This is a genomic window from Streptomyces ziwulingensis (genome assembly GCF_039542605.1).
GTDB lineage: Bacteria > Actinomycetota > Actinomycetes > Streptomycetales > Streptomycetaceae > Streptomyces > Streptomyces ziwulingensis.
Genome location: NZ_BAABIG010000089.1, coordinates 1 through 57111 on the forward strand (window position 1 = coordinate 1; position 57111 = coordinate 57111).

Below are 57111 nucleotides of genomic sequence, written 5' to 3' on the forward strand. Positions count from 1 at the left end.
GGCGATCTCCATCCCGAGGCTCCGCGCCTCGCGCACGAAGTGGTCGAAGTCCTCGATGGTGCCCAGGTCGGGGTGGACCGCGTCGTGACCGCCCTCCGGCGAGCCGATCGCCCAGGGCACGCCGACGTCCTCGGGGGTGGCGGTGAGGGTGTTGTCGGGGCCTTTGCGGTGGGTGGTGCCGATGGGGTGGATCGGCGGCAGGTAGACCACGTCGAAGCCCATCGCGGCGATNGCCGAACAGCGCCCGCTCCCGCTCCACCAGCAGCGGCATCGGCGCGGAGGAGGTGACCAGCTCGCGCAGCGGATGGCGGGTGAGGACCGCCTCCACCTCGGGGGTGAACGCCGCCGCCAGCCGGGTGGGCACCGGCAGCGTGTCGTCGCGCAGCACCGCCGCGGCGCTCCGCACCAGGGCGCGCCCGGCGCGGTCCGGGACGCCCGCCGCCGCCCACTCGTGCAGTTCCGCCCCCTCCTCCAGGACGAGACCGGCGTCGATCCCCGCCGGGACCTTGATCCGCGCCTGACGGCGCCAGGTGGTGACCGGATCGCTCCACGCCTCCACCCGGTAGCTCCAGCGGCCCGGGGCGGTCGGGGTGACCCGCGCGCCCCACCGGTCGGTGCCGGGCACCAGCTCCCGCATCGGCGTCCACGGGCCGCGGCGGCCCCCGGGGTCCTCCAGCACGACGCCCGCCGCCACCACGTCGTGTCCTTCCCGGAACACGGTGGCGGTGACCTCGAACGTCTCACCCACCACCGCCTTCGCCGGGCGTCGGCCGCCCTCCACCGCCGGGTGGACGTCACGCACCGGGACGCGCCCGATCTCCGGAGCCGTACTCATCGGTCCTCACCTCCGTCGTCGCTCGAAGCCGGACCCGCGGCCCGGCCGGGCATCACACCACCGCGCCGGCGGGAGCGACGCTCCCCACCGGGGCCATCCGGTCCGCCGCCACACGTTCCATGACCTCCGCGCCCCGTCCCGCCGGACGGGACCGGTCGCGCACCTCGTCGATCATGCTTGCCCGCAGATACCTTTCGGCGGCGTCGGCGGCCTCCCGCGCGCAGCGCTCACCCATCAGGACGCACAGGGTGTAGCCGGAGTCCTCGAAGGTGGCCCGGAGGGACAGGTCGGCGGGGGCGGCCAGCGTCATCCGCTCCCAGGCCCGGTAACGCCGCAACTGCCGGGAGACCTCGGCTTTCGCAGGTAGCAGCATGGTGCCGTTCCCTTCCGGGACTCGATGGGCGCGTTCCCGACCCTCGGGCGGCGACCGCGCGGCAAAGGGGCGCGGGGCCGTTCACGGGCGATCGAGTTCTTCACACATGGTGCACGGGTGGTCACACCGCGTCCTGTTGGATCTTCAACCACGCGGTCCCACCAGGTCACGGGCGGCACTCGGGTCCCTCGTGTTGCACGAATGGACTATCGCTCCCACGCTGGAGTCACTCAGAAGCGATGAACGCTCACGCTTCGCGTTCGGGGCTCGTCCCGCCAGGGGCGAGGAGGAGCGGGAGCTTCGCGGTGAGGAGCCGACGACGATGAAGACCGCAGTGACCTGCTACTACCACCTGGATGTGGAAGTGAGCCCGGAACGGGTCGGACGGGTCAGGCGCATCCTGGCCGCTCACCTCCGGTTCTGGAACCTGGAGAACCTCGTGGAACCCGTGTGCGGCGGCGCCGAGATGCTGCTGCGGGCGATCTACGAGCACGCGAGCGACAAGAACACCTCGATCGAGATGTGGTGGACCCGCCAGCATCTCATCACCGCCGTGGCCGGCCACGACCACGGGCTCCGCCCCGACCTGGACCTGCGCACCTGCCTGCAGCACCTCGCCGCCAACAGCGACGGCTGGGGCTGCTGTGCCGCCGAGACCGGAGCGAAGGTCATCTGGTTCTCGCAGCGCGCCCGGGCCGGGGAGCGCGTCCCGCTGGTGGCGACCACCCCGAACCCGATCACCCGGGAAGGGCTCGAGGTGCCGCGCGAGATCCTGCCCGTCGCCCGGCTCGCCGCCCCTCTGGGCGCGGGCCGCGACGGCATCCTGGAGGTAACCCGGTGACCACCAGGAGGCCGAAGTGGAAGGGCACGCCCGTCCGCAGCGGGGACCCCTATCCGCTGGGCGCCGTCCACGACGGACAGGGCACCAACTTCGCCCTGTTCAGCGAGGTCGCCGAAGGTGTGGACCTGGTCCTCGTGGACGAGGACGGCAGTCACCGCGGTGTCCCGCTGCCCGAGGTCGACGGCTTCGTGTGGCACTGCTACCTGCCCGGCGTCGGGCCGGGCCAGCGCTACGGCTACCGCGTGCACGGGCCCTGGGACCCGGCGCTGGGCCACCGCTGCAACCCGGCCAAGCTCCTCCTCGACCCGTACGCCCGCGCGGTGGACGGGCGGACGGACACCCACCCCTCGCTGCTGGAACGGGCCGGGGACCGGCCCGATTCGGCCGACAGCGCCGGGCACACCATGCTCGGGGTGGTCACCGACCCCTGGTTCGACTGGGGCGACGACCGCCCGCCCCGGCGCCCGTACGCGGACACCGTGATCTACGAGACGCATGTGCGCGGGATCAGCCGGACCCACCCCGAGGTCCCCGCGGAACTGCGCGGCACCTACGCCGGGCTCGCCCACCCGGCGGTCGTGGAGCACCTGACCTCCCTCGGCGTGAGTGCCGTGGAGCTGATGCCGGTGCACCAGTTCGTGCACGACGGCGTCCTCCAGGACCGCGGGCTGTCCAACTACTGGGGCTACAACACCATCGGCTTCTTCGCGCCGCACAACGACTACGCCGCCCGCGGCACCCGCGGCCAGCAGGTCACCGAGTTCAAGTCGATGGTCAGGACGCTGCACGCGGCCGGGCTCGAAGTCATCCTCGACGTGGTCTACAACCACACCGCCGAGGGCAACGAGAACGGCCCCAGCCTCTCCTTCCGGGGCATCGACAACGCCTCGTACTACCGCCTGGTGGACGGCGACTGGCAGCACTACTACGACACCACCGGCACCGGCAACAGCCTGCTGATGCGCCACCCCTACGTGCTCCAGCTCATCATGGACTCGCTGCGGTACTGGGTGACCGAGATGCACGTCGACGGGTTCCGCTTCGACCTCGCGGCCACCCTGGCCCGCCAGTTCCACGAGGTGGACCGGCTCTCCGCCTTCTTCGACCTGATCCAGCAGGACCCGGTGATCAGCCGGGTGAAGCTGATCGCCGAGCCCTGGGACGTCGGCGAGGGCGGCTACCAGGTGGGCAACTTCCCGCCGCTGTGGTCGGAGTGGAACGGCAGGTACCGGGACGCGGTACGTGACTTCTGGCGCGGCGAGGAGCACACGCTGGGCGAGTTCGCCTCCCGGCTCACCGGCTCCTCGGACCTGTACCAGCACAGCCGGCGCCGGCCCCGGGCCAGCGTCAACTTCGTCACCGCGCACGACGGTTTCACCCTGCGCGACCTCGTGTCGTACAACGACAAGCACAACGAGGCCAACGGGGAGGGCAACGCGGACGGCGAGAGCCACAACCGGTCCTGGAACTGCGGCGTCGAGGGCGAGACGAAGGACCCGGCCGTGCTGGAGCTGCGCGGCCGGCAGCAACGCAACCTCCTCGCCACCCTGCTGCTGTCCCAGGGCATCCCGATGCTCTGCCACGGCGACGAACTGGGCCGCACCCAGGGCGGCAACAACAACGCCTACTGCCAGGACAACGAGAGTTCCTGGCTCGACTGGCGGCCGGACGAGGAGCAGCGCGGGCTGCTCGGCTTCACCCGGCAGCTCATCGCGCTGCGCGCCGCCCACCCGGTGCTGCGCCGCCGCCGCCACTTCCGGGGCGAGACGGCGACCCGCGCCGACCGGCCGCTGCCCGACCTGGTCTGGCTGCGGCCGGACGCACGGGAGATGACCGACGACGACTGGCGGCGCCCGGACGCGCACGCGGTCGGGGTCTTCCTCAACGGCGACGCCATCGCCGAACCGGACCCGTGCGGCCGGCCGGTGAGCGACGACTCGTTCCTGCTGCTGCTCAACAGCCACTGGGAACCGGCCGCCTTCCACCTGCCGGGCACCGTCTACGGGGAGCGGTGGACGACCCTGATCGACACCGCCGAACCCGAGGGAACCCCCGACGAGGCCGAGCACAAGGCCGCCACGACGCTCACCGTGGAGCCGCGCAGCCTGGTGCTGCTCTCCCGGCCGTCGCGGGCCGGCCGGTGAGCCCGCTCCGGCCGGTGCGCCCGTGAGGTCAGCGGCCGCGGCGCGCGGTCACCGTGAACTGCGCGCCGTCGGCGTCCCGCAGCACGGCCTCCCCCTCGGCCTGGGACAGCACGGTGCCGCCCTGCAACTGCGCGGAGCGGGCGCAGGCGTCGGTGTCCTCGACGAAGAAGTGCACCTGCCAGTGCGGCCGGATGGTCGGGTCCGGCGCCGCCCCGAGGGCGCCCGACTCGATGCGTGCCACCACGTCGTGGTTGCTGCGCAGCACCACCTCGCCGCCCTCGTAGTCGACCTCGCAGGCGCCCGGCTTGCCGGTGGCCCAGTCCAGGACCTCGCCGTAGAAGATGGCGGCGTCGAAGGCGTCCCGGGTGTGCAGCTTGAGGAAGGCGGGCTGGACGCGCCGCCAGGTGTCCCAGTCGGTGAACAGCTCTCCCTCCCAGATGCCGAAGGTGGCGCCGTCCCGGTCGGCCAGCAGCGCGGCCCGGCCCGGCGGCAGGGAGATCGGCCCGACCGCGGCGGTCCCGCCGCGCTCCTGCACCCGCGCCGCCGCCTGGTCCGCGCCGACCACCGCGAAGTACGGCGTCCAGGCCACCGCCATCTGCCACATGGAGGCGACCGCGGCGATCCCGGCGACCGGCGCGCCGTCGGCCAGCGCGATCCGGAAGCGGTCACCGAGCCGGGCGGGCCGCCACTGCCAGTCCAGCACGGCGGAGTAGAACTCCTCGGTGGCCTTCAGGTCACGGCTGGTGAGACTCACCCAGCAGGGAGCTCCGAACACGGAGCGCGTGGAGAGCACGTTCTTCGCGCGAGCGGGGGAGGAGGGCATGTCGTGGTTCATGGCAGTCGCGTCCTGGGTCTCGTCCACCGGCAGCCACCGGTTCCCTACCAGTGTCCGGCCGGAACCGCTGAGTCCGCGCACCGAGTACCCCGGCAAGAGCAGCGTAAGGGCGCCGTTTCGCCCCGGACGGACCAGTGGCGGCCGGGGCGGACAGTGACGACGAGGGACGCGCCGGCCACCCGGCGCACCCGGAGGTGAGCATGGACGGCGACAGGGACGGCGACAGCGCCTGCGCGGAGCGGATGGCCGAGTTGCGGGAGCAGGTGCGGCAGCTCAAGGAGGCGGTCGTCTCGCACGCCGTCGTCGACCAGGCGATCGGCATGGTCGTCGCGCTCGGCCGGGTGGCGCCCGACCAGGCGTGGGCGGTGCTGAAGGAGATCTCCCAGCACACCAACGTCAAACTCCGCAGCGTGGCCGAGTTGATCCTCGTCTGGGGGCGCACCGGAGCGATGCCCGCCGAGATCCGGGCCGCGCTGGAGGACGCCCTGGACCGGCACGGCCCGGTGCGGATACCGGGCTCCGGGCCCGAACGCTGAGCGGCGCGGCGGGGCCACCGGGCGCTCACTGCGCCTCGGTCAGTGTCTCCTCGGTGAGGATCTCCTCCCGCAACTGGGCGAAGCAGCCGCTGAGCAGCCGGGAGACGTGCATCTGCGAGATGCCGAGCTGCTGGGCGATGCGGTTCTGCGTCATTCCCTGGAAGAAACGCAGATAGAGGATGGTGCGCTCACGCTCCGGAAGGGCCTGCAGACAGGGCGCGACGGCCACCCGGTCGACCACCGTGTCGAAGGCCGGGTCCGGGCCGCCGATCGCGTCACCGAGGGCGTAGCCGTCGGTCCCGGGCAGCTCCGCCTCCAGCGACAGCGCGGTGAAGCACTCCAGGGCCTCCGCGCCGGCCCGTACCTCGGCCGGCGTCAGGTGCGCGTGTGCGGCGATCTCCTCGACGGTGGGGGCGCGCCCGGGGATGGTCTGCGCCAGCTCCTTGGAGGCGCGCCGCACCCGGTTGCGCAGGTCCTGGACCCGGCGCGGTACGTGCAGCGTCCACATGTGGTCGCGGAAGTGGCGCTTGATCTCACCGGTCACGGTCGGCACGGCGTACGCCTCGAAGGCGTGGCCGCGCGCGGGGTCGTAGTGGTCGACGGCCTTCACCAGCCCGAGGGCCGCCACCTGGTACAGGTCCTCCAGGTTCTCGCCGCGGCCCCGGAAGCGGACCGCGATCCGCTCGGACATGGGCAGCCAGACCCGTATCAGCTCGTCCCGCAGTGCCTGGCGCTGCGGGCCCTCGGGCAGCTTCGCGAGCCGTTCGAAGGCCGCGCGGGTGTCGGGGGCGTCGTCGTGCGGATGCGGCTTGGTCCGGCGGTCGCTACGCATGAGGCGCACCTCCCTCAGCAGGGGTGCTCCGGGGGACCGGCCGACCTCGGCGTGCCCCGCAGAGCTGATGTCAAAACAATCCCCCGTATATGCGGACATGTCCACACGGATGGCTCCCGCGCGCACTCGTCACGGGTCCGCGCGAGGGCGGCCGCGGGTGGCGGACGTGATGTGCGGCACGCCCCGGCCGGTCCCGCCGCCCGGCGTCGGCGGATCGTGCCTGGGCAGCGCTTGATCATCGGCCGAACGGGACGAACTCCCTGGCCACGGCGTATTCCGCTCATTTGACAGTGCACTGAACACACAGGTAGGAAGCAGCTTCAAGAGGTCGAGAGGTGCACCGTGTACGAGCCGAACGTGGTCGGGGACTGGCAGGAGTACGAGGCACACCCCGGACTGCGGGTCCGCGTCCACCGTGTCGAGCGGGCCGAGCCGCCGCGCGGCCGGGACGAGGCCGCGGAGGGGCTCACGTACTTCCGGGTCCGGGTGACCGTCGAGAACCGCGGTGAGCGGTTCTTCGGTGTCCACCTGGAGGACGGCCAGCTCGACGTGCGGATCGGCCCCGACGGCGAGGGCGCCTTCCTCGACTGGCGCAACTCCCAGTTCATCGAGGGCTTCGACGTCTATCCGCTGCGCCGGGCCACCGCCGTGCTGTACGCGGCCGGCGCCGAGGCGCAGCTCACCCAGCTCGACGTCCAGGTGCAGTTGCGGGTCGACGAGGAGTGGACCGGCCGCAAGCTGTGGGCCGGCGGCGTCGGCCTGGCCGAGGCGGCCGTGGGCGCGCCCGCGGCACCCGGGCGTGAGGGGCTCGCGCACCAGGTGAGCGCCTTCCTGCGCGAGCAGGCGGAGGAAGGCACCGCCTGACCCCCGGCCCTCTGCCCCGGCGCTGGGGGGGGCCGGGGCCGGGCCGTCCGTGACGCGGTGGGTCAGTGCGGGATGCCGTCGATGATCTCGCGGGCGCCCTGGCGCAGCAGGGCCACGGCGACCGAGGTGCCGAGGGTGGCGGGATCCAGTCGGCCGGCCCACTCGTGGGCGTTCAGCCGGGTCTTGCCGTCCGGGGTGAAGACGCAGGCCCGCAGGGAGAGCTCGCCGCCGCCGTCCACCCGCGCGTACCCGGCGATCGGGCTGTTGCAGTGCCCCTGGAGGACGTGCAGGAACATCCGCTCGGCGGTGGCCTCCCGGTGGGTGTCGGGGTCGCCGAGTGCGCTGACCGCTTCGATCAGCCGCGTGTCGCCCTCACGGCACTGCAGGGCGAGGATGCCCGCGCCGATCGGCGGCGTCATCGCCTCGGGCGAGAGCAGCTCGCTGATCACGTCGGTGCGGCCGATGCGCTCCAGGCCGGCGGCCGCCAGCAGCAGCGCGTCCGCCTCCCCGGCGGCCAGCTTCGCCAGCCGCCGGTTGGCGTTGCCGCGGAACGGCACGCAGGTCAGATGCGGGTGCGTGGCGGCCAGTTGGGCGACCCGCCGGACCGAGGAGGTGCCGATCCGGGACCCGGCCGGCAGCGTGTCGAGGGTGAGTCCGTCCGGGTGGACGAGCGCGTCGCGGATGTCGTCGCGCTTGAGGAACGCGGCGAAGACCGTGCCGGCCGGCAGTGGCCGGTCGGCGGGCACGTCCTTGACGCAGTGCACCGCGAGGTCGGCCTCGCCCGCGAGCAGCGCGGCGTCGACCTCCTTGGTGAAGGCGCCCTTGCCCTCGACCTGCGCCAGGTCGCCGAGCCACTTGTCACCGGTGGTCCGCACCGGCACCACCTCGGTGCGCACCCCAGGGCAGTGGACCGCCAACTCCTCGCGCACGCGCGCCACTTGGGCGAGCGCCATGGGTGAGTCGCGGGAGACGACACGGATCATTTCCGGAGACGGCATGCGGACACGATAGTGCCGCCCGCCGCCTCCCGGGTGTCGACGGGCCGGATCAGGCGTTCGGGTCGAAGGAGATGCCGGAGGGCTTGGCCGCCGCCAGATGGGAGGCGAAGGAGGCGTCCTTCAGGCCGAAGTTCGCGCTGCCGAAGTCGTAGCCGCTCAGCTTCTCGCGCAGGCCGGACGGGTAGCCGTTCCAGCCGACCAGGGGCGGGTACTGCCAGGTCCCCCGGTGGTTCTCCGGCGGTTCGTCCCCCGAGGTGGCCGGCCGGAAGCAGTGGGTGCTGATCCCGTCCTTGTGGTAGACGACCTTGGCGTGCGTGCCCTCGAAACGGACCTCGGAGCGGGCGTGCACGGTGAACGAGCCGTGGTTGGAGGTGGCCACGTACTGCGCCTGGCCGTTCTGCACCCAGACCACGACGTGCTCCCAGTCGTGGCGGTGCCCGCCGAGGCTGCTGCCGGGCAGCGCCTGGTCCTTCTCGAAGTACAGGCCGTACAGGTAGGCGCACCAGCCGTTGTCGCACTTGGCCCGCGAGTAGCTGTTGGTGCTCTCCAGGTCCACGGCGTCCCGGCAGTTGCCGTTGAGGGCGCCGGTCGGGTTGAGGCCGGTGTTGACCGTCCCGTCCGGGCCGATGGCCGCCGTGGGGTAGCACCCGTCGGTGTCGTAGTCGAAGGCGGGCTGGTACGTCCGCTCCGCGCTGTCGGCGTTGGCCGGCAGCGCCGGGGGCGGGGCGGCGAAGGCGGCGCCGGGGAAGGCGACGACGACGGCGAGAGCGGCGAGCGGCGCGGTGAGCCATCTCGCGCGGCGGGTACGGGACATGCGTGACGACACTGCGTCCTCCTTAGGAGGTCCGGGCGCAGCCGGGCGGCTGTGGGGGAAACCGGAACACAGCATCCCTGTTGTCATGCACCAGGCCAAGGGGTCACAGGCGTATCCGCGGTGAAGGACAGCCCAACAACACGATGTCCCGTCGTACGAAACGTCAGATGCCGGGTCACACCGCGTCGTCGGGGAGGTCGGCCGCCGACTCCTCGGGCGCCAGGTCCGGGCGCAGCCGCAGCCAGGACGGCTGGCGCAGCATCCCCTCCCGGGTCCGGGTGCTGAAGCGGACCTCACCCACCAGCCGGGGCGCCACCCAGTGCGCGCCCGGGACCGCCGGTACGGGGTCGAAGGGGCAGACGTCGCGGGCGGCGGCCCGCAGCAGCGCGGCCAGTTCGGTGCGCTCGGCCTCGCTCCAGCCGGTGCCCACCCCGCCGACGTAGCGCAGCCGGCCGCCGGCGCGCTGGCCGACCAGCACCGCGCCCGGCAGACCGGTGAGCCGCCCCTTGCCGGGCAGCCAGCCGCCGATCACCACGTCCTCGCCGCGCATGTTGCGGATCTTGACCCAGGCCCGGGACCGCACCCCCGGCTCGTAGACCGAGTCCAGCCGTTTGCGGACCAGGCCTTCGAGGCCGTGCTCGCGGGTGGCCGCCAGCGCCCGCTCGCCGTGGCCGACCAGGGCGGCGGGCGTCGACCAGGACGGGCCGGCCAGACCGAGCCCCTCCAGCCGCTCCCGGCGGCGGGTGTACGGCAGGCGGAGCAGGGAGCGGTCGCCCAGGTGCAGCACGTCGAAGAGCACCAGGTGGGCCGGGGCCTTCGCCGCGCGGTGCGCCGCCCGGCCGGGGGAGTGGGCCAGGCCCATGCGGGACTGCAGGAGCTGGAAGTCCGCGCGTCCCCGGTCGTCCAGCGCCAGCACCTCGCCGTCCAGCACGGCGGGGGTGGTGCCCAGCGCGGCGGCGAGGGGCCGCAGTTCGGGGTAGGCGCCGGTGATGTCCTGGCCGGAGCGGGCGCGCAGCAGCACCGTGCCGTCCCCGGGCAGGTAGACGACCGCACGTTGCCCGTCCTGCTTGGTCTCGTAGGCCCAGCGGGCGTCCTGCGCGGCGGACGGCAGGGCGCCTGGCGTGGCGAGCATCGGAGGGATCAGCGGCAGTTCCACGGTGAAGGTGTCGACGGGGCGGGACGCCGCCACGCGCCGCGCCGGGCGGGTTCGCCTGAACGGGGCGGGAAACGGGGGACGGGGCGCCGGCGCCCCAGGAGGGTGCCGGCGCCCCGCGCGCGAGCCGTGCGGGTCCATGTCCCGCGTGAGCTGTGAGCTGTGAGCTGTTGGCCGTGGGCCGTGGGCCGTGGGCCGTGGGCCGCGAGCCGTCAGCCGCGGGCCGTCAGCGGGCCAGACGGATCTTGGTGAGGGTGTCCTCGGCCGTGCCGGCACCCGACTTGTCCACCACGTAGGCGGTGCCGTCGGCGACCTCGACGTGGTTCGGGTTGGCGCCGGTGGCCACCGTCTCCTCGATGGTGCCCGTCTTCACGTCGACGCGGGTGACGTTGGCGTCGGTGCGGTTGACGACCAGGACGTCGCCGGAGCGCTCGTCGGTGGCCAGCGACAGGGCGCCCGCACCGGTCGCCACGGACTTGGTGATCGTGCCCGACTTCAGGTTGATCACGGACAGGGTGCCCGAGGTCTGGTCGGCGGTGTAGGCGGTCTTGCCGTTCTTGGCGAGCGACACCGAGATCGGGCCGTCGCCGGCCGGGATGAAGGCCGGGGTCGTGGAGCCCCGCTCGATCTCGATCAGCCGGTCGTTGTTCAGGTCGGCGGCGTACAGCGTGCCGGTCTTCTCGTTGACGGTCAGGCCGGTCGGTCCGGAGCCTTCGACGGTGACGCGCTCCGTCTCCTTGAAGGTCTTGGAGTCGAAGGCGACCAGCGTGCCGTCGCTGAAGCCGCTCGCCCACACCGTGTTGTGCTTCTCGTCCACGACGATCTCACGGGCGTGGTTGACGTTCGGCAGCGTGGCCAGGTGCGCGCCGGTGCGCTGGCTGTAGACGGACACGGTGTTGTTGCGGGTGTTGGTCGTCCAGACGGTGTTGTGCTCGTCGTCCACGGCCACGCCGTAGACCGCCTCGACGGCGCCGGTGGCGGTGTCGGTGACGGGCGGGGTGATGTCCGACTTGATCCGCAGGGTCTTCGGGTCGACCTTCAGCAGGTGGGACTCGGTGACCGGGGGGCGGCCGACGGCGGCGGTGGCCCAGAGCACGTTGTTCCGCTCGGAGTAGGCCGTCTGGTAGAGGCCCTTGGTGAGCTTCGCGGTGGTGACCGTGGAGGCGTCGCCGTGCGCCGACGCGGTGCCCGCGAGCGCCAGGGTGGAGCCGGCGGCGATCGCCGCGGCGATGGAGGAGGCGACCACGGCGCGGCGGTGGGTGCGGGTGCCGGTGAAGGACATGAGAGGGGAACTCCTCGTTCTGAGGTGCGGGTGGGACGGAACAGAAACAGAAACGGAACAGATAAGGGGCAGGTGGTCTGAGGGGACGCCGGGGGCGTCGGGGTCACGCGGCGTGCGCGGGCCCGGCGGAGCGGCGGCGCACCACGTACAGCGTGGTGGCGGCGGCTCCGGCCGCGCCGCCGGCCGCGGCGGCGGCGGCCGACCAGGCGATGGTCGCGTAGGAGACGGGGGCCTGCGGCGACGCGGCCACGAGGGTCTTCTCCGTCGTGTCGGGCGCGGTGGTGGAGGACGCGACGGAGGAGCCCGCGTCCGTCCCGGCGGCGAGGACGGTGAACTCCACCTTCAGCGTGGTGGCGGGGTCGGGGGCCAGGAAGCGCAGCCAGTGGGCGCCGGCGGCGGTGTCCGCGGGAACGGTCACGTCACCCTCGTAGGACCCGTTCGCGTCGATGTCCCACTGGTCGAGGATGGCCTCGTCGTCCAGCTTGACGGTGAGCTGCTTGCCCGCCGGGAATCTACTGACCTTGAAGTGCAGGGTGCCGCCGGGCTGCACCTCGCTCGCGGTGATCTCGGCCTTGGCCCCGGCGTCGTTGGTGGCGCTGGCCGGCGCGCCGGTGGCGGCGGGGACGGGCGTGCCGGACGCGCCGGTGCCCCCGGCGGCGGTGCCCGTGGAACCGGTGGCCGCGGCGGTGCCGGAGGTCACGGTGAAACCGGCCTTGAGGCTGGTGGACGGGTCGGGGGCGAGGAAGCGCAGCCAGTGGGCGCCCTTGGTGGCGTCGGAGGGCACCGTGACGCTGCCGGAGTACGACCCGTCGGAGCCGATGGTCCACTGGCCGAGGATCTCGCTGTCGTCCAGCTTGACGGTGAGCCGCCGGCTCGCGGGGAAGCCCGTCACCCGGAAGGAGACCTTGCCCCCGGCGGCCACCTGGGAGCCGGCGGTGAGGGTGGCGGAGGCGCCGGCGGAGGTGCCGGTACCGCCCGCGGAACCTCCGGTGGAGCCGCCGGCACTGCCGCCCGCGGACCCGCCGGTCCCGCCCGAACCGCCCGAGCCGCCGGACGTGCCGCCGGTGGAGCCTCCGGTGGACCCGCCGGTCCCGCCCGAGCCGCCGCTCGCGGCGGACGTGACCGTGAGGTCCGCCTTCAGGCTGGTCGACGGGTCCGGCGCCAGGACGCGCAGCCAGTGCGCGCCCGCCGAGGTCGACGCGGGGATCGTGACCTTCCCCGCGAAGGTCCCGTCGGCCTTCACCGCGCCGGTCCACTGGTCGAGGATCTCGCCGTCGTCCAGCTTCACCGTGATGTTCTGGCCCTTGACGAACCCGGACAGGGCGAAGGAGACCTTGCCGCCGGCGGCCACTTCGGCGCCGCTGGTGATCTTGATCTTCGGGTCGGCCGCCGGCGTGGTCGGCGTCGGAGTGGGCGTCGGCGTCGGTGTCGGTGTCGGTGTCGGCGTCGGTGTCGGTGTCGGCGTGGTGGCGGCCACGACCGTGAGGCTCTCGCTCCGGACGCTGGTCTGCGGCGCCAGGAACCGCAGCCAGTGGTCGCCGCCGGCACTCGCGTCGGCGGGGATCGTCACCTTGTCCGAGACGCTGCCGTCGGCGCCGACGGTGAACTGCCTGAGCAGCGTCGCGTCGTCGAACTTCACGCTCAGCGTGGCGCCGGCCGGGAAGCCGGTGGCGGTGAACGGCACCTCGCCGCCCGGCTTGACGGAGGTCGCGCCCAGCGTGACCGCGGGGGCGGCGACGGCGTCCGCCGCCAGGGCGACCGTACCGGTGAGGTCCGGGCCGCCGGAACCGGCCACGGCCAGGGGGACGGCACACAGGGTGCCGAGTCCCAGCGTCGCGCCGGCGGTCAGGGCGACCACCCGGCTCAGCCGGGCGCCGGTGGGCGAAGCGGGTCTGTCAGAGGTCATGATGGCTGCTCCTGGCAGGCGGCCGTCACCGAAGGACGGAAAGGGAGATGAGCACGCTGGGGGCGGCTACGGCCGGCGCGGACTGCGACGTGCGATCAAGTAAGGTAAGGCTAACCTAAGGCTAGAGATCGTGAAGTGTCAAATGGATTGTCAACACGGCTTGTTCGCCAGCCCGCCCGAAGGCGCCCCGAACCGTCCGCCCCGCCTGCCCCGCCCGCATCCCGTCCCGCGGCTGAGCGCACCCGTCCGCCCGCTGCCCGGCCCGGACGGCGTCGAGGAGTTCTGGGCGGAGGTCCGCCGGCACGGCACCCCCCTGGTCGGCCCCGACCCGGGCGGCAGCGCCGACCACCGGGCGGTGACGTTCCTGTGGCGCGGCACCCCGGCCACCCGGGCCGTGGAGGTCCTGCCCAACAAACTGGGCGACCCGCGCGCCCCCGAGGGCAATCTGATGGAACGGGTGCCCGGTACCGACGTGTGGCACTGGACCCTGCGCCTGCGCGCCGACTGGCGCGGCACCTACGACCTGCACGTGGACGAGGGCACCGGCCCCGACCCCGGCCCCGGTCCCCACGCGCCGGACCGCTGGCGCCGGTTGCGGGCGGTGCACCGGGCCGACCCGTTCAACCCCCGTACGCTGCCGCGCCGCTGGGGCGGCGAGCCGGTGCCGTACGCCGAACTCCCCGCCGCACCCCGCGCGGACGACTGGCGGCCCCGCCCCGGCACACCCCGGGGCACGCTCACCGGACACCTCATGCCGGGCACCCGGCCGGGCGGCGGCAGGCGGGTCTGGCTGTACACGCCGCCCGGCGAAGCCCCCGCCGAGGCCCCCGCCGAGGACGGGCTGCCGGTGCTGGTCCTGCTGGACGGCGAGCACTGGGGACCCGGACTGGGCCTGGCACACCTGCTGGACAACCTGATCGCGGACGGCCGGATCCCGCCCGTCGCCGCCGTACTGCCGGAGGCCGTGGACGAACCGACCCGCTGGACGGAGCTGGCCTGCCGGCCCGAGTACGTCGCCCACCTCACCGACGAGTTGCTGCCCTGGGCGGCCGGGCACCTGCCCCTCACCGCCGACCCGGCGCGGACCGTGATCGCCGGGCAGAGCCTCGGCGGACTCACCGCCGCCTACGCGGCCGTGACCGCCCCGCACCGGTTCGGCCACGCCCTCGTCCAGTCGGGCTCGTTCTGGTGGCCCGTCGGACCCGACGCGGAGTGGCTGACGGGGGTGCTGGCCCGGACGCCCCGGCTGCCCGTGCGCTTCCGGCTCTCCTTCGGCACGCAGGAATGGGTGGCCCTGCCCGCCGCCCGCAGGCTCCGCGACACCCTCACCGCCCTCGGCTACGAGGACTCCACCTACCGGGAGTTCGAAGGCGGTCACGACTATCTCTGCTGGCGCACCGAGATGGCCGACGGACTCGTCGAACTCCTCGGCGGCCACGACCGGGAGACGTCCGTCTGACCCGTCACCGGCGCGGACCGCGCCGGCCGCCACCCGGCGCCGCCCGGCGCTGTCGCGCAGCGGCGCGCGCGGTGTCACCGGGCGCGTCCCGGGCCCGCCTCCACCCGGTCCGCCCCGTACGGGGCCGGACCGAAGCGGGCCGTCCGGCCCGCCGGGACGGTCCGCCAGGCCGGCCACAGCGAGCGCGGTCCGCCCGCGTTCGCCGGCACCAGGTCACGCGTCCAGCTCCTTCAGCCGGGCGGCCAGCACGGCCGCGACGCCGTCCAGGTACCGGTCCCGCATCAACTGCGGATGGGTGCAGTCCAGATCGTGGTTGACGATCTCCCCGCGCACGTACGGGCGCCACGCCTCCCAGGTCAGCCAGTCCTCGGCGCGCGGCGCCGCGGCCGTGAAGAACAGCACGTCGCCGTCGTAGGCGCGGTGCTCGTGCGCACGCATCATGCGGGCGTGGTTCGGCACGATGTCGACGATCCGGGACAGGGTGTGTGCGCTGAGCCCCGCCAGGGGACTGCCCGCCGCGCGCAGGGTGGTCAGCACGTCCTGCCGGGTGCGTTCCCCGGTGCGGTCGAACCCCGCCATCCGCAGCACCGCGGTGAGCGCGTCGCCCTCCTCGGGCGCCGGCCGCTCCCGCCACTGTTCGGCGGGGAACGCGTCCAGCAGCGCGACGAGCCCGACCTGCTCGCCGGCCTCCCGCAGCAGAACGGCCACGGTGTGCGCGAGGACCCCGCCGACCGACCAGCCCACCAGGCGGTAGGGGCCGTGCGGCTGGACCTCCCGGATCTGTTGGGCGTAGTCCTCGGCCTCCTCCTGGAGCGTGCCCGGCAGCGCCTCCTCGCCGGTCAGACCGCGGGCCTGGAGCCCGTACACCGGCTGCCGCGGGCCCAGGCGCGCGGTCAGCCCCGCGTAGCACCAGGCCAGGCCGCCCGCCGGGTGGATGACGAACAGCGGTGTCCGATCCCCCTCGGCGCGCAGCGGCAGGACGACGCCCAGCGCGTCGTCGGAGGCGGGCGCCGAGGTGTCGAGCCGGGCCGCGAGCGCGGCGGGCGTCGGCGCCTCGAAGAGCGAGCCGATGGTCAGCTCGACGGCGAACTCCGCCCGGATCCGGCCCATCAGACGCACCGCGAGCAGCGAGGTGCCGCCCAGGTCGAAGAAGGCGTCGTCGGGACCGACCTGCCGCGCGTCCAGCACCTCGGCGAACAGGGCGGTCAGCGCCTCCTCGCGGGCGGAGGCGAAGGGCCGCGCGCCGGTGCCGCCGGCGAAGACCGGGGCGGGCAGCGCACGGCGGTCCAGCTTGCCGTTGGGGCTGAGCGGGAACGCCGCCAGGGCGACGACGGCCGCCGGGACCATGTGCTCCGGCAGCTCCCGGGCCAGCGCCGCCCGCACCTCGGCGGGGTCGGCCGCCCCCGTGACCCAGCCGACCAGGCGGTCCTCCAGGACCAGCGCGCACGCGCCGTCCACGCCGGGCCGGGCCGCGAGCGCCGCCTCGATCTCACCGAGTTCGATGCGCTGTCCGCGCAGCTTGACCTGGTGGTCGGTGCGGCCGAGGTACTCCACCTCGCCCTTCGCCGTCCAGCGGGCCAGGTCGCCGGTGCGGTACATCCGGGTACCCGCCGGTCCGAACGGGTCGGCGACGAACCGGGTCGCGTTCAGCTCCGGCCGCCCCAGATAGCCGTCGGCGAGCTGCGCGCCCGCCAGATACAGCTCGCCCGGCACTCCGGGCGGGCAGGGCTGCAAAGCCGCGTCCAGGACGTGCAGGCGGGTGTTCCACACCGGCCGCCCGATCGGCACCGGCCCCGAACCGGCCGCGTCGCACGCGTGGTACGTCACGTCGACGGCGGCCTCGGTGGGTCCGTACAGGTTGTGCAGCCCGACGCCCGGCACGGTCCGCGCGAAGGCGGACGCCGTCTCGCGCGGCAGCGCCTCACCGCTGCAGAACACCCGGCGCAGCACCTGCGCGCACCCCGCGGCCTCCGGCGCGCCCAGGAACACCTGGAGCATCGACGGCACGAAGTGGCAGGTGGTGACCGCCTGCTCGCGGATCAGCCGGGCCAGGTACACCGGGTCCTTGTGACCGCCGGGCTCGGCGACGACCAGTGCCGCGCCCTCGCGCAGCGGCCAGAAGAACTCCCACACCGACACGTCGAACGACGACGGCGTCTTCTGCAGCACCCGGTCCGCCGGGGTCAGCCGGTACTCCGCCTGCATCCAGCGCAGCCGGTTGTCGATCGCCCGGTGCGGCACGACGACGCCCTTGGGGCGGCCCGTGGAACCGGAGGTGTAGATGACGTACGCGGGATGCGCGGGGGTGAGGGCGCGGGCCGGGTCGGTCCACGAGTGACCGGACAGGTCCAGGCCGTCCAGGACGACCAGGGCGGTGCCGGTGTCCCCGGGGAGCCGGTCGGCACGGTCGGTGACCGCGCACACGGGTGCCGCGTCGGTGAGCATGTACGCCAGCCGCCCCGCCGGGTAGTCCGGGTCCAGCGGCAGATAGGCGGCGCCCGCCTTCAGCACCGCGAGCAGCGTCACGACCAGCTCCACCGAGCGCGGCACCGACACGCCGACCACCGCGCCCGGCCCGGCACCGAGCGACTGCAGGTGCCTCGCCAGCCGGCCCGCGCGGGCGTTCAGCTCCGCGTAGGTCAGCGCCGTGTCCCCGAAGACCAGGGCCGTGGCGTCCGGGGTGCGGGCGGCCCGCGCCTCGATCGGCCCGATCAGGGTGGTCGGCGGCAGGGCCCGCTCGGTGCGGTTGAACTCCTCGACCACCAGCGCCCGTTCGGCGGGCGTGGCGATGCCGTGGACGGCCAGTGGGAGGTGCGGGTCGGTGTCGGCCAGCCGGTCCACCAGGTGCAGGAAGCGTTCCTGGTGCGCGGCGAGGTCGGCGTCCTCGTACAGGGCGGGGTTGCCGTCGTGGTCGATGCGCAGACCGCGGCCGTCGGCACGGTCGTAGATGTTGACCGTCAGGTCCTCCACCGGGCCGGCGGAGAGGTTCCGGGCCCGCGCGGGGACGCCCGCGAACTCGGCGCCGTAGTCGAACGGCATCACGTTGACCAGGGGGCCGACAAGTGCCCGGCTCTCGCCGAGCAGGCCCAGGTCGCGGCGGATGTCCTCGTAGCGGTAGCGCTGGTGGCGGCGGACCTCGCGGATGCCCAGGACCACCTGGCGCACCAGCTCGGCGAAGGTCGCCTCGGGGGAGACGGCGAGCCTGAGCGGCAGCACGTTCATCACCATGCCGGGCACCCGCAGTGCCACCGACCCCATGCGGCCCATCATCGGCAGGCCGAGGACCACGTCGGCGCGGGCGGTGGCCCGGGCGGTGTACAGCGCCTGGGCGGCGATCAGCACGTCCGGCCAGGTCGCGCGGAGCCGGCTCGCCAGCTCCTTCAGCGCCTCGCCGGTCTCCGGCGACAGGTGGGCGCCGCGGCGGCGGAACGTACGGGACGGCAGCGCGCCGCGGCCCGCGAGGCGGGGCGCCTCCGGCCGGTCGCCGAACGCCTCGGACCAGTGGACGCGGTCCGCCTCGAAGGCCGGCGACGCCCGGTAGGCGGCGTCGTCCGCGACCAGGCCGGCCAGGGTCCCGAAGGCGCGCGGCGCGGGCTCCTCGCCGCGCGCCAGCGCCGAGTACACCTCGGCGGTGCGCCGCACCAGCAGCGAGTAGCCGTACCCGTCCATCACGAGGTGGTGGACGCACTGGTACCACAGCCACCGGTCCTCGCCGACGCGCAGCAGCGCCTGCCGGAAGAGCGGGCCGGCCGCCAGGTCGAACGGCTCGGCGAGGTCGGCGCGCATCCACGCCTCCGCCTCGGCCGGGCTGCTCGCCAGGTCCACGGTCAGCGGCGGTTCGACCGACTCCGGCAGGTACTGGCGCGGCCCGTCGGGGGTGTCCGCGACCCGGACCCGCAGCGCCTCGGCCTCCCCGGTCACCCGGCGCAGCGCCGCGGCGAACACCTCCGGGTCGAGCGGCCCGTCGATCTCCAGGCACTCGGCGGTGTTCTGCGCGGGACTGAGCGGGTCGAGCGCCTGGGCGTACCACATGCCCGACTGGGCCGCCGTGAGCGGCAGGACGGCGGGCGCGGCCGAAGGGGCGGGGACCGCCGGGGCCGCGGGGGCGGTCATGCCGCCCCCAGCAGGGTGGCCCACGCCGCCAGGGCCGGCTGCTCCGCGAGGTCGGCGAAGTCGGCGCTGACACCGTGCTCGCGGCGCCAGCGCTCCAGGAGCGCCATGATCCGCACCGAGTCCAGGCCGTAGTCGACCAGGTTCTCGTCGACGGGGATGTCCGCGGCTTCCTCGCCGAGGCAGTCGGCCACGTCGGTACGCATTCGCTCAAGGGTGAGCGCCATGGTCAGACCTCCTTCAGGAGAGCGTCGGTGGTGGTCACGACCGCGCAGCGGCCGGCCGCGTACCGCAGCGCCATGTCGTGGTCCGCGCGGGAGAAGTCGGCGACGGCGTCGGCGACGACGAACGCCCGGAGGTCCCGCTGCCAGGCGTCGGCGGCGGTCATCAGCACACCGATGTGCGCGTACACCCCGACGATCACGAGCTGGTCGCGGCCCCGCTCGCGCATCAGATCCGCCAGTTCGGTGCGGACGAACGCGCTGTACTTCCACTTGGTCAGCACCGTGTCCCCCGCCTCGGGGGCCACCGCGTCCGGCGTGGCGAGCTGCTCCGGGTCGTCGGCGACGCCGGGACCCCAGAAGTCGAGCTGGAGACCGCGCTGTTCGGGGGTCTGGCCGCCACGCTGCGCGGAGTAGACGACCGGGACACCGAGCCGCCGGTACTCCTTGAGCAGGCGCGCGGTGTTGCCCAGCATGCCGGTCAGCGGCTGCTCGGCGGCGGGGAAGGCGCCCAGGAAGTGCTGCTGGAGGTCGTGGACGAGCAGGACGGCACGCGCCGGGTCCACGGTCCAGGAGACGCGGTTCGCGGGAAGCTCGTCCGGCGCCGGGAGCGGATAGGGGGCGATGGCGGGAAGTGCCATGGGGGAGGGACCTCTCGTACGGTCAGGACTGTTCGGCGACGGAGCGCAAGTGCTTCTTGCTGATCTTGCCGACGCCGGTCTGCGGGAAGACGTCGACGAACTCGACCAGGTCGGGGACCTTGTAGGCGGCGATGCCGCGCTCACGGACGAACCGTTTGACGGCGACCGGCTTCAGCGGTTCGGCGTCCGCGCGCAGGATGACGTAGGCGAGGGAGCGCTCACCGAGGTATTCGTCGGGGACCGAGACCACCGACACGTCGTGCACCGAGGGGTGGGCGAGGATGATGTTCTCGACCTCCTCGGGGGCGATCTTCTCGCCGCCGCGGTTGATCTGGTCCTTCGCCCGTCCCTCGACCACGAGGTGGCCGGTCGGGGTGCGCCGCACGATGTCACCGGTGCGGTAGAAACCGTCCTCGGTGAAGGCGCGCAGGTTGTGGTCGGGGGCCCGCCAGTAGCCGCGGATGGTGTACGGGCCGCGGGTCAGCAGATGCCCGAACTCGCCCTCCGGGACGTCCCGGTCCGCGTCGTCGACGATCCGGATCTCGTCGTCCGGGGAGATCGGCCGGCCCTGCGTGGTGACGACGGTCTCGGTGTCGTCGTCCAGCCGCGTGTAGTTGACCAGGCCCTCGGCCATGCCGAACACCTGCATCAGCCGGCAGCCGAGGGCCGGCTCCAGCCTCCGCGCGGCCTGCTCGCTGTACTTGGCGCCGCCGACCAGCATCAGCTCCAGGCTGGACAGGTCGTGCCCGGCCGTCGCGGCGGCCTCGGTCCAGACCAGGGCGAGCGGCGGCACCAGCCCCGTCATGGTGATCCGCTCCCGCTCGATCAGCGGGAACGCGGTCGCCGGATCGGGCTTGGGGCAGAGCACCACCGTGCCGCCCGCGTACAGCACGCCCAGCCAGCCGGGCGAACTCATCGGGAAGTTGTGCGCGGCCGGCAGCGCGACCAGGAAGCGGGTGTCCTCGTCGACACCGCAGATCTCGTTGGAGCCCCACAGCGAGTACAGGTAGTCGTCGTGGGTGCGCGGGATCAGTTTGGACAGGCCCGTCGTCCCGCCCGAGAGCTGGAGGAAGGCCAGTTCGTGCGGCTCGGGCCCGTCGAACGGCCCGGCCGGCTCGCACGGCACCTCGCTCAGCGCGGTGTGCCCGCCCGGGTCGCCGGCCACGAAGACGTGCCGCAGGCCCGGCGTCCGCTCGCGCATCTTCGCGGCCAGCTCCCGGTGGTCGAAACCGGCGTGCACGTCGGGCACGACGTAGGCGACGGCCTCGGCGAAGGAGCAGAAGTGGGAGATCTCCGTCTCGCGGTGCGCGGGCAGCGCGTACACCGGCAGCGCGCCGATCCGGAACAGCGCGAAGACCACTTCGAGGAACTCGCCGGTGTTCGGGAGCTGCACGACGACCCGGTCGCCCTTGGCGATGCCGCGCGCCAGGAACCCGGCGGCCAGCCGGTCGGCGCGCTCGTCCAGCTCCCGGTAGGTCCAGGTGCGGCGCTCGGGCGCCGGGTCGACCAGGGCGATCCGGTCGGGGTGGGCGGCGGCGCGCTCGCGCAGCACCCCGCCGAAGGTCTCGCCGCGCCAGTGGCCGGCGGCACGGTAGCGCGCGGCGAACTCGGCCGGCCAGGTGGGCGCGTCCACTCCGGGGGTGAGGGTCACAGCGAGGCTCCGACGGCGTGCAGGAAGGTGCGGAACTTGGCGGCGGTCTCCGCCGTCTCGGCCTCCGGCGTGGACGCCGCCACCACCCCGGCGCCCGCGAACAGCCGCAGGGTGCGGCCCTCGGCCTCGGCGCAGCGGATGGTGACGACCCACTCGCCGTCGCCGTCGGCGTCCTGCCAGCCGACCATGCCGGTGTAGGCGCCCCGGTCGAAGGGCTCCGACTCGGCGATCACCCGCCGGGCCAGCTCGGTGGGCGTGCCGCACACCGCGGGGGTGGGGTGCAGCGCCGACGCCAGGTCGAGCGCGGTGACCTCGTCGGGGTCGGCGACCTCGCCGGTGACCGTGGTCGACAGGTGCCACATGGCGGCGGTGCGCACCAGCGTGGGCCGCTCGGGCACCTTCAGCGAGGTGCAGAACGGCGCCAGCGCCTCCCGTACGGCGGCCACCACCACGGCGTGTTCGTGCAGGTCCTTCTCGGACTCCAGGAGCGCCACCGCGCGCCGGACGTCCTCCGCCAGGTCCTCGCTGCGCGGCGCGGAGCCGGCCAGCGGGTTGGCGGTGAGCCTGCCGCCCTGCCGGGCGACGAGCAGTTCGGGGCTGGCGCCGATCAGGGTGCGGCCGGGGCCGCTGGGCACGGCGAAGGTGTAGCCGGCCGGGTCGCGGCGGGCGAGGCGGCGCAGCATGCCCGGCAGGTCCGGCTCACGGCCGGAGGTCAGCTCCAGGGTGCGGGCGAGGACGACCTTGTCGAACTCCCCGGCCCGCATGCGCGCCACGGCCGAGGCGACCGCCGCGCCGTAGTGCTCGGGCGCCGGCACCTCGCGGACCCGCCACTCGGGCCGGTCGGCCCCGTCGGGCACGTGCAGCGCGACCAGCGGGTCCTCGCGCAGCGGCGGTGCCCAGTGCACGGTCTCGGGCACCGCGAGCGCCGCCGGGGCGTCCGGCGCGAAGGGCAGCGCGCCGACGACCACCGGCGCCGCGGTCCCGGAGCGCCGCAGCGCGCCGAGCGTCTCCTTCACCCGCAGGGCGGCCGGACGCGAGTCGTGGGGTATCCCGACGGCGGTGCCGCGGCCCAGCAGGGTCCGGTGCGGGGTGGCGAGGAAGCGGTCGCCGGCCGGCTGGTAGGCGTCCAGCAGAGAGGTGGCCGCGCCCGGGGAGACCGGTGCGGCAGCGGGTTCGTGCAGGGATACGGACATGACTGTCTCCAGTGGGGGTGGGCGTGAGCCGGGAGGATTCAGGCCCGCAGGGTGGCGCCGCCGTCCACGTACAGGTCGTGCATCGTGATGTGGCGGGCCCGGTCGGAGGCGAGGAAGACGACGGCGTCGGCGATGTCGGCGGGGTCCGCGATCCGCCCGAGCGGAATGCCGGTGCGGTACGAGGCCAGGTCCCCGTCGATCACTCGCCGGGCGGAGGACTCCTCCTCGCCGGCCGTCCACAGGGCGCGCTGCATGTCGGTCATCGTGGAGCCGGGGGAGACGGTGTTGCAGCGCACGCCGCGGCCGGCCACCTCCAGGCCCAGGCACTTGGTGAACATCACCGCGGCCGCCTTGGAGGCCGCGTACGCCGACAGGTTCGCGCGGGGGATGCCGCCCGCGTTGGAGGCGACGGTCACGATGCTGCCCCGTCCGCGTCCGGCCATGCGGCGGGAGGCGGCCCGCGAGACGTGGAAGACGCCGGTGGTGTTGACGGCGAAGTGGACCGCCCAGTCCTCCTCGCGGAGGTCGGCGACGGGCGCGTCCCGCAGGACGCCGGCCACGTTCACGGCGATGTCCAGCGGGCCGAGGTCCCGTTCGGTCTCCGCCACCAGCGCCTCGACGGCGGCGGCGTCGGTGACGTCGAGCGGGCGGGCGACGACCCGGTCGCCGTGCTTGTCGGCGACCGCCTCGACGTGGTCGCCGTCCCGGTCGGTGGCGACGACCCGGGCGCCCTCCTCGACGAGCGCCGTGACCACCGCCGCCCCGATGCCCCGGCCCGCACCCGTCACGAGGGCGAGGCGGCCGTCCAGCGCGGCGCTCATGAGCTGAGCGCCTTGGTCAGGTCGTCCAGCACGATCCGCGCGGCGAGCGGACCGCCGGCGCTGTTCCAGGCGGAGCCCTGGACCACGACGACGTGGCCTTCCTCCTCGGCCTTCAGCTTGGAGAAGTTGGGCACCTTCACCGCCTCGGCGTACGCCTTCTCGCCGTCGGCCCGCTCACCGAGCGTGCCGAAGAACAGCCAGTCACCGTCGATGGTGGAGAGCTTCTCCAGACTGACCGGCTCGCTGTGGCCGGTGCCGGCGCCCCGCTGGTCCTTCGGCCGGTCCAGGCCGAGCGCGGTGAGGGTGGAGCCGACGTGGTTCTTGCCGCGGCCGACCACGGACGGCGCGCCGTTCTGCCAGCGGACCACGCTGACGACCGCGCCCGCGTTGTCGCCCAGTTCCTTCTTGGCGGCGGCCACGTCGGTGTCGAAGCCGCTCAGCCACTTCTCGGCGTCGGCCTTCTTGTTCAGGGCGTCGGCCGTGGCGGTGAAGGCGCTCTTCCAGTCCTCGTTGAGCTTGGCGGTGACCACCGTCGGGGCGATCGACTCCAACTTGTCGACCTGCGTCTTCACCGCGGTCGTCTCGTCGAGCAGGATCAGGTCGGGCTGGAGGGCGGCCAGCTTCTCCATGTCGGCCTCGGCGACGGTGGCGACGACCTGCGCCTTGGACGCCTTGTCGGCGAGGTAGGTGGAGACGCCCTGCTGGCCGCGGCCCGCGGTGGCGCCGACCGGCTGGACACCGAGCGCGAGGGCGGCGTCGAGGGTGGGCTCGCTCAGCGCGACGACCTTCTGCGGGTCGGCCGGCACCTCGACCGCACGGCCGGTGGCGTCGGTGACCTGACGGGTGTCCGATCCCGTGCCGCCCGCGCTGTCGCCGTCGCCGCCGCCGTCGTCCCCGCAGCCGGTCAGCAGGAGCGCTCCGCTCACCACGGCGGCAGCGGACGTCAGGACGGTTCTGCGAGAGGTGCGTGCGAAGGACATGTGGGTGGAACTCCTCGTCATGCGCATCGAGTCATGCGGATCGGATGGACAGGGCGGAAAGAGACGGATCAGGGGGCGGCGCGGCCCAGCAGCCGGACCAGGCCGTCGGCCAGCGCTCCGTGCCAGCAGGCGTAGTCGTGGCCGCCGTTGTAGGTGTCGAAGGTGGCCGCGTGGCCGGCCGCGCGCAGCGCGTCGTACAGGGCGCGGCTGTGGTCGACCATGGCGCCCTCGTGGAGTCCGACGTCCAGATGGACCGTCACCGGCCGCGACGGCGTGGTGGCGTAGCGGCCGGCGAGCCAGGGCTCGCCGGAGACGGCGGGTTTCGCGGCGGCCGGCGAGGGCAGTCCGGGGCGCCACCACAGGGAGGCGGACTGAGCGAGCACCTTGCCGAACCGTTCGGGCCGCAGGTGCGCGGCGTACAGCGCGGTCATCGCGCCGAGGCTCTGCCCGGCGACCACGGTTTGCCGGGGGTCGGTGGTGAGCGGCCAGCGGCCCGCCGCCCAGGGCAGCAACTCGTCGGCCAGAAAGGCCACGAAGTGCTCCCGGCCGCCGAGGTCGCGCCACCGGGTCTGCCGGTCCACGGCGTCCGGTGCCACCACCACGAGCGGCGGGATCGCACCGTCGGCGATCAGCGCGTCGAGGGTGTCGGCGAAACCCATCCGCCCGAACCACATGTCACCGTCGCACAGGACCGCCACCGGCAGCGGCACGCCCGCGCCGGGCTCGTGACCCGCCGGCAGGTAGACCCAGGTGTCCCGGTCGCCCACCGGGGCGGCGCCCGCCACCCGGTGCCGTTCGACGCGCCCGGCCGGGACCGTGCCGCGCCGGCCGCTCCAGGGCTGGGCCGGGGCCTTCGGCAGGGCGAAGACCGAACCGTCCGCGGGCTGCCAGCGGGTCGCGACCTTACGGGGGTTGAGCGGGTCGGCGGCGGCGTGCGCCGACAGCGACCGCAGCCGCTGCTGGAGACCGGCCGGGTCGGTCGGTGGCTGCCGGAGCGAGATGTCGGCGGCCATCCGGTACCCGGCCCGGTGGTCGGCGCGCAGCCGCAGGCCCAGGTGCCAGACGTCGGTGCCCGGCACCCGCTCCAGCAGTGAACCGGCCAGGTGGTCGCGGTCGGTGAGGCGGTTGCCGAAGAACAGCACCTGACGGGTGGTGCGATGGCCGCGCCACAGGAACGTGACCGCGCGGTGGCCCGGATCGCCGGCCAACTCCTCGACCAGCGGCGTGCCGGAACGTTCCGCCTCGCGCCAGAACTCGCCCGCCAGGGCGGCGCGTCGTACCGCGTCGGCCCCTTCCGCCTCCGCCAGGAGGCGCGCGACCCGCGGGCCCGTGACCCGTACGGGGCGGACGTCCGGTGCGGTGGCGTCACGGGGGGCGGAAGGGGACAGGGTGGTCATCGGTGTTCTCCGTGACGCTGGTTCGAGGGCAGGCGGAGCGGCAGGGCGTCGACCAGATCGTCAACAGCCCGGTAAGGGTAGCCTAAGCTAATCACATGTCCATTGGAATGTGTGCCCAGCACCGGGCCAAGTCGGCCCCCGCGCCCCGGGGTCGCCCCGGTACGGCGGTCCTCTCGTGAGCGCCGCGACCGCCCCCGCCCCGCCGGACGCGGCGCCGGACGCCCCAAAGCCCCGTACCCGGGCCGCCGTGCGGTCGGGCGGCCTGGTGCTCGGTCTGGTCCTGCTGGTCGCGGCGGCCGCCCTGTCGCTCGCGGTCGGCACCAAGCAGATACCGCTCGACCAGGTCTGGTCCGCCCTGTTCGGCCCGTCGGGCACCGAGAACGACGCGATCGTGCGGGACCTCAGGCTGCCGCGCACCCTCATCGGCGCCGCGGTCGGCGCCGCCCTCGGCCTCGGCGGCGCCGTCATGCAGACCCTGACGCGCAATCCGCTGGCCGACCCCGGGCTGCTCGGCGTCAACGCGGGCGCCGCCGCGGCGGTGGTGACCGCGATCAGTGTCCTCGGCATCACCTCGTTCACCGGCTACCTGTGGTTCGCGCTCATCGGCGCCGCCGTCGCCGCCACCGCCGTCAACGCCCTCGGCGGCGGCCGGTGGGCCACCCCGGTCCGGCTCGCGCTCGCCGGGACCGCCGTCAACGCGGCCCTGTTCGGCTACGTCAACGGCCTCCAGCTCTGGCATCTGAGCACCCTGGACGAGATGCGGTACTGGTCCGTCGGCACCCTCGCGGGCCGCGACGCCGCCCTGCTGCTCAAGGCGGCGCCGCTGCTCGTGGCCGGCGCGCTGCTCGCCTTCGCCCTGGCCCGGCCGCTCGGCGCGATCGCCCTCGGCGAGGACCACGCGCTGGCGCTGGGCACCAGGGTGCGGCGGGTGCGGGTGCTCTCCGTCGTCGCCATCACCCTGCTGTGCGGCGGCGCGACCGCCCTCTGCGGGCCGATCGGCTTCATCGGCCTGATGATCCCGCACGCCGCCCGCGCGTTCTGCGGGCCCGACCCGCGCTGGCTCATGCCGTACTGCGCGGTGTTCGCCCCCGTGCTGATGCTCGTCTCCGACGTGCTCGGGCGGGTCGTCGTGCCGCCCTCCGAGATCGAGGCCGGCACGGTCACCGCGTTCATCGGCGGGCTCCTCTTCATCCACCTGGTACGGCAGCGGAAGGTGGCCCAGTTGTGAGCCCCGTGCAGAACGGTCCCGTACGGGGCCAGGCCGTACCGGACGAGACCGTACGGAACCGGACGGGGGCGAAGGCGACGGCGGCGGCGACGGTTCGCGTCGACATGCGGCGCGGGCTGCTGCGCGCGGGCCGCTGGTCGCTGCGGTTCGACACCCGGGCGGTCCTGGTCTGCGCGGTCCTCGCGGTGACCGCGGCCCTCGCCATGGTCCTCGCCGTCGGCACCGGGACGTACGAGCTGTCCCCGGCCGAGGTGGTGCGCACACTCTTCGGGGACGGCCCGCCCGGCGCCGGGTTCGTCGTGCTCGACCTGCGGCTGCCGCGCGCGGTGGTGGCCGCCCTGGTGGGCTTCGCGATGGGCGCGGCGGGCGCGGTGTTCCAGTCGCTGACCCGCAATCCGCTCGGCAGCCCCGACGTCATCGGCTTCGGCAACGGCGCCTCGGCCGGCGCGCTGGTCGCGATCATCGTCCTGGACGCGGGCGCGGCGCAGACGGCCCTCGGCGCGGTCCTCGGCGGCCTCGCCACCGCCGCGGCCGTCTATCTGCTCGCCTGGAAGCGCGGTGTGCACGGCTACCGGCTCGTACTCGTCGGCATCGGCGCCTCCTCGGTGCTCGGCGCGGCGACCAGCTTCCTCTTCGTGCGCGCGGACATCGGCAAGGCGGCGCAGGCCGCGAGCTGGATGATCGGCTCGCTCAACGCCCGGGACTGGAACGACGTCACGGTCGTGGGCCTGGGGCTGGTGGCCCTGCTGCCGGTGATCCTGGTGTGCGCGCGGCGGCTGACCCTGCTGGAGATGGGCGACGACACCGCCGCCGCGCTGGGTGTGCCGCCGGAGCGGACCCGTCTGGTACTGCTGAGCGCGGGCACCGGACTCACGGCGCTGGCCGTCGCCGCGGCCGGTCCGATCCCGTTCGTGGCCCTGGCCGCGCCGCAGCTCGCGCGCCGGGTGACCCGGGCGTCGGGACCGGGCGTGCTGCCCGCCGCCTGGATGGGCGCGTTCCTGCTGACCGCCGCCGACCTCGTCACCCAGCGGGTGACCGGCTCGGCACTGCTCCCGGTGGGCGTGCTGACCGGCGTGGCGGGCGGCATCTACCTCGCGTGGCTGCTCACCGCCGAACGCCGGGGGGCCCGCCTGTGAAGGGGCGGCGGAGCGGTACGGGGGCCTGAGCCGGGAGTACGGCCGTGCGGCCGCCGGGCGGCTCGCGCCGCCGCCGGGCCGGTGCGGGGGCGTCCACCGGGTTCGGGCGGTCGGGCCGTCTCCTGTGCCCCAGCGCCCCAGTGTCCCCGTGTCCCCGCGCCGCCCAACGCCGATCCCGGGACGGGCGGGACCGGCCGGACCGGCGGGATGGGAGCGGCGGCTGGTGGGGCCGGAGTGAGGCAGCCCCTGGCGGCGGACCGGCCCGCCCCGGCCCGCCCCGGCCCGCCCCGGCCCGCCCCGGCCCACCTGCCGGGACGGCTCCGCCCCGGCGCGGCTTACCGTCGAGTAATATCGCGCGGCAGGCCCCCTGAGGAGGAACCGTGCCACGGTCCGAACGCTCACCCCTGCTGCTCGCCGGCCTGCTGGCCACCGCGGGCGTCGCCCATTTCGCCGCCCCCCGCACCTTCGACGCGATCGTCCCGCGCGGCCTGCCGGGCACGCCCCGCGCCTGGACGTACGCCAGCGGCGCCGTCGAACTCGCCTTGGCGGCCGGCGTCGCCTGGCCACGTACCCGGCGCACCACCGCCCTGGCCGCGGCCGCCTTCTTCGCCGGTGTCTTCCCCGCCAACGTCAAGATGGCCGTGGACTGGCGGCACCGCCCCGCGCCGCAGCGGGCCGCCGCCTACGGACGGCTGCCGCTCCAGGTGCCCCTGGTGCTGTGGGCCCGCGGCGTCGCCCGGAACGGGGAGGGCCGGTCATGAGCGGGGTACCGGGTCCCGGCGACACCGTCGAGGACTTCGCGCTGCCGGACGAGACCGGCACCGAACGCCGTCTGAGCGAGCTGCTGGCCGACGGCCCGGTGGTGCTCTTCTTCTACCCCGCCGCGCTGACCACCGGCTGCACCGCGGAAGCCTGCCACTTCCGCGACCTGGCCGCCGAGTTCGCCGCCGCCGGCGCCCGGCCGGTCGGGATCAGCGGGGACACCGTGGAGCGGCAGCGGGAGTTCGCCGGCCGCCACTCGCTCGGCATGCCGCTGCTCTCCGACCCGGACGGCACGGTCCGCGAGCGCTTCGGGGTGCGCCGGGGATTCTCCCTGGCCCCGACCAGACGGGTGACCTTCGTGCTCGCCGAGGACCGCACCGTCCTCGACGTCGTCCGCAGCGAGCTGCGCATGGCCGCCCACGCCGACCGCGCCCTCGCCGCGGTGCGCGCCCACCGCGGCTCCGGCGACGACTTCGGTGACTCCGGCACCGCCGCAGTTGATAGCGGGGCGTAAAGGGATAATCCTGGACGGCATGGAGCAGGCCTCCGCTGCGGCGATCGTGGACACCCACGGCAGGGTGACGGGGTGGAGCGAGGGCGCCCGGGAACTGACCGGCTGGCCGGCCGAGGAGGCCGTCGGCCGGGCCGCGCGTGAGCTGCTCGCCCAGGAGCCGCCGCCCGGGGGCCCCGCCGCGCTGACGGGCACGGTACTGGTCCGGCACCGGGACGGCACCGCCGTACCGCTCACCCTGCGGAGCTGGCCCCTGCTGGGGGCCGACGGCGCACCGCACGGCTACGCGGTGACCACCGGGCCGCCGGGGGACGCGCCGCTCGTGCTGACCGGGGAGACCTTCCGGCAGTCGTCCGTGTCGATGTCCGTCCACGACGTCCACCAGCGCTATCTGCGGGCCAACGACACGGCCTGCCGGATGCTGGGCGTGCCGGAGGAGGAGCTGATCGGGAGGCTGCTGCCGGAGGTGATGGAAGGTGTCGACGCGGACGGCTCCGGGTTCCTGCGGCACTTGCGGCGGGTGGCCGAGACGGGCCGGCCCACCCAGTACGAGAGCTATACGCCCGTCTCCTCCCGGCTGGGCGAGCACACCTGGACGGTCGAGATGTGGCCGGTCCGCGACGCGGACGACCAGATCGCCGCCGTCGCCATGGCGGGGTTCGACACCACCGGGCAGCACCGCGCCCGCCAGCGGCTGGACCTGCTCAACGAGGCCGCCGCCGGCATCGGCACCACCCTGGACGTGGTCCGCACCGCCGAGGAGCTGATCGAGTTCCTGGTGCCCCGGTTCGCCGACTTCGCCAGCGTCGACCTGCTCGACTGGGTGCTGGGGGCCACCGAGCCCCTCGCGGTGGCGGCCGAGAACGTCTCCCTGCGCCGGGTGGCCCACCGCGCCGCCCGCGAGGGCTTCCCGCACCCCTCCGTGCACCTCGGCGAGAGCGACGTCTACCCGCCGTACTCCGGGCCCGCCCGCGCGGTCAAGGAGGGGCGGGCGGTGCTCAGCGGACCGGGCGAGGAGGACTTCGACCGCTGGATGCGCGCGCGCAACGCCCAGGCCCCGCACAATCGCGGCTTCCGCGACCGCGTCCGCTCCACTCTGTCGGTGCCGCTGCGGGCCCGTGGCACCATCCTCGGCGTCGGGGTCCTCGCCCGCGCCGACCCGCAGGCCCCCTACGTCGCCGACGACGTCGTCCTCGCCGAGGAACTGGCCAGCCGGGCCGCCGTCTGCGTGGACAACGCCCGCCGGTTCGCCCGGGAACGCAGCACCGCGCTGGCCCTCCAGCACAGCCTGCTGCCCACCGGCCTGCCCGGCCAGGCGGCCGTCGAGGTGGCCCACCGCTATCTGCCCTCGGGCTCCGCGGCCGGCATCGGCGGCGACTGGTTCGACGTCATCCCGCTCTCCGGCAGCCGGGTCGCGCTGGTCGTCGGCGACGTCGTCGGCCACGGCATCCCCTCCTCGGCGACCATGGGCCGGCTCTGCACGGCCGTACGCACCCTCGCCGACGTGGACCTGCCGCCCGACGAACTCCTCACCCATCTGGACGACCTAGTCACCCATCTGGCCTCGGGCGACGACGGCGACGGCGACGGGGTCGCCGAGGTCGGCGCCACCTGCCTGTACGCCGTCTACGACCCGGTCACCCAGAACCTCACCCTGGCCGGCGCGGGACATCCCGCGCCCGCTCTCGTCCTGCCGGACGGCACCGCACGGCTCGTGCCCATGTCCGCCGGTCCGCCGCTGGGCGTCGGCGGCCTGCCCTTCGAGTCGACGGAGCTGAGGCTGCCCGAGGGCGCGGTCGTGGCGCTGTACACCGACGGCCTGATCGAGGACCGGGACCGGGACGTCGACCACGCCACCGCCGAGCTGTGCCGCTCGCTGGCCGCGCCCGTCGCCTCGCTGGACGCGCTGTGCGACTCGGTGCTCAAGGCGGTGATGCCGGAGAACCCCAGCGACGACATCGCCCTGCTGCTGGCCCGGACCCGGGCCCTCGGTGCCGACCGCGTCGCCACCTGGGACGTCTCGGCGGACCCCGCGCAGGTCGCCGCCACCCGCCGGTCCGTCATGGCCCGGCTCACCGCCTGGGGGCTGGACGAGACGGCGTTCGTCACCGAACTCGTCGTCAGCGAACTGGTCACCAACGCCATCCGGTACGGCGAGCCGCCCATCCAGTTGCGGCTCATCCGCGACCGCAGCCTCATCTGCGAGGTGTCCGACGGCAGTTCCACCTCACCGCACCTGCGCCGGGCGCACGCCTTCGACGAGGGCGGCCGGGGCCTGTTGCTGGTCGCCCAGCTCACCCAGCGCTGGGGCAGCAGGCAGACCGGCAGCGGCAAGACCATCTGGGCGGAACAGCCGCTGCCGGCGGAGTGACCCGCTCCGGAACACCTCGGAGCGCGTCGGACACGTCAGAACACGTCCGAACGGGTCGGACACGTCTGAAGCGTCAGAACTCCTCGTGCGTCTCCGGGTCGCCGCCGAGCCGCCGGTGCTCCCGGCCGGCGACCGCCCGCATCTGCTCGTCGTCCAGCTCGAAGCCGAAGACGTCCAGGTTGGCGCGGAGCCGGCCGGGGTCCGACGATTTGGGGATGGGCACCGCGCCGAGCTGGGCGTGCCAGCGCAGCACCACCTGGCCGGGCGTCACGCCGTGCGCCTCGGCGACCGCGGCGACGGCCGGGTCGTCGAGCACGTCGCTGCCGCGTCCCAGCGGGCTCCAGCTCTCGGTGACGATGCCCTTGCGCGTGTGAAAGGCCCGCAGCTCCTCCTGCGGCAGCAACGGGTGCAGCTCGATCTGGTTGACGGCGGGCAGGACACCGGTCTCCTTCTCCAGCCGCTCCAGGTGCTCGGCGGTGAAGTTGGAGACGCCGACCGAGCGCACCAGACCGTCCTCGCGGAGCTTGAGCATCGCCTTGAAGGAGTCCACGTACTTGTCCACCCGCGGCAGCGGCCAGTGGATCAGGTACAGGTCGACGTAGTCCACGCCCAGGCGGGTGCGGGACTCCTCGAAGGAGGCGAGCGTCGTCTCGTAGCCGTGGTGGCGGCCGGGGAGCTTGGTGGTGACGACTATCTCCTCGCGCGGGACGCCACTGGCGGCGAGCCCGCGGCCGACGCCCCGTTCGTTGCGGTAGTTCGTCGCCGTGTCGACCAGGCGGTAGCCCAGGCCCAGGGCCTCGGCCACCGTCCGCTCCGCCTCCGCGTCGTCCATCGGCCAGGTGCCCAGGCCCAGGGCGGGGAGCGGGCGGCCGTCGTTGAGCGTGTGTGCCGGGATGCTGACCACGGGAGAGACCTTTCCTCGACTGCGGGACGGTACGGGCGGCGGGTGCCGCCCCTTACAGCCTCCGGGACGGCACGGCGATGATCAACCCGGTGCCGGGTTCCCCGGGGCGCTGTCGCCATAACCGGCGGGGACTGACACGCTCGTCGTCGGATCTGACCCGGAACGACCCCTCGGAGCGCGCATGACCACGGACAGGACCACGGCGGAGCGGACCGTACGGCGGGACGCGGACACCGGGATCGAGGTGCGGCCCGCCGCGGGCCACATCGGCGCCGACCTCACCGGCGTCGACCTGGCCGGCCCCCTCGACGACGCGCAGGTCGCCGCGGTGCGGGCGGCGATGCTGCGCTGGAAGGTGGTCTTCTTCCGCGACCAGCGGCTCGACCACGACGCGCACGTCGCCCTCGCCCGCCGCTTCGGCACCCCCGTCGTCCTGCCCCGCCGCGGCAAGGCGTCCCCGCCGGACCGTCCCGAGATCGAGACGACCGCCGACCGCCTGGAGCTGGGCGGGCGGTTCGGCATGGAGCACGACGAGTGGCTCGCGCGCCGCCGCCACACCCTGCTGCGCGGCTGGCACTGCGACCACGGCGCCCGCGTCGACCCGCCGGCCGCGACGATCCTGCGCGCCGAGACCGTCCCGCCCTACGGCGGCGACACCACCTGGGCCAACCTGGCCGCCGCCTACGCCGGACTCTCCGCCCCGCTGCGGGCGTTCGTCGACGGGCTGCGCGCCGAACACCGGCTCGGGGTCGGCTACCAGCCCCGGCCCGGCGACGACGCCTACGTCCGCCGGCTGCTGGACCACCAGATCGCCACCGACCACCCGCTGGTGCGCGTCCACCCGGAGACGGGGGAGCGGGTGCTGTACGTCAACGGCTACTACGTCGAGCAGATCACCGGCCTCTCCCGCCCCGAGAGCGCCGCCGTCCTCCAGATGCTGCTGGAGCAGGCGACCCGGCCCGAGTACACGGTCCGCTTCCGCTGGGAGCCGGGCAGCGTGGCCTTCTGGGACAACCGGGCCACCATCCATCTCGCGCCCGGCGACAGCGCGCACCTGGAGCACCCGCGGATCATGCACCGCGTGATGCTCGCCGGAGACGTCCCCGTCGGCGTCGACGGCCGCCCCTCCGAGCCGCTGACCGGCAGCGAACCGGGTCGCTGGTGACCGGGTCGCCGGTGACCGGAGTGCCGGTGACCGGTCAGACCAGCGGGATCACCACCTCGTCCTCGATCGGCGGGTCGATCTCCTGCGCCCGGTTGCCGGTGGCGGCGTGGCAGCGCAGCTTCACCGCCTCGGGAGTCACGTCCAGCCGCAGGAAGCATTTGAAGAAGGGCGGGCTGTACGTCGCCGAACCCGGCGAGAACACCTGCGTGTAGATCTTCCGCACCGGCAGCCGGAACCGCTTCCTCTTCTCGGGGCGGCTCCCGGTGCCCAGCAGCCCGGCGACCAGCCGGGAGCGCCGGGTGACCCGCGCCGCACCGCTGCCGGCGCGGGTCGGTCCGATCTCCAGCCGCTCGGCTATGGCGGCGGTCGCCTCGTCCGCGGTGAGGGTGAACAGGCGCCGCAGCCGCAGCCGGCGGCCGTAGAGCGCGCTGTAGAAGGCGAGCGAGTCGCCGCGCAGCGGATAGCAGCGGAAGTCGCGCTCGCTCACCCCGCCGACGTTCACCCGGGGGATGGTGTGGGTGGCGTGCATGAACGCCCCGCCGCCGCCCGCCACCACGTACTGGATCGTGCGCTCGCCCACCCGCACCGGGTAGCGCTGGTAGTTGTGGATGTCGCCGCCTATCGCCGCGACGTAGTGGTGCTCCGGGTCGCGGACGATCTCGTCGACGGTGCCACCGCCCTCGATCGGGCACGGGTGGTGCTCGCCGTCGACGTACAGGGGCGAGCCGGTGACGAGGATCTTCGGCCGCCGCCCCCGGGAGACCTCGCGCAGCCAGGCGCCCTGCTCGGCGTCGAGGGTGCCCAGCAGTCCCGTGTCGATGCCGACTATGCGCACCGGTCCCGCGTCGATCGCCCAGTACGGACCGGGCTGTTCGGCCCGCTGCCCGGGCGCGGAGCGCAGCGCCCGCGCCTCGGTCAGGTGGCGCCCGTCGTCCGGGCGCGGCCGGTGCCACAGCAGGGCGCGCAGCCGGGCGCGGCTCAGCAGGCGCGGCGCCGGTTCGGGCGGCAGCGGCGGGGCGTCCCCGCAGAAGACGCGCATGAAACCGCCGAGGTCCTCGTACCAGTCGTGGTTGCCCGGTATGGCGTAGACCGGCGCCGGATAGTCCTGGTACGGGCGGAAGAACTTGGTGCCGTAGTCGTCGGCGCTGCCCACCGGGTAGATCACATCACTGGCGAGGACCGCGAACCGGGTGTCCGCGCCGGCCCGCAACAGCCCCGGCACCACCGCGTACTGCGGATCGTCGCCCTCCCCGGTGTCGCCGATGACGAGGAAGGAGAACCGGTCCGGGTCGTCCCGGCGGATCACCTTGTCGGCGGCGGCCCCGGCCGCGGCGCGCTGCGCCACCCAGCGGGACCGGGTACGGCCCGTGGGGTCCCCGAAGAGGGAGGCCAGCACGCCGTTGCGGGCGGCCCACAGCATCCTGGGGTCGAGCCAGGAGATCTTCTCGACGCGCTCCGGCATCAGCCGCCGGTACGCGCCGCGTTCGGTGGTGCCCCAGCCGGCGCCTTCGGCGGTGTCACGTGATGAGTCAGGCATCCCGGCACCGTAACAACGGTCCGCGGGTCCGCGGCAGGCGGAGCCCCCGTTGTCAGCGACCGTCGACGGCCGTCAACGCCGCTGCCGGGGGTGGGAGTTCACGGTCGGCGGCCGGTGCGAGGCGCCGGGGCCGCGGGGCGGTCCGGGACGGCCGGTCCCACCGGGACGGCCGACGGCGGAGGGACCCTGAGCGGACGGCGGAGCGGACCGGGAAGTGGGCACGGCAGGAGGCACGGGGGTGGGCGCCGAGGACCGGTGCGCGGCCGGGGGAGCGGACCCGCGGCCGGCCGGGGCGGACGGGCCCCGGCCGGGGGCGGGCGGCCGGCTCCACTCGCCCTCGCCGAGCACCAGCAGCGGGTCGAACATCACCACCACCCCGGCCAGCAGCAGGAAGACGACCGGGCCGAGCAGCATCGGCAGCAGCAGGGAGGTGGGCGAGTCGCCCGCCCAGTAGCCGCCCGCCGTGCCGTGCACATGGACGCTGACCGCGGACATCGCCGTGTAGTGCATGCCGCAGACGGCCACGCCCATGACCAGGCTGGCCCCGAGGCTCGCCAGGAACCCCCGGACGGTCACCGCCGCCCACAGCGCCGCCGTCGCGGCGGCCACGGCGATCACGACCGAGACGACGACGGTCACCGCGTCGTAGCGGACGTCCCCGTCCAGCCGCATCGCCGCCATGCCCAGGTAGTGCATGGCGGCCACCCCGAGCCCGGTGACGAGGCCCGCGAGGGCCAGCGCGCCGCGCCCGGTGCCCCGGTACCCCACGATGAACACGCCGATGCCGACCACGACGACCGCCACGACGAGGCTGAGCACGGTGAGCGGCACGTCGTAGCGGATGCGGGTCTCCACGACCTGGAAACCGGTCATGCCGATGAAGTGCATCGTCCAGATCCCGCAGCCGATGCAGACCGTACCCAGCGCCAGCCACCCCGCCTTGAACGACGGCGCGTGGAGCAGTGACCGGACCGTGCAGCGCAGTCCCAGTGCCCCGCCCAGACAAGCCATCAGATAGGCCGCCACCGGGGTCACCCACCCGTACCGGAACCCGTCGACCGTACCTTCCATGCGCCAACTCCCCCCAGAGCACCCGCGTGTCGTGCAGCAAGGTCTAACGGGCGAGGTGGCGCGGGGCAAGGTCTACCGGGGGCCGATCTGAAAAGACCTCTTCCGGACGCTGTAGCGGAACGCACCCTTCAGCGGGCGTTGCACCACATCCCGCTCAGAACGTGCGCTTGAGCAGGTCGAGCAGTGCCGTCCAGTGCCGCTCGGTGGCCCCTTCGTCGTACGCGGTGGTGTCGGCCTGCGTGTAGCCGTGGTGCGCGCCGGCGTAGACCTCGCAGCGGTGGCGGACGCCGGCCGCGGTCAGGGCCGCGGCCAGGCGCTCCTGCTGCTCCGGGGGGAGGGACTCGTCCTGGTCGGCGTGGCCGAAGTACAGCTCGGCGGTGATCCGGTCCGCCACCAGATGCGGGCTGTCCGGTCCGCCGGGGGCCAGTTGCGCGCCGTGGAAGCCGGCCGCGGCGGCGACCCGATCGGGGTAGGTGCCGGCGGTGAGCAGCGCGAGCCGGGCGCCCATGCAGTAACCGGTCAGCGCGACCGGACCGTCCGCCGCGACCGGGCTCGCGGCCAGCCAGCGCAGGAACGCGTCCGCGTCCCGCATCGCCAGGTCGGTGGTGTACGTCCGCATGACCGGCACAAGGTGCTCGAAGATCCCCGGCCGCGACGCGTCGTCGATGAAGTCGGGCAGCTCGACGACCGGCGCCCGCCCGTGCCGGTACATCACGTTGGGCACCAGCACGGTGTACCCGGCACCGGCCAGCCGGTCGGCCATGGACCGGAGCCGCGGCCGCAGCCCGAAGGCGTCCATGTAGAACAGCACCGCCGGATGCGGCTCCCCGTCGCCGGGGTGCGCCAGATAGGCGTCGGCGGTGCCGTCCTCGGTGGGGATGTCGACAGCGGTTCCCTGTACGGCGGTCATGGCTGGGCTGCCTCTCTGTGGTGACGTCGGCACACGGCCCGCCCGTCAACCGGGCGGGCCACCGCGGTCATCGTGTCATCGTGGCACGCCCGCCCGTCCCTCTCGCCGACCGCCCCCCAGGGTGTACGACCCGGGTCCGGGCGGCGCCCCGGCCGCTCAGGCGAACCGGTCCGGGTCGCCCGCGCCCCGCCGTACGATCTCCACCTCGTCCCCGGAGAAGTCGACGACCGTGGTCGGCTCGGTGCCGCAGTCACCGGAGTCGACCACCGCGTCCAGGACGTGGTCGAGCCGGTCCTTGATCTCCCAGCCCTGGGTCAGCGGCTCCTCCTCGCCGGGCAGCAGCAGCGTGCTGGAGAGCAGCGGCTCCCCGAGTTCGGTGAGGAGCGCCTGGGTGACCACGTGGTCCGGAATGCGTACCCCGACGGTCTTCTTCTTCGGGTGCTGGAGCACGCGCGGGACCTCGCGCGTCGCGGGCAGGATGAACGTGTAGCTGCCGGGCGTGGATGCCTTGATCGCCCGGAACACGTCGTTGTCGATCCGCACGAACTGCCCGAGCTGTGCGAAGTCCTGGCACATCAGGGTGAAGTGGTGCCGGCCGTCGAGCTGCCGGATGGAACGGATGCGGTCGATGCCGTCACGGCCGCCCAGCCGGCTGCCCAGCGCGTAGCAGGAGTCCGTCGGGTACGCGATCAGCGCGTCCGCGCGGATGCTCTGCACGATCTGGGAGATGGTGCGCGGCTGCGGGTTGTCGGGGTGCACGTCGAAGTACTTCGCCATCCGCCGAGCTTATGCCGCCCGCCGGCGCCGGTTGCGCAAGGCCCCTGGAAGATCACCCGGCCCGGCCCGGCATGGGGTAGGGTCCCGTCTTCCGTCCCGGGCCGGGTACCGGGCCCGGTGAGAGGCGAGGACGGCGAGGACGCCGAGGACGAGGAGAGCCCCGACGTGGTGGGCCGCGAGGACGACGGCGGCCGGCGGGCCGGGTGGGCGGAGCAGTTGCTCGACCACCTGCGGCCGGCCGGGAGCGACGTGCACCGGGTGGTGGCCTGGCTGGCCGACACCGTCCAGGGGGACGTCTCGCTCCAGGACGGCACCGGCCGCCTGCTCGCCGGCACCCCGGCGGTACTGGACCGGACGCTCGTACGAGCCCTCACCTCGGGCCGGCTCGCCACCGCCGCGTGGGAGGCGGCGGGACACCATCGGCGTCTCGTCCGCGTCGAACGGGGCAAGGGCATCGAGCGGGCCGGCACGGCCGACGGAGCCGACCCGGTCGAGGGGGCCGAACCGGTCGGCGGTCCGGCCCACCCGGCTCACCCCGCCCACCCCGCCCGCGTCCCCCCGCGGGACCCGGCGGCCGCCGTGCTCGCGGTGACCCGGGGTGTTCCCTTCGACCGGCACACCTTCGACATCGTCGTCCGCACCGCCCAGGTCGTCGCCCTTGTGCTGGCGACCCACGAGTCCGCCGAGGCCGGCCGGCGGCTGCGGCGGGCCGCCGCCGCTCTGCGGCTGGCGATCCTGCAACTGCTGATGGTGGAGGACACCGTCTCCGCCCGGCGGGTCGCCGCCGGGCTCTGGCCGGGGCTGCTGGACGCCGACACCGCCTGCGTCCACGTCCTGGAGAGCCACCCCTCGCGGCGTGACCGGCTCGCCGAGGAGTGCCGGGAGGCGACGCGCGAGCGCGCGCTCGTCGTGCGCTGCCCGGCCGTGGACGGACACGTCATCGTCGTGGCGCCGCACGAGAGCGAGGGCGAGACGCTGCGCTCGCTGGTCGGCCGGACCCCGGACGTCTACCTCGGCGGCAGCGCCCCGCACAGCCTGGCGCAGACCGCCGCCGCGTACGGGCAGGCCGCGTCGGCGCTGGCCGTCGCCCGCGTCCGCCCCGGCCGGACCGCGGTGTACGCCGAACGCACCCGCCCCGAGGGCCTGATGGACCCGGTGGCGCTGGACGGCTTCACGGCCCGCCTGCTGCGGCCGCTGGACACGCTGCCGCACCACACCCGTGCCGAACTGCTCGCCACCACCCGCCTCGGCCTGGAGTTCACCGCCGTCAACGCCGCGAAGATACTCGGCGTCAGCCGCAACACCGTCCGCGCCCGGATGGACCGGGTGGAACGGCTGCTGCGCACCGACTTCGCCGACCTCACCGCCCGGGCCGCCGTCCACGTGGCCCTCAACGCCGAGGCGGGCCTGCGACGCCGGCCGGGCCCCGGCGCCCCCGACGAGCCGGCCCCGGGACGGTTCACCGACCTGCTGACCCGGCCCGCGCTGCGCACCTGGGCCGGCGAGCTGCTCGCCCGGCTCGACGCGGACGCCCGCAACCCGCGCCGCACCCTGCGGGCCTGGGTCGCGGCCGGCGGCAACGCCGAGCGGGCGGCCCGGACGCTGGGCGTCCACGCCCAGACCGTCCGCGAACACGTGCGCAGCGCCGAACCCGTCCTGGAGCGGCAACTGCTCGCCTCCGGCAGCGACCTGTACGAGGTCGTCCTCGCCCTGCTGGCCGCCGGCGACCTCGCCGAGCCCGCCCCGCACGGGACGAAACCGGACCCTTGGGACCCACCTGTGCACGGTTGAGCCCCGGCGGCCCGCCGGTGGGCACCGACGCGATTCACAACGGCCGCCACCTCGGAGTAGCTTCGGACGGGTCCGCGGGGCACGACCGGAACGGGGGACCGGTCGCGCCTCCGCGGCCTCGACGGCCCGGCTCAGCCGCGCGGCCGCACCGGGATCTCCCGCCAGCCCTGGACGATGAACGACGGCACCTGCCGCAGCTCCTCGGCGGGCCCCGCCAGCCGCAGCCGGGGAAACCTCTCGAACAGGGCGGGCAGCGCCGTCAGGGCCTCCACCCGGGCCAGCGGCGCGCCGACGCACCGGTGCACCCCGATGCCGAAGGCCAGATGGTCGCCGGCCTCGCGGGTGGCGTCGAAGAGGTCCGCGTCGGGCCCGTAGCGGCCGGGATCGTGCCCGGCGGCGGCGTACGTCGTGACGAGGGCGTCCCCGGCCGGAACGGTGACCTCGCCGACCGTGAGGTCGGTGACGGCGAAGCGCAGGGGCAGCGACGCGATCGACGGGTGCGCGCGCAGCGTCTCGTCGACGACCGCGTCCCAGCCGATCCGGCCGGCGCACACCGCCTCCCGCTGCCCGGGGTGCGTCAGCAGGGCGACGACCGCGTTGCCGATGAGGTTCACGGTCGTCTCGAAACCGGCCCCGATCACGAGCAGCAGCGTGTGCAGCAGCTCCTCGTCGGTGAGCCGGTCGCCGTCCTCGTCCCGGACCCGGATCAGCTCGGTGGTCAGGTCGTCACCGGGGTGCGCGCTCTTGTGCGCGATCAGCGCGGGCAGCACCGTGCCGATCTGCGTCTGCACGGACGCCGCGTGCTCGGGGCTCGGGTCGGAGGTGTCCATGACGGCCGCGATCAACCGCCCGGTGTCCTCCCACATCTCCTCGGGCACCCCGATGAGTTCGCAGATCATCCGCATCGGCAGCGGGTGGGCGAAGTGCTCCCGCAGGTCGACCACTTCGGCACCGGACGCGTCGAGGGCGTCGAGCAGCTCGGCGGTGAGCGCCTCCACCCGGGGCCGCATCGCCTCGGTACGCCGGTGGGTGAAGCTCGGCGCGACCAGTCTGCGCAGCCGGGTGTGTTCGGAGCCGTAGGTGGAGAGCATGTTGACCACACCGACCCAGCCCAGGATCCAGGCCCAGGACGGGTGGTCGCCGATCTCCGGCCACAGCCGCCAGTGCGGGCGCGGGTCCTTGCTCACCCGGGGATCGAGGATCAGCTTCTTGAGCGTGTCGTGGTCGGTGGGCGCCCAGGCCGGTATCCCGCCGGGCAGCTCCACGGGGACGATCGGTCCGAGGGCGCGCAGCCGGGCGCTCTCGGCGGGGATGTCGGCGCCGAACGGGTCGAGGGCGATGCGGTCGGTCGGGATCACGACGGTTCTCCTCCGGACGACGGACGCGTCCGGGCGGACTCTACTCGGCGGTGACCGCAAAGGCCGGGCAGGGAACGGGAGTTGGCGTACTCTCCGCCCCGCCCGGCCGGTTCCCGGACGCCGGCGGTCAGCCGTTGGGCAGGATCACCGCGCGGCCGTTGACCTTGCCCTCGTGGAGCCGGGCGTAGGCGAGCGGGGCGTCGTCGAGGGAGTAGGTCTCGGTGTGCACCGACACCGCTCCGGCGCGGGCCAGCGCCAGCACCTCCATCAGCTCGCTGCGGCTGCCCCAGTACGGTGCCGAGACCGACACCTCGAAGGGGGTGAGGCCGAAGCCGACCGGGAGCGGCGCCCCGCCGATGCCGACCAGTGTGACGTCGGCCTCGACGCCCGCGACGCCCGCCGCGGTCCTGACGGTCGGCGCCACGCCGACGAAGTCGAAGACGGCCTGGGCGCCGACCGGCCCGGTGAGGCGGCGGACCGCGTCGACCGCCCCGGCGTCGGAGAGCACCGTCTCGTGGGCGCCGACCTCGCGCGCCAGGCGCAGCTTGTCCTCGCTCACGTCGAGGGCGATCACCCGGGCGGAGGTCAGCGTGCGCAGGAGCTGGATGGCGACGTGCCCGAGGCCGCCGGTGCCGATGACCACCGCCGTCGAGCCCGGGCCGAGCTTCGGCAGGGACTTCTTGATGGCGTGGTACGGCGTGAGCCCGGCGTCGGTCAGCGGCACCGCCGCGACCGGGTCGAGGCCGTCCAGCGGGACCAGGTGGCGGGGATCGTCGATGAGCAGGTACTCGGCCATCGACCCGGGGCGGCCGAGGCCGGGCGGGTGGATGCCCAGTTCGTCGGCGCGCAGGCAGTAGTTCTCCTTGCCCTCCGCGCACTTGACGCAGGTGCCGCAGCCCCAGGGGCCGTAGACGGCGACCGCGTCGCCCTCGCGCAGACCGCTCACGCCGTCGCCCAGCGCGGCGACCGTGCCGACGCCCTCGTGGCCGAGGGTGAGCGGCAGCTCGTACGGGAAGCCCTCGGCGGGCCACTCCATCACGGCGATGTCGGAGTGGCACACGCCGGCGGCGGTGACCTTCAACAGCACCTGTCCGGGACCGGGTTCGGGGTCGGGGACCGTGACCACCTCGGGGGGTGCCCCGATGGTGCGGTACTGCAGTGCCTTCATGGTCGAACTCCTTCGTTCTCTTCGTCTCCCCCTGTGACGGACGGGACTCAGACGGCGGTGTAGGCGCCGTCGACCAGGTGGTAGCTGCCGGCGACGAAGGACGCCCGGTCCGAGAGCAGGAAGGCGATCAGCTCGGCGACCTCCTCGGAGGTGCCGAGGCGGCCGGCCGGGTGCAGGGCGACGAGGCCGGCGTAGGCGTCCTGGTCCATCGTCTTCAGCAGCGGGGTGTCGATGAAGCCGGGGCCGACCGCGTTGACCCGGATGCCCCTGGCGGCGTACTCGGCGGCGGTGGCCTTGGTCAGGCCGACCACGCCGTGCTTGGCGGCCACGTACGCGGGGGAGCCGGCGAAGCCGACCGAGCCGAGGATGGAGGCGACGTTGACGATGGCGCCGCCGCCCGCGGCCTCGATGGCCGGGATCTCGTAGCGCATCGAGTAGAAGACGCCGTCGAGGTTGGTGCGGATCACGCGGCTGTACGCCTCGATGTCGTACTCGCCGGTCGGGGCGCTGGGGCCGCCGATGCCCGCGTTGTTCACGGCCAGGTCCAGGCCGCCGAAGGTGTCGACGGTGAACGTGACGGCCGCTTCGACGGACTCGGGGCGGGTCACGTCCAGCGCGACGGCGGCGGCCTCGATGCCCGCCGCCTTCAGGTCGGCGGCGGCCTGCTCGGCGCCCTCGGCGTTGTAGTCGGCGATGACGACCCGCGCGCCGCCGGCGCCGAGGCGGCGGGCGGTGGCCAGGCCGATGCCGGAGGCGGCGCCGGTGACGAGCGCGGTCTTGCCGGAGAACTCGGTTCCGTAGTCGGTGACGGGGGTGACCGAAGTGCTCATGGTGCTTTCACTCTTCCGTGGTGCTGTCGGGGGTCGCGGACGCGATCTCCGAGGTGAGGGCGTCGTAGGCCCGCTCCACGAGGGCGGCGAGGTCTGCGGCTCCCGGGTTCCGGTCGCCGCCGCGGGCCCAGACCCGCAGCGCGGCGACGAGTACTCCGGCGGCGGCGTCGACGACGACGGCCGGGCGGATGTCGCCCTCGTCCGCGCCGAGCCGGGCGGCGACGATACGGACCGACTCCTCCTGGGCGTCGACCCTTATGCGCTGGTAGGCGGCGAAGAGCACGGGCTCGCTGTCGACCAGGGCCAGCAGCCGGCGCATGCGCGGCCGCACGTGCCAGGCCGGGTCCTCCTGGTCGGTCAGCCACCCGCGCACGGCCCCGCGGTACGCCGTCAGCGGGGGCTCGTCGGCGGGACGGGCGCGCAGCAGGGCGTTGACGCGGTCGCCGTCGCGGCGGACGAAGTCGAGGGCGGCGTCCTCCTTGCCGGCGAAGTACCGGCTGAAGGTGCGGCGGGTGACGGCGGCGCGCTCGGCGACGGCCTCCACCGTGGTGGCCGCCGGCCCGTGCTCCAGGATCAGGTCGCAGGCCGCGGCCGCGAGCGCGTCCCGGGTCCGCAGCGCCTTGCGCCGGCGCCGGTCCTCGGGGACGTCCATGGGCTTCGCTGCCGTCATGCGGACGATCGTACACCCGTAAATGTCCCAGTGGGACACATGTCCCGGCGAGACATGAGTCCCACCGGGACACGTACGTGGGGTGCCCGGGCGGCCGGGGCGAACGGCCCGCCACGACCGGCCGCTCCTCGGCGCCGTCCGGCCGGACGGCGCGGCGCGCGGCGATGAGGATCATGACTCCACGATGCGCCGAACGGCCCTGACCGGCCAGTCGCGCCCCGCCCCCGCGCGTGCGACCGTCACAGGTGAGTGACTCCGCGCGGCCGGGTACCCGGGCCGTCCGTGCGACCGGCCGACGGCCGCCGCCCCCGCACCCGCCCCGCCCGCGGCGGCCACGAGCAGAAGGAGCCGAAGAGAGATATGACCGACGTATCGAGCCAGGGCCCCGCCCCCGGTGACGACCGCGAGGTGCTCACCAACCGCCAGGGGCACCCGGTCTACGACAACCAGAACCAGCGCACGGTCGGCGCCCGCGGGCCCGCCACGCTGGAGAACTACCAGTTCCTGGAGAAGATCAGCCACTTCGACCGGGAGCGCATCCCCGAGCGCGTCGTCCACGCCCGCGGCGTGACGGCGTACGGCTACTTCGAGGCGTACGGCGCCTGGGGCGACGAGCCCGTCGACCGGTACACCCGGGCCAAGCTCTTCCAGGAGCGCGGCAAGCGCACCGACATCGCCCTGCGCTTCTCCACCGTCATCGGCGGACGCGACTCCTCCGAGGCGGCCCGGGACCCGCGCGGCTTCGCCGTGAAGTTCTACACCGAGGACGGCAACTGGGACCTGGTCGGCAACAACCTGGGCGTCTTCTTCATCCGGGACGCCATCAAGTTCCCGGACGTCATCCACGCGCTCAAGCCCGACCCGGTCACCTTCGAGCAGCAGCCCCGGCGCATCTTCGACTTCATGTCGCAGACGCCCGAGTGCATGCACATGCTGGTCAACCTGTTCAGCCCGCGCGGCATCCCGGCGGACTACCGCCACCAGCAGGGCTTCGGCGTCAACACCTACAAATGGGTCAACGCGGCCGGCGACACCAAGCTGGTCAAGTACCACTGGCTGCCCAAGCAGGGCGTGCGCAGCATGACCGAGGAGGACGCCGCCAACGTGCAGGCCGACTCCACCGGCCACGCCACCAAGGACCTCTACGAGGCCGTCGCCCGCGGCGACTACCCGGAGTGGGAGCTGGTCGTCCAGATGATGGACGACAACGACCACCCGGAGCTGGACTTCGACCCGCTGGACGACACCAAGACCTGGCCCGAGCAGGAGTTCCCGCCGAAGCCGGTCGGCCGGATCGTGCTGAACCGGATGCCGGAGAACTACTTCGCCGAGAACGAGCAGATCTCCTTCGGCACCGGCGTCCTCGTCGACGGCCTGGACTTCTCCGACGACAAGATGCTGGTCGGCCGGACCTTCTCGTACAGCGACACCCAGCGCCACCGGGTCGGCTCGAACTACCTCCAGCTCCCCGTCAACCAGGCCAAGAACGCCGAGGTGCGCACCAACCAGCGCGACGGCCAGATGGCGTACCACCAGGACGGCGGCGGCGAGAACCCGATCGTCAACTACGAGCCGTCGATCACCGGCGGGCTGCGCGAGGACCAGTACCCGACCCACGACGAGCAGGGCCCGGAGATCGTCGGCCGGGTCACCCGCAAGCGCATCCCGCGCACCAACGACTACCTCCAGGCCGGGCAGCGCTATCTGCTGCTGGAGGAGTGGGAGCGGGACGACCTGGTGAAGAACTTCGTCGACCTGCTCTCGCAGTGCGACCGGCCGGTGCGGGAGCGCATGGTGTGGCACTTCCTGCTGGTCGAGAACGACCTCGGCCTCCGGGTCGGCGAAGGGCTCGGGATCGGCCCCGAGGACGTGGCGGGCCTGCGGCCGCTGGCGAGCCAGGACCTCACCGACGAGGACCGCGAGCGGCTCGCCCACCTCGGCAAGAACCCGCCGCGCGACGTCGAGGGCCTCACCATGACCCACTGCGTGCCGAACGAGCGGCACGTCGTCACCCGCTGACCACCCTCAGCGGGCACCCGGCCGGGCGTCCGCTCGGGCTGCCACCCGGGCGCTCATCCGGACAGGGCGTCGCGGGCGACGGCCAGGGCCCGCCCGGCATAGCCGCGGCCGAACAGCACGGTGTGCACCAGCAGCGGGAAGAGCTGGTGCACACCGACGCGCGCGGACCAGCCGGGGCCGAGCGGCGCGGCCTCCCGGTAGGCGTCCAGGACCGTCTCCAGGTGCGGGCAGCCGAAGAGGCGCAGCATCGCCAGGTCGGTCTCCCGGTGCCCGCCGTGCGCGGCCGGGTCGATCAGCCGGACCGCCCCGTCGGCGCCCCAGAGCACGTTGCCGTTCCACAGGTCGCCGTGGAGCCGGGCCGGCGGTTCGGGAGGCCCGGCCAGACCCGGCAGCCGTTCGCAGACCCGTTCGACCTCGGTCGCCTCGGCCGGCGTCACGGTGCCGGCGTCGACCGCGCGGCGCAGATAGGGCAGCACCCGGTGCTCCGCGTACCAGCGCGGCCAGTCGGCGGAGCGCGCGTTGCGCATCGGCGCGTCGCCGATGTACGCCTCCTCGGGCCCGCCGGGCGGGGCGGCGCCGAAGGCGGGGGCGCCCGAGGCGTGCAGCGCGGCCAGCTCCCGTCCGAACCGGGCGGCGGCCCCGGCGCCCGGCGGACCCTCCGCCACCAGGTCCGTCACCAGCCAGGACCGGTCCGCACCGCGCACCGGGGCGATCCCGACCGCACCGGCGGCGGCCAGCCAGCGCAGCCCCGCCGCCTCCGCGCGGACCGCCGCCGGCTCCCCGCGTTTGACCATCACCGCCCGCCCGTCGTCGAGGGTCACCTCGGTGAGCCGCGCGGACACCGGGCGCTCACCGGTCACCGTCCGCCCCGTCAGCCGGGCCGCCGCGGCACCGGGGCCCTCGCCGCCGTCGAAGGAGCCGCCAGGGGCGGTGATCGCGTCCACGGCACCCACCCTACGGCTGCCGGGGCGGGCCCTGCGGGGCCGTGCCGGGCGCCCGGCGGCTCGCCCGCCCGACCCGCCGACCCGGTGAATCAGCCCGGACACGCCCATCGGACGGCCCCGGCACGGGGAGAAGTGGGACCATGACCAGTTCCGCGTACCCCCGCACGATCATCCTTCCGGCCCCCGTGTGCGAACAGGCCGCGCAGCACCTCGAACACGCCGTGCAGCGCGCCATCGACGGGGCCGCCGCGCCCTGGCGCGCCTTTCGGAGCGCGGGCAGCGCCGACTTCGAACTCTCCGTCACCGCGGTCGAGCAGGCCGCCGCCTGTCTGCTGGTGCTGGCCGCCGAGAGCGCCCAGAACCTGCGGCCCTCCGCCCTGCGCGCCCTGATCACCGTGGCCCTGCACCTGCGGGACGCCGCCGAGGCCGTCCGCCGGCCCGCCCTCGCCCCCCAGCCCTGGTGACCCGGCCCGCCCCGGGAGCGGCGGACGGGTCGGTCACGGCCTGCTTCAGGTGCCGATGAGGCGCAGGGCGCCCCACAGGGCCACGGTGGCGGCGACCAGCGTGGCCGGCACGGTGGCCAGCCCGAGCCGGGTGAAGCGGCCCAGGTCGGCGGCGCTGCCGTGGTCGTGCAGGATGCGCCGCCACAGCAGGGTGGCCAGTGACCCCACATAGGTCAGGTTGGGACCCAGGTTCACCCCGATCAGCACCGCGAGGACGGGGCCGGGACCGAGCGGGGCGGCCAGCGGCAGCAGGGCGAGGACGGCCGGCAGGTTGTTGATGAGGTTGGCCAGCACCGCGGCCACCGCCGCGACCCCGAGCAGCGCCGGCAGCGACTCGCCGGACGGCAGGACGCGGGCCAGCCCGGTGGCCAGGCCGCCCGCCACCACACCCTGCACGACGACGCCCAGGGCCAGGACGAACAGGCAGAACAGCGGCGAGGCGGCACCCACCAGCTCCCGGGGGGTGGCGTGCCGCCTCAGCAGCGCCCGGCCGCCCAGCACCAGCACACCGGCGAGCGCCGCCCAGGCCGGCTCCAGCCCGAGCGGTGAGGTGACGGCGAACCCGGCCAGCGTCAGCGCGAGGACCACCAGCGTGAACCGGGGCACCCTCGGCTCGCCGGCCGGCTCCTTGCGGGCGGGACCCTCGGCGACGGGCACCGCCAGGTCACGGCGGAAGAAGCGGCGGAAGACGGCGTACTCCACGGCGATCGCGGCCAGCCACGGCAGCACCATCAGCGCGGCGAACCGGGTGAAGCTCAGCCCGCTCGCGGTGAACGCCAGCAGGTTGGTCAGGTTGGAGACCGGCAGCAGCAGTGAGGCGGAGTTGGCCAGGTGCGCCGTCGCGTACACATGCGGACGGGCCAGGGCACCGGCCCGCGCCGCGGTGGCCAGGACCACGGGTGTCAGCAGCACCACGGTGGCGTCCAGGCTGAGTACGGCCGTGACGGCGCAGGCCACCACGAACACGCCGCCCAGCAGCCGGTGCGGACTGCCTCCGCAGCGGCGGGCCACGATCGCGCCCGCGGCCTCGAACAGGCCCTCCTTCGCGCACAGGTGCGCCAGCACCAGCACCAGCGCCAGGAAACCGACGACCGGCAGCAGGCTGCGGATCTGCTCCCAGGCCGCGTCCGGGGTGACCACCCCGAGCGCCACGGCCAGCGCGGCGGCGGGCACCGCGACCGCCGCCTCCGGCAGGCCCCGGGGGCGTACGACGGCGAAGACCAGCACGCCGAGCAGCAGCACGACGGAGACGGCCTCGGAGATGACGGTGGCGCTCAGCGGGTCCCCCTCGGAGGTCGACGAGTGTCTGCGGGCCGGTCAGGCTCCATGATCGGCAAACGCCCAGGATCATCCCACCCGGGCACGGCACCCGGGTCCCCGGCCCCGCCGCGTCGCACCCGGTGGCGGGTCCGCCCCGGCCCGCCGCCCGGTACCAGGGCCGGCTGTCGCCCCTCGCCCGGTCCCGGTCGCGGGTGGGTCAGGCGGCCGGGCTCAGCACCGGGTGCGCCACCGGCAGGCCGTGCTCCTCGGTCCGTACGGCCGCGGGGGCGGTGCCGCGGCGCCGGTGCAGCAGGTGGCCCGCGCCGATGGCGCCGGCGACGAGCAGTCCGCCCGTCACCAGCGCACCGCGCGTCCCGGCCCACTCCATCAGCAGCCCCAGCGCCGGCGGCCCGCCCAGGCCCCACACCGTCCCGACGCTGCCCCACACCCCGAGCACCCGGCCGCGCAGGTGGGCGGGCGGGTCGGTCTGGAGGACGGCCGTACCGGCGGTGTCGGAGACGGACTCCACCACGGCCATCGGCAGCACCATGATCAGGAGTACCGCCATCGACGGTGACAGTCCGGCCACCACCTGGAGCAGCCCGCCCACCGCCGCCAGCGCGCCCACCACCCGCACCGACGGCCGTCGCAGCCGGGCCCCCAGGACGGCACCGACGATGCCGCCGGCCGCGAGGACCGTGGAGACCGTGCCGAACGCCCCGGCGCCGCCGGCCAGCGGCCCGGTGACGAGCACGGCCAGGGTGAGCTGGTAGTTCCGGCCGAAGACCGTGCTGATGCCGGTGACCCCGGCCAGCGCCAGCAGCCGGGGCCGGCGTACGAAGAAGGCCAGCCCCTGCCGCACGCTCATCCCGTCCTGCCCGTCCTGCCCGTCCTGCCCGCCCGGCCGCCCGGAGGTGCCGCGCGCCGCCGCTCCGGCCGCCGCCCGCACCGCGCCCGGCGCGGGGCGCAGGAACGGGATGACGCAGGCCACGACGAGGAAGGACAGGCCGTTGGCGGCGTAGGCGGCGGCCGTTCCGAGGAAGCCGACCGTCACACCGGCCAGAGCGGCTCCGGTGAGCCGGCCCGCCTGGTGGACCAGGGCGCCCACCCCGATCGCGGAGGGCACGTCCTCGGGCGGGACGAGATCGTTGCCCAGCAGCGAGCACGCCGGGCCGTCGACGGTGGCGATGACGCCGGTCACGGCGGCCAGTGCCATCAGGGACGTCATGTCGAGCCGGTCCAGCGTCACCAGGACCGCCGTCGTGAAGGCGATGGCGCCCAGGAGGGCCTGGCTGACGGCGGCCGTCACCTTGCGCGGCCAGCGGTCGACGGCGGCACCGCCGAAGACGCTGATCAGCAGGGCGGGCGCGGCCTGCACCGACATGGAGAGACCGGTGGCGGCGGCGGACCCGCTGATCTGCAGGACCAGCAGGTTCTGCACCGTGAGCTGCATCCAGGTACCGGCGTTCGACACGAGGTTCGCGACGGACCAGCAGCGCATCGAGCGGTACCGCAGGGACCGCCAGGGCGAGCGCGCCGCCGGTACCGGGACGGGCGGCGCGGAGACAGGGGAGGAAGACAAGTGCGTCACTCGGAGACGAGCCGGGAGGGCCCTGAGGGGGAGGGGGACCGGAGCGGGAGGGCCGGCTGCGCTGCACGGTTGCTCCACGAGGCCGCGGTACGGCGCCGACCATGGTGGCAGAAGGGACCGCGGAGCCGTTTCGAAGCGGTGCACGGCACGGCCCCCGCCCCCGCCAACCAGCCCGCAGGCGCGCTCAGTTGGCGCCCCGAGTGCGGTTGCTCACAGACGCGGGGCGGACAGGGTGCGCACGGGGTGCCCGCCGCGCGGCGGTCGGCGGAGCATGAGAGTGACCCGGTGGGGCACCCGTGACGCGCTTCTCGGCTCCGCGCCGGGGAAGGAAGGTCGTCCGCATGATGCCGATGGCGGCGTTCACCACGAGGTCACGGGACCGGGCGCCCTGGGACCGCGCCCTGGTCACGGGCGGCGCGGGCTTCCTCGGCTCGCACCTGTGCACCCGGCTGCTCGACGCGGGTGTCGGGGTCGACTGCCTGGACGACCTCTCCACCGGCCGGGCCGAGAACGTGGCCCACCTGGCCGGCCGGCCCGGCTTCCGCTTCCTGGAGCGCGACGTCGCCGCTCCGGCCCCGGCGGACCCGCGCGGCGGACCGTACGACCTGGTCCTGCACCTGGCCGGGCCCGGCAGGCCGGCCGCCTGGCCCGAGCGGCCGCTGGAGATCCTGGAGGCCGCCGGCGCGGGCACCAGGGCCGCGCTGGCCGTCGCCGACCGGGACGGCGCCCGCTTCCTGCTCGCCTCCGCGCCGCCGCCCTGCCCGCCGCGCGCGGACGAAGGGCACGACACCGACCTCTGCGGCCCGCACGCCGCGCACGCCGAGGCCGTCCGCTTCTCCGAGGCACTGGTCGCCGCCCGCGCGGGCGTCCCCGGCGCGAACGCCGGCATCGTGCGCCTGTTCACCACCTGCGGCCCCCGGATGCGGACGGACGACGGGGGAGTGCCGGGCACCTTCATCCGGCAGGCGCTCGCGGGCGGACCGGTCACCGTCGCCGGGGACGGCAGCCGCCCGCACTCCCTGTGCTACGTCGACGACCTGGTCGACGGCGTGCTGCTGGTCGCGGCCGGCCGGTCGGTACGCCCCGTGGACCTGGGCGGCGACGAGCGGCCCACGGCCCTGGAGATCGCCCGCCGGGTGATCGAACTCACCGGCTCGACCTCCCGCCGCGACACGACACCCGGGCGCCGGAACACCCCGGGCAGCCCCGGCCGGTCACCGGGTTCGCCCGGGAGATCTTCGGCTGGATGCCCGGCGTGACCTGGCAGGAGGGGCTCGCCCGTACCATCGCCTCCTTCACCGGACGCCCCGGACCGAGCCTTCCCGCCGTGCTGGGGCGCGGCGGCCAGGGATGGTGGACCTGAGGGTCCTGGTCACCCATCGGCGGCCCGCGCCGAGCGCGCTCGGCGCGGGCCGCTGGGCGGGGCCCGTCCGGCGAGGGCCGGGGCGTGCGCGCCGCGGAGCGCTCAGCTCTTGTCGGCGCCGCTCGTCAGCCCCTCCGTGAGCAGGCGTTCGGCGGCGAAGAACAGGATCACCACGGGGACCGTGAGGACGACGGACCCGGCCATGAGCACCGTCTTGGGCACCTCGATGCCGTTGGAGAGCTGCGCCAGCCCCAGGGACACCGTCCACTTGTCCGGGTCGGCGGCCAGGAAGAGCAGGGCGAACAGGAACTCGTTCCAGGCGATCATGAAGACGTACAGTCCGGTCGCCATCAGGGACGGCAGGGCGAGCGGCAGGATCACCTCGCGGACGGTGCGCAGCCGCGAGCAGCCGTCCAGCGCCGCCGCCTCCTCGATCGAGTGAGGGATCGTCATCAGGTAGTTCCTGAGCATGTAGATCGACACCGGCACGGTCTGGGCGACGTACACGACGGCCAGGCCCACCAGGCTGGAGGAGAGACCGATCCGGGCGAAGATCACGAAGAGCGGGACGGCCAGCAGGGTCGACGGGAACAGGTACACGGCGAGGAAGAGCGCGCTGACCTGGCGGTGGCCGAAGAACTTCAGGCGGCTGACGGCGTAGGCGCCCGGTACGGCGGCCACCAGCGTCAGTGCCACCGTGCCCAGCGACACCAGCGCGGAGTTGAGCAGGAACCTCCAGAAGCCCTGGCCGCCCGCGTCCGGGGAGCGCAGCACGTCCCGGTAGGTGGTCAGCGTGAAGTCCTCCGCCGAGACCCACAGGGAGCCCGGGTCCAGCAGCAGGGCGTCGATGGGCTTCAGCGACAGCAGGACCAGGTAGAAGAAGGGCAGCAGCGTGATCACCACGAGGAAGGCGATGACCAGCCGGCGCAGGACACCGAAGAGCCGCTCCTCGAACCGCGCCCTGGTCATGGCGGCCTTGCGGGTCACGTTTCCTCCTGGACCTTGGTGCCGAAGAACCTGAAGTAGAGGCCCAGCAGGACCATCAGCGACCCGGCGAGCACCAGGGACTGGGCCGCCGCCGCCCCCACGTCGTAGCGGGCGGTGAGGAAGTCGTAGACCCGCACGGCCGCGACGTCGGTGCCCGCGCCGCCGCCGGTGAGCAGGTACACGTCGTCGAACTTGTTGAACGTCATGATGAACCGCAGGACGCACAGCAGGGCGACGACCGGCATCAACTGCGGCAGCAGCACATACCGGAACCGCTGGGTGGGGGCGGCGCCGTCCACCAGCGCCGCCTCCTCCAGCGCGTCGGGGACCGCCTGGAGCCGGGCGAGGAGGAACAGGAACGCGAAGGGGAAGTAGCGCCAGCACTCGAAGGCGATGACCGTCAGCAGCGCCATCGGGAGGTCGAAGCGCAGGCCCAGCAGATGCGTCTCGTACGCGCGGGTGGACAGGAAGGCGATCGGGTCGTCCCAGCCGAACAGGCGCCGCCCCCAGTCGTTGACCACGCCGTACTGCGGGCTCAGCGCCACCTCCCAGACGAAGGCGACCGCGACGACGGGCGCGACGTACGGCAGCAGCATCGCCGCGCGCAGCAGGCCGCGCCCCCGGAAGGGCCTGCGCAGTGCGAGCGCCGTGGCCAGGCCGAGAACGACCGAGCCGAGGGTGGCGCCCGCGGTGTACAGCAGGGTGGTGCCCAGACTGGACCAGAAGCCGGCCGAGCCGAAGACCTGGTCGAAGTTGTCCAGGGACCAGTTGCCGAACAGGCCCATGTTCTGGATGTCGACGAGCTTGGCGTCCTGGAACGCCAGCAGCACCGTCCACGCGATGGGCAGGACCACCACCACGAGGACGACGAGGAAGGTGGGGGAGACGAACGCGAGGCCCGCGCGATTCGCGCGCCTGGCGGCCGTCATCGGCCGGCGGCCCGGGCCCGCGCCCGCGGCCCGGTCCGGCGGCCGGGGATCGGTGTCCCGGCGCTGCGGTGCGCCGGCGGGAGCTGGAGTCATGGGAGACCTTCGTGAGGTGCAGGCGTGACGTGCGCGCGGCTACTGCTGCTGGAGTGACTTGTGAAGCGCTACTGGAGTGACCTCTTGAGCGCGGCGACCTCTTCGGCGGCGTCGTGTGCCGCCTCGGAGGGGGAACTCTGGCCGCCGGTCATGGCGCCGATGGCCTTGGGCACGGGCAGCTCGCCGTTGGTGGCGCCGACCAGGGCGCCCTCGCCCTGGGTGATGCCCCAGCGCCGCAGAGCGCCGACGCCGGCGGCGAGCTGGTCGAGCAGGCTCCTGGGGAAGACCTCGTCCAGGGGCCGGCGGGTGTCCACGCCGATGTCGCTGTGGCGCCAGGTGTCCAGATAGCGGCCGGGCGCGGCGGCCGTCCCCGTACGGACGGGGATCTTGCCCTCGGGTGCCATGCCGAACCAGTCCTCGTAGCCGGTGCCCATCATGTACTCGATGAACTCCCGGGAGGCAGCCGTCTCGGCCGTCCTGGTGGTCACCCAGGAGGTGATCTCACCGAACTGGGCGGGCTCGTCGGCGTCGGGGCCCCGCATCGCGGTGACGATGCCGCTGTTGTCGGAGAGGAACCCGCCGTCCTTCGCGCACTCCGGGCAACTGGGCCGGGCGTCCTCGCGCAGACCGGCGAGTTCGTCGAGGAGGAAGGAGGACCAGACGACCATCGAGGAGCGGCCCGCGAAGTAGGTGGCGCGGGTGGAGTCGACGGTCTGGGTGCCCGGGGCGCCGTAGACACGGGCCAGTTCGTCGTAGGTGCGGAACGCGGTCGCGCAGTTCGGTGAGTCGAGGGCGATCTCGTGCCGGCCGTCCACGAGTTGGCAGTCGTTGGCCAGGGCGAGGCTCTCGAAGCTCTGCGAGGTGAACACGTCGCCGGGGTCGGTGGCCGCCGACATGCCGTCGTGGCCTTTCGTGGTGAGCGCCTTCGCGGCGGTCAGCGCCCTGGCGTAGGTGTCGGGCGGGGCCAGTGCCTGTCGCGCGAACCGGTCCTCGCGGTAAACCAGTAGCTGCAGCCAGGCGTCGGACGGCACCCCGAGGGCGGTGGCGCCGTCCGAGGTCAGCCGCAATGCGTTGGCGTCGAAGGTGGAGCGCCCCAGCTCACCGATGATCCGCCGCGGGACGTCCGTGTTCAGCAGCCCGTTGGTGTACATCTGCCAGACCTGGCCCATCGGGGCCGCGCCGATGACGTCGGGCAGGGTGCCCGAGGCCGCCGCCGACATGATGAGCTGCGGCATCTGTCCCTCGTCGACCCCGACGAGGTGGACCTCGACGCCGGTCCGCCGCTCGAACCCGTCGATGACCTTCTCGGTCGCGGCGACCCGGTCCGGGAGGTTCTCCTGGGACCAGACCGTGATCTCACCGTCCGGTCTCCCCGGCCCGGTACCGCCGGCACAGCCCGACAGCAGCCCCAGCGACAGGGCTGCCGTGACGCCGGCCGCGGTCGTCCTCGCCCGCAGGGTCCTGATGCGCATCGCGTGTCCTCGCTCCGGCTTACGTCTACCCGGCACGCATCACAGCAGGAGTTTTGCGTGTTGACAATACATAAGTTGTGGATATTGTCGACGCAACCGCATTCAGCAACCCTCTCCGGAGTCCCCAGTGGAACGCGTCGTCCAGTTCACCGCCCCTCGTCAGGTGGAGGTGGCCGGGCGCGTCCCGGCCGCCGTGCACCGCGGCACCGGCCCGTATCGGACGCGCACTTGGGACCTGGCAGGGGGCGACGGGGGCCACCGCGGCGAGGGCGTCGTCCCCGCGCGGTGCCCTCTCCCCGGCGACCCGGTCGAGGCCGTCCGTGCCGCTCCCGGCCTCCTCAAGAGGTCCGGCAGGTGAAGTCGCTCCTCGGCCAATCACGACTTGATCCCGATCGGACAGTTGGCGCCCAGTCGCTTCTCGACCAGTCGCGACTCGATCCGTCACTCCTCACCCGGTCACCGGCCGCCTCGGCGCTTCTCGACCGGCCAGGCGCTCCCGCGCCCGGCGACATCGACGCCGACGCCCTGCGGCGCGGCGCGTCCCAGGTGCTCCTCGCCAACTGGACCGGCGCCTCCACCGTCCCCTCCCGCACGCTCTACCCCCATCAGTGGAGCTGGGACTCCGCCTTCGTCGCCGTAGGACTGCGCCATCTCTCGGCCCATCGCGCCCAGCGCGAACTGGAGTCGCTGCTCGCCGCCCAGTGGGCCGACGGCCGCATCCCGCACATCGTCTTCAGCCCGGCGGTGCCCGAGGACGCGTACTTCCCGAGCCCGAGCTTCTGGCGTTCCTCCCAGGCCGGCCAGGTCTCCGGAGCGCCCGCGGCCCCGGAGACCTCGGGCATCGTCCAGCCTCCCGTGCACGCCCTGGCCGCCTGGCTGGTGCACCGGGCCGACCCGGAGGAGTCCCGCCGCCGCGGCTTCCTCGACCGGGTCCACCCCCGCCTCACCGCCTGGCACGACTACCTCCTCACCCGGCGCGACCTCGGCGGCGGCGGCCTCGCGGCGGCCGTCCACCCCTGGGAGCCGGGCACCGACAACAGCCCCTGCTGGGACCGGGCCCTGGCCCGCGTCGAACCCGCCCTGCCCGGAACCTTCCGGCGCGCCGACCTCGACCACGGCCGCTCCGCCGACCGCCCCACCGACCTCGACTACGGCCGCTACGTCCGGCTCGCGGCCGACTACCGCGAGGCCGGCTACGACGACCGCGCGACCCGGCACGCCTTCGCCGTCGAGGATCCCTGCTTCAACGCGCTGCTCATCGTGAGCGAACGCGCCCTCGCCGCCATGGCCCGCGTCCTCGGACGCGACGACACCCCGCACACCGCACGCGCCGACGCCCTCACCCGGCATCTGGTCACCCGGCTCTGGGACGCCGACGCCGGCCTGTTCCGCGTCCGCGACCTGCACACCGACACCCTGGTCGACGAAGGCGCCGTGACCGGCCTCGTCCCGCTCGTCGTCCCGCACCTGCCGGCCGAGGTCGTCCGCTCCCTGCGCGACACCCTCACCGGCCCGCGCTTCCGCGCCCCCGCCACCCGGCTGGTCCCCAGCTACGACCTGACCGGCCCCGCCTTCGACGCCCACCGCTACTGGCGCGGGCCCGCCTGGTTCAACACGGCCTGGCTGATCCACCGCGGCCTGCGCGTCCACGGCCTCGACACGGACGCCGCACGCCTGCGGCGGGGCTTCCTCGCCGAGGCCGGACACTCCGGTTTCGCCGAGTACGTCGACCCCGTCACCGGCACCCCCCGAGGCGCCCGCCACTTCTCCTGGACCGCCTCCCTCACCCTGGACCTGCTGAACGCCGACGCCGAGGAGACGCTGCCGTGACAGAACTCGGCGTGCATGAGCCCGATCGCCGGGCGCAACCGTTCG

At 74.2% G+C, this 57111-nt stretch carries 47 protein-coding genes and 1 pseudogene; 16 read left to right on the forward strand and 32 right to left on the reverse strand.

Going from position 1 to position 57111, the window contains the following annotated elements; translation table 11 throughout:
- Together ABEB00_RS32940 and ABEB00_RS32945 are read right to left on the reverse strand one after the other, a co-directional pair.
- Nucleotides 1–835, reverse strand: a pseudogene (locus ABEB00_RS32940) (maltotransferase domain-containing protein); the annotation flags it as partial.
- Nucleotides 836–887: 52 nt separating this feature from the next.
- Nucleotides 888–1208, reverse strand: coding sequence for a DUF5133 domain-containing protein (locus ABEB00_RS32945; RefSeq protein WP_345624370.1), 321 nt, complete (start codon nt 1206–1208; stop codon nt 888–890).
- A 322-nt stretch (nt 1209–1530) separates the two neighbouring features.
- Between ABEB00_RS32945 and ABEB00_RS32950 the strand changes: the two genes are divergently transcribed.
- Nucleotides 1531–2049: a pep a2 gene (locus ABEB00_RS32950; protein ID WP_345624371.1), complete on the forward strand. Its 519-nt coding sequence runs from the start codon at nt 1531–1533 to the stop codon at nt 2047–2049.
- Nucleotides 2046–4193 carry a glycogen debranching protein GlgX gene (glgX, locus tag ABEB00_RS32955; RefSeq protein ID WP_345624372.1) on the forward strand — a complete coding sequence of 716 codons (2148 nt, stop codon included), beginning with the start codon at nt 2046–2048 and terminating at the stop codon, nt 4191–4193. The genes ABEB00_RS32950 and glgX overlap by 4 nt, the downstream gene beginning before the upstream one ends.
- A gap of 28 nt (nt 4194–4221) precedes the next feature.
- Here glgX and ABEB00_RS32960 read toward each other — a convergent pair whose 3' ends face one another.
- Nucleotides 4222–5028, reverse strand: coding sequence for a VOC family protein (locus tag ABEB00_RS32960; protein ID WP_345624373.1), 807 nt, complete (start codon nt 5026–5028; stop codon nt 4222–4224).
- Between the two features lie 200 nt (nt 5029–5228).
- On the opposite strand from ABEB00_RS32960, the gene ABEB00_RS32965 reads away from it, so the two are divergent.
- Nucleotides 5229–5564, forward strand: coding sequence for an ANTAR domain-containing protein (locus ABEB00_RS32965; protein ID WP_345624374.1), 336 nt, complete (start codon nt 5229–5231; stop codon nt 5562–5564).
- Nucleotides 5565–5589: 25 nt separating this feature from the next.
- On the opposite strand, the gene ABEB00_RS32970 is transcribed toward ABEB00_RS32965, so the two are convergent.
- The gene (locus tag ABEB00_RS32970; RefSeq protein ID WP_345624375.1) at nt 5590–6396 is read right to left on the reverse strand and encodes a SigB/SigF/SigG family RNA polymerase sigma factor; all 807 of its coding nucleotides are present in this window, start codon (nt 6394–6396) and stop codon (nt 5590–5592) included.
- A 342-nt stretch (nt 6397–6738) separates the two neighbouring features.
- Between ABEB00_RS32970 and ABEB00_RS32975 the strand changes: the two genes are divergently transcribed.
- Nucleotides 6739–7260, forward strand: coding sequence for a hypothetical protein (locus ABEB00_RS32975; protein ID WP_345624376.1), 522 nt, complete (start codon nt 6739–6741; stop codon nt 7258–7260).
- 62 nt (nt 7261–7322) lie between these two features.
- Here the strand turns inward: ABEB00_RS32975 and hemC are convergent, their stop codons facing one another.
- The 5 genes from hemC to ABEB00_RS33000 all read right to left on the reverse strand — a co-directional run bounded on the left by hemC (nt 7323) and on the right by ABEB00_RS33000 (nt 13413).
- Nucleotides 7323–8258: a hydroxymethylbilane synthase gene (hemC, locus tag ABEB00_RS32980; protein WP_345624377.1), complete on the reverse strand. Its 936-nt coding sequence runs from the start codon at nt 8256–8258 to the stop codon at nt 7323–7325.
- A 49-nt stretch (nt 8259–8307) separates the two neighbouring features.
- Nucleotides 8308–9084, reverse strand: coding sequence for an NPP1 family protein (locus tag ABEB00_RS32985; RefSeq protein ID WP_345624378.1), 777 nt, complete (start codon nt 9082–9084; stop codon nt 8308–8310).
- Nucleotides 9085–9247: 163 nt separating this feature from the next.
- Nucleotides 9248–10228, reverse strand: coding sequence for a non-homologous end-joining DNA ligase (ligD, locus tag ABEB00_RS32990; RefSeq protein ID WP_345624536.1), 981 nt, complete (start codon nt 10226–10228; stop codon nt 9248–9250).
- A 223-nt stretch (nt 10229–10451) separates the two neighbouring features.
- A complete protein-coding gene (locus tag ABEB00_RS32995) occupies nt 10452–11507 on the reverse strand; it encodes a YncE family protein (protein ID WP_345624379.1) in 1056 nt (351 codons plus the stop codon).
- A 103-nt stretch (nt 11508–11610) separates the two neighbouring features.
- Nucleotides 11611–13413, reverse strand: coding sequence for a hypothetical protein (locus ABEB00_RS33000; RefSeq protein ID WP_345624380.1), 1803 nt, complete (start codon nt 13411–13413; stop codon nt 11611–11613).
- A 160-nt stretch (nt 13414–13573) separates the two neighbouring features.
- On the opposite strand from ABEB00_RS33000, the gene fes (ABEB00_RS33005) reads away from it, so the two are divergent.
- Nucleotides 13574–14872 (forward strand): enterochelin esterase, encoded by a 1299-nt coding sequence (fes, locus tag ABEB00_RS33005; RefSeq protein ID WP_345624381.1) that lies wholly within the window; start codon nt 13574–13576, stop codon nt 14870–14872.
- A gap of 213 nt (nt 14873–15085) precedes the next feature.
- Here fes (ABEB00_RS33005) and ABEB00_RS33010 read toward each other — a convergent pair whose 3' ends face one another.
- The 8 genes from ABEB00_RS33010 to fes (ABEB00_RS33045) all read right to left on the reverse strand — a co-directional run bounded on the left by ABEB00_RS33010 (nt 15086) and on the right by fes (ABEB00_RS33045) (nt 25886).
- Nucleotides 15086–18985 (reverse strand): amino acid adenylation domain-containing protein, encoded by a 3900-nt coding sequence (locus ABEB00_RS33010; RefSeq protein WP_345624382.1) that lies wholly within the window; start codon nt 18983–18985, stop codon nt 15086–15088.
- A complete protein-coding gene (locus tag ABEB00_RS33015; protein WP_345624383.1) occupies nt 18982–19209 on the reverse strand; it encodes a phosphopantetheine-binding protein in 228 nt (75 codons plus the stop codon). Before ABEB00_RS33015 ends, ABEB00_RS33010 begins: the two co-directional genes overlap by 4 nt.
- A 2-nt stretch (nt 19210–19211) precedes the next feature.
- On the reverse strand, nt 19212–19844 hold the full coding sequence (locus tag ABEB00_RS33020; RefSeq protein ID WP_345624384.1) for an isochorismatase family protein: 633 nt from the start codon (nt 19842–19844) through the stop codon (nt 19212–19214).
- 22 nt (nt 19845–19866) lie between these two features.
- Nucleotides 19867–21495: a (2,3-dihydroxybenzoyl)adenylate synthase gene (locus ABEB00_RS33025; protein WP_345624385.1), complete on the reverse strand. Its 1629-nt coding sequence runs from the start codon at nt 21493–21495 to the stop codon at nt 19867–19869.
- The gene (locus tag ABEB00_RS33030) at nt 21492–22688 is read right to left on the reverse strand and encodes an isochorismate synthase (protein ID WP_345624386.1); all 1197 of its coding nucleotides are present in this window, start codon (nt 22686–22688) and stop codon (nt 21492–21494) included. The genes ABEB00_RS33025 and ABEB00_RS33030 overlap by 4 nt, the downstream gene beginning before the upstream one ends.
- A gap of 38 nt (nt 22689–22726) precedes the next feature.
- Entirely contained in the window at nt 22727–23509 is a 783-nt protein-coding gene (locus ABEB00_RS33035; protein WP_345624387.1) for a 2,3-dihydro-2,3-dihydroxybenzoate dehydrogenase, read from the reverse strand.
- A complete protein-coding gene (locus ABEB00_RS33040) occupies nt 23506–24489 on the reverse strand; it encodes an ABC transporter substrate-binding protein (protein ID WP_345624388.1) in 984 nt (327 codons plus the stop codon). The genes ABEB00_RS33035 and ABEB00_RS33040 overlap by 4 nt, the downstream gene beginning before the upstream one ends.
- Before the next feature lie 68 nt (nt 24490–24557).
- The gene (fes, locus tag ABEB00_RS33045; RefSeq protein ID WP_345624389.1) at nt 24558–25886 is read right to left on the reverse strand and encodes an enterochelin esterase; all 1329 of its coding nucleotides are present in this window, start codon (nt 25884–25886) and stop codon (nt 24558–24560) included.
- Between the two features lie 175 nt (nt 25887–26061).
- Here fes (ABEB00_RS33045) and ABEB00_RS33050 point away from each other — a divergent pair, with 175 nt between their 5' ends.
- The 5 genes from ABEB00_RS33050 (at nt 26062) to ABEB00_RS33070 (ending at nt 31894) form a co-directional block, all read left to right on the forward strand.
- Nucleotides 26062–27114: a FecCD family ABC transporter permease gene (locus ABEB00_RS33050; RefSeq protein WP_425586618.1), complete on the forward strand. Its 1053-nt coding sequence runs from the start codon at nt 26062–26064 to the stop codon at nt 27112–27114.
- A 104-nt stretch (nt 27115–27218) separates the two neighbouring features.
- Entirely contained in the window at nt 27219–28250 is a 1032-nt protein-coding gene (locus ABEB00_RS33055) for a FecCD family ABC transporter permease (RefSeq protein ID WP_345624538.1), read from the forward strand.
- 380 nt (nt 28251–28630) lie between these two features.
- Entirely contained in the window at nt 28631–29011 is a 381-nt protein-coding gene (locus ABEB00_RS33060) for a DoxX family protein (RefSeq protein WP_345624390.1), read from the forward strand.
- On the forward strand, nt 29008–29526 hold the full coding sequence (locus ABEB00_RS33065; protein WP_345624391.1) for a peroxiredoxin: 519 nt from the start codon (nt 29008–29010) through the stop codon (nt 29524–29526). The genes ABEB00_RS33060 and ABEB00_RS33065 overlap by 4 nt, the downstream gene beginning before the upstream one ends.
- A 19-nt stretch (nt 29527–29545) precedes the next feature.
- Nucleotides 29546–31894, forward strand: coding sequence for a SpoIIE family protein phosphatase (locus ABEB00_RS33070; protein WP_345624392.1), 2349 nt, complete (start codon nt 29546–29548; stop codon nt 31892–31894).
- A gap of 73 nt (nt 31895–31967) precedes the next feature.
- On the opposite strand, the gene ABEB00_RS33075 is transcribed toward ABEB00_RS33070, so the two are convergent.
- Nucleotides 31968–32798, reverse strand: a complete 831-nt coding sequence (locus ABEB00_RS33075) for an aldo/keto reductase (protein WP_345624393.1) — start codon at nt 32796–32798, stop codon at nt 31968–31970.
- Nucleotides 32799–32979: 181 nt separating this feature from the next.
- On the opposite strand from ABEB00_RS33075, the gene ABEB00_RS33080 reads away from it, so the two are divergent.
- Entirely contained in the window at nt 32980–33963 is a 984-nt protein-coding gene (locus tag ABEB00_RS33080; protein WP_345624394.1) for a TauD/TfdA dioxygenase family protein, read from the forward strand.
- 34 nt (nt 33964–33997) lie between these two features.
- Here ABEB00_RS33080 and ABEB00_RS33085 read toward each other — a convergent pair whose 3' ends face one another.
- From ABEB00_RS33085 to ABEB00_RS33100, 4 genes are all read right to left on the reverse strand, one after another.
- The gene (locus tag ABEB00_RS33085) at nt 33998–35500 is read right to left on the reverse strand and encodes a metallophosphoesterase family protein (protein ID WP_345624395.1); all 1503 of its coding nucleotides are present in this window, start codon (nt 35498–35500) and stop codon (nt 33998–34000) included.
- A gap of 72 nt (nt 35501–35572) precedes the next feature.
- Nucleotides 35573–36571 carry an MHYT domain-containing protein gene (locus tag ABEB00_RS33090; protein ID WP_345624396.1) on the reverse strand — a complete coding sequence of 333 codons (999 nt, stop codon included), beginning with the start codon at nt 36569–36571 and terminating at the stop codon, nt 35573–35575.
- Nucleotides 36572–36725: 154 nt separating this feature from the next.
- Nucleotides 36726–37481 carry a dienelactone hydrolase family protein gene (locus ABEB00_RS33095; protein ID WP_345624397.1) on the reverse strand — a complete coding sequence of 252 codons (756 nt, stop codon included), beginning with the start codon at nt 37479–37481 and terminating at the stop codon, nt 36726–36728.
- A 156-nt stretch (nt 37482–37637) separates the two neighbouring features.
- Nucleotides 37638–38258, reverse strand: coding sequence for an L-threonylcarbamoyladenylate synthase (locus ABEB00_RS33100; RefSeq protein ID WP_345624398.1), 621 nt, complete (start codon nt 38256–38258; stop codon nt 37638–37640).
- Between the two features lie 165 nt (nt 38259–38423).
- On the opposite strand from ABEB00_RS33100, the gene ABEB00_RS33105 reads away from it, so the two are divergent.
- Nucleotides 38424–40049 (forward strand): helix-turn-helix domain-containing protein, encoded by a 1626-nt coding sequence (locus tag ABEB00_RS33105; protein WP_425586621.1) that lies wholly within the window; start codon nt 38424–38426, stop codon nt 40047–40049.
- A 131-nt stretch (nt 40050–40180) separates the two neighbouring features.
- On the opposite strand, the gene ABEB00_RS33110 is transcribed toward ABEB00_RS33105, so the two are convergent.
- The 4 genes from ABEB00_RS33110 to ABEB00_RS33125 form a co-directional block, all read right to left on the reverse strand.
- Entirely contained in the window at nt 40181–41407 is a 1227-nt protein-coding gene (locus ABEB00_RS33110; protein ID WP_345624399.1) for a cytochrome P450 family protein, read from the reverse strand.
- 127 nt (nt 41408–41534) lie between these two features.
- Nucleotides 41535–42575 carry an NAD(P)-dependent alcohol dehydrogenase gene (locus tag ABEB00_RS33115; protein WP_345624400.1) on the reverse strand — a complete coding sequence of 347 codons (1041 nt, stop codon included), beginning with the start codon at nt 42573–42575 and terminating at the stop codon, nt 41535–41537.
- A gap of 47 nt (nt 42576–42622) precedes the next feature.
- The gene (locus ABEB00_RS33120; RefSeq protein WP_345624401.1) at nt 42623–43405 is read right to left on the reverse strand and encodes an SDR family NAD(P)-dependent oxidoreductase; all 783 of its coding nucleotides are present in this window, start codon (nt 43403–43405) and stop codon (nt 42623–42625) included.
- A 7-nt stretch (nt 43406–43412) separates the two neighbouring features.
- The gene (locus ABEB00_RS33125; protein WP_345624402.1) at nt 43413–44075 is read right to left on the reverse strand and encodes a TetR family transcriptional regulator; all 663 of its coding nucleotides are present in this window, start codon (nt 44073–44075) and stop codon (nt 43413–43415) included.
- 360 nt (nt 44076–44435) lie between these two features.
- On the opposite strand from ABEB00_RS33125, the gene ABEB00_RS33130 reads away from it, so the two are divergent.
- Complete coding sequence (locus tag ABEB00_RS33130; protein WP_345624403.1) at nt 44436–46094, forward strand: catalase; 1659 nt, start codon at nt 44436–44438, stop codon at nt 46092–46094.
- A gap of 53 nt (nt 46095–46147) precedes the next feature.
- Here ABEB00_RS33130 and ABEB00_RS33135 read toward each other — a convergent pair whose 3' ends face one another.
- Nucleotides 46148–47047: a fructosamine kinase family protein gene (locus tag ABEB00_RS33135; RefSeq protein WP_425586619.1), complete on the reverse strand. Its 900-nt coding sequence runs from the start codon at nt 47045–47047 to the stop codon at nt 46148–46150.
- A gap of 131 nt (nt 47048–47178) precedes the next feature.
- On the opposite strand from ABEB00_RS33135, the gene ABEB00_RS33140 reads away from it, so the two are divergent.
- Nucleotides 47179–47502 carry a hypothetical protein gene (locus tag ABEB00_RS33140; protein ID WP_345624404.1) on the forward strand — a complete coding sequence of 108 codons (324 nt, stop codon included), beginning with the start codon at nt 47179–47181 and terminating at the stop codon, nt 47500–47502.
- 45 nt (nt 47503–47547) lie between these two features.
- Here ABEB00_RS33140 and ABEB00_RS33145 read toward each other — a convergent pair whose 3' ends face one another.
- Entirely contained in the window at nt 47548–48783 is a 1236-nt protein-coding gene (locus tag ABEB00_RS33145; protein WP_345624405.1) for an SLC13 family permease, read from the reverse strand.
- Nucleotides 48784–49018: 235 nt separating this feature from the next.
- On the reverse strand, nt 49019–50302 hold the full coding sequence (locus tag ABEB00_RS33150; protein WP_425586622.1) for an MFS transporter: 1284 nt from the start codon (nt 50300–50302) through the stop codon (nt 49019–49021).
- A 431-nt stretch (nt 50303–50733) separates the two neighbouring features.
- On the opposite strand from ABEB00_RS33150, the gene ABEB00_RS33155 reads away from it, so the two are divergent.
- The gene (locus ABEB00_RS33155; RefSeq protein ID WP_345624407.1) at nt 50734–51651 is read left to right on the forward strand and encodes an NAD-dependent epimerase/dehydratase family protein; all 918 of its coding nucleotides are present in this window, start codon (nt 50734–50736) and stop codon (nt 51649–51651) included.
- A 206-nt stretch (nt 51652–51857) separates the two neighbouring features.
- On the opposite strand, the gene ABEB00_RS33160 is transcribed toward ABEB00_RS33155, so the two are convergent.
- The 3 genes from ABEB00_RS33160 to ABEB00_RS33170 form a co-directional block, all read right to left on the reverse strand.
- Nucleotides 51858–52724: a carbohydrate ABC transporter permease gene (locus ABEB00_RS33160; RefSeq protein ID WP_345624541.1), complete on the reverse strand. Its 867-nt coding sequence runs from the start codon at nt 52722–52724 to the stop codon at nt 51858–51860.
- 14 nt (nt 52725–52738) lie between these two features.
- Nucleotides 52739–53764: a carbohydrate ABC transporter permease gene (locus ABEB00_RS33165; protein ID WP_345624408.1), complete on the reverse strand. Its 1026-nt coding sequence runs from the start codon at nt 53762–53764 to the stop codon at nt 52739–52741.
- Nucleotides 53765–53832: 68 nt separating this feature from the next.
- Nucleotides 53833–55236, reverse strand: coding sequence for an ABC transporter substrate-binding protein (locus tag ABEB00_RS33170; RefSeq protein ID WP_345624409.1), 1404 nt, complete (start codon nt 55234–55236; stop codon nt 53833–53835).
- 510 nt (nt 55237–55746) lie between these two features.
- On the opposite strand from ABEB00_RS33170, the gene ABEB00_RS33175 reads away from it, so the two are divergent.
- A complete protein-coding gene (locus ABEB00_RS33175) occupies nt 55747–57066 on the forward strand; it encodes an MGH1-like glycoside hydrolase domain-containing protein (RefSeq protein WP_345624542.1) in 1320 nt (439 codons plus the stop codon).
- Nucleotides 57067–57111 lie beyond the last annotated feature (45 nt).

Bases quoted from the DNA above. Each gene is read 5' to 3' on its own strand.
- ABEB00_RS33120 (WP_345624401.1), bottom strand. From the start codon at position 43,405: ATGAGCACTTCGGTCACCCCCGTCACCGACTACGGAACCGAGTTCTCC.
- ABEB00_RS33115 (WP_345624400.1), bottom strand. From the start codon at position 42,575: ATGAAGGCACTGCAGTACCGCACCATCGGGGCACCCCCCGAGGTGGTC.
- ABEB00_RS33055 (WP_345624538.1), top strand. From the start codon at position 27,219: ATGCGGCGCGGGCTGCTGCGCGCGGGCCGCTGGTCGCTGCGGTTCGAC.
- ABEB00_RS33085 (WP_345624395.1), bottom strand. From the start codon at position 35,500: ATGCCTGACTCATCACGTGACACCGCCGAAGGCGCCGGCTGGGGCACC.
- ABEB00_RS33100 (WP_345624398.1), bottom strand. From the start codon at position 38,258: ATGGCGAAGTACTTCGACGTGCACCCCGACAACCCGCAGCCGCGCACC.
- ABEB00_RS33035 (WP_345624387.1), bottom strand. From the start codon at position 23,509: ATGAGCGCCGCGCTGGACGGCCGCCTCGCCCTCGTGACGGGTGCGGGC.
- ABEB00_RS33040 (WP_345624388.1), bottom strand. From the start codon at position 24,489: ATGTCCTTCGCACGCACCTCTCGCAGAACCGTCCTGACGTCCGCTGCC.
- ABEB00_RS33150 (WP_425586622.1), bottom strand. From the start codon at position 50,302: ATGCGCTGCTGGTCCGTCGCGAACCTCGTGTCGAACGCCGGTACCTGG.
- ABEB00_RS33070 (WP_345624392.1), top strand. From the start codon at position 29,546: ATGGAGCAGGCCTCCGCTGCGGCGATCGTGGACACCCACGGCAGGGTG.
- ABEB00_RS33080 (WP_345624394.1), top strand. From the start codon at position 32,980: ATGACCACGGACAGGACCACGGCGGAGCGGACCGTACGGCGGGACGCG.
- ABEB00_RS32945 (WP_345624370.1), bottom strand. From the start codon at position 1,208: ATGCTGCTACCTGCGAAAGCCGAGGTCTCCCGGCAGTTGCGGCGTTAC.
- ABEB00_RS32960 (WP_345624373.1), bottom strand. From the start codon at position 5,028: ATGAACCACGACATGCCCTCCTCCCCCGCTCGCGCGAAGAACGTGCTC.
- ABEB00_RS33030 (WP_345624386.1), bottom strand. From the start codon at position 22,688: ATGTCCGTATCCCTGCACGAACCCGCTGCCGCACCGGTCTCCCCGGGC.
- ABEB00_RS32965 (WP_345624374.1), top strand. From the start codon at position 5,229: ATGGACGGCGACAGGGACGGCGACAGCGCCTGCGCGGAGCGGATGGCC.
- ABEB00_RS33015 (WP_345624383.1), bottom strand. From the start codon at position 19,209: ATGGCGCTCACCCTTGAGCGAATGCGTACCGACGTGGCCGACTGCCTC.
- ABEB00_RS33130 (WP_345624403.1), top strand. From the start codon at position 44,436: ATGACCGACGTATCGAGCCAGGGCCCCGCCCCCGGTGACGACCGCGAG.
- ABEB00_RS33095 (WP_345624397.1), bottom strand. From the start codon at position 37,481: ATGACCGCCGTACAGGGAACCGCTGTCGACATCCCCACCGAGGACGGC.
- ABEB00_RS32995 (WP_345624379.1), bottom strand. From the start codon at position 11,507: ATGTCCTTCACCGGCACCCGCACCCACCGCCGCGCCGTGGTCGCCTCC.
- ABEB00_RS33160 (WP_345624541.1), bottom strand. From the start codon at position 52,724: ATGACCAGGGCGCGGTTCGAGGAGCGGCTCTTCGGTGTCCTGCGCCGG.
- ABEB00_RS33065 (WP_345624391.1), top strand. From the start codon at position 29,008: ATGAGCGGGGTACCGGGTCCCGGCGACACCGTCGAGGACTTCGCGCTG.
- hemC (WP_345624377.1), bottom strand. From the start codon at position 8,258: ATGCCGTCTCCGGAAATGATCCGTGTCGTCTCCCGCGACTCACCCATG.
- ABEB00_RS33155 (WP_345624407.1), top strand. From the start codon at position 50,734: ATGATGCCGATGGCGGCGTTCACCACGAGGTCACGGGACCGGGCGCCC.
- ABEB00_RS33010 (WP_345624382.1), bottom strand. From the start codon at position 18,985: ATGACCGCCCCCGCGGCCCCGGCGGTCCCCGCCCCTTCGGCCGCGCCC.
- ABEB00_RS33000 (WP_345624380.1), bottom strand. From the start codon at position 13,413: ATGACCTCTGACAGACCCGCTTCGCCCACCGGCGCCCGGCTGAGCCGG.
- ABEB00_RS32970 (WP_345624375.1), bottom strand. From the start codon at position 6,396: ATGCGTAGCGACCGCCGGACCAAGCCGCATCCGCACGACGACGCCCCC.
- fes (WP_345624389.1), bottom strand. From the start codon at position 25,886: ATGACCACCCTGTCCCCTTCCGCCCCCCGTGACGCCACCGCACCGGAC.
- ABEB00_RS33165 (WP_345624408.1), bottom strand. From the start codon at position 53,764: ATGACTCCAGCTCCCGCCGGCGCACCGCAGCGCCGGGACACCGATCCC.
- ABEB00_RS33125 (WP_345624402.1), bottom strand. From the start codon at position 44,075: ATGACGGCAGCGAAGCCCATGGACGTCCCCGAGGACCGGCGCCGGCGC.
- ABEB00_RS32950 (WP_345624371.1), top strand. From the start codon at position 1,531: ATGAAGACCGCAGTGACCTGCTACTACCACCTGGATGTGGAAGTGAGC.
- ABEB00_RS33090 (WP_345624396.1), bottom strand. From the start codon at position 36,571: ATGGAAGGTACGGTCGACGGGTTCCGGTACGGGTGGGTGACCCCGGTG.
- ABEB00_RS33020 (WP_345624384.1), bottom strand. From the start codon at position 19,844: ATGGCACTTCCCGCCATCGCCCCCTATCCGCTCCCGGCGCCGGACGAG.
- ABEB00_RS33140 (WP_345624404.1), top strand. From the start codon at position 47,179: ATGACCAGTTCCGCGTACCCCCGCACGATCATCCTTCCGGCCCCCGTG.
- ABEB00_RS33170 (WP_345624409.1), bottom strand. From the start codon at position 55,236: ATGCGCATCAGGACCCTGCGGGCGAGGACGACCGCGGCCGGCGTCACG.